The organism is Mesorhizobium sp. 2RAF45, assembly GCF_052115225.1.
In the GTDB taxonomy this organism is placed as follows: Bacteria; Pseudomonadota; Alphaproteobacteria; order Rhizobiales; family Rhizobiaceae; genus Mesorhizobium; species Mesorhizobium jarvisii.
Map to the genome: position 1 here is coordinate 221,351 of NZ_JBFRGG010000004.1, position 55,036 is coordinate 276,386.

The window sequence follows — 55,036 nt, forward strand, 5'->3', positions numbered from 1 at the left end:
CGATCAGTTGCCAGCCATCGGTGACGAAGGCTTGCGGAATGAGCAGCAGGGCTGAGACGGCCAGCGCTCCGACGACGACGTTCCAGTGGCCGACGCGGTCAGCGAGCTTGCCGAGCCAGGACGCCGACAGGATGGTGCCCAGCGCCGCCGCCGACATCACCACGCCGGCGACCATCGTCACCCGGCTCGGATCCTCGATGAGCTGCTGCACATAGACGGTGATGATCGGCTCGATCGACATGTTGGCGAAGGCCAGCAGCATGCCGGTTATCAGCATGGCCACGACCGGGCGCTTGTCCGGAATCCGTGACCAGCCGCTTTTCGACCTGGCTGCCGATCCCGCCTTTACCGGCTTCAGGCGCGGTGTCTCCTTGATGAGGAAGGTCGTCGCCAGGAAGGCAAGGAAGATGACGCCTCCGGACAGAAGGAAGGTGGCGCGAATGCCGATCACTGGCGGCAGCGTACCGCCAAGCAGGGGGCCGACGAGCGAGCCCGCCGTTATTCCTGCCGACAGCACGCCCAGCGCCCAGCCGGAACGGTCCTTGGGCGTCTGCATGGCCACCAGTATGGTCGACCCCGAGGAATAGCCGCCGGCAAAGCCGATCAGCAGGCGCAGCAGCACCAATTGCCAGACCGTCTCGACCATGCCAGTCAGCGACATGCAGATCGCCATGCCGAAGCTGGCGCGCACCAGCATCACCTTGCGGCCATAGCGATCGCCCAGCCGCCCCCACAATGGCGCGACCAAGGCCGCGGCGAAGAAGGTGGCGCCATAGGCGACGCCGGACCATTGCACGATGGCGGCATGACCCTGCGCGCCGAGCTGTTCCACATAAAGCGGCAGGAAGGGCAACAGCAGGGTCATGGCGATGAGCGTGCTGAACGAGCCAGCGAAACAGACGGCGAGATTGCGCCGCCAGTGGATGTTGTAACCGCTCTGTTGCGTGTCTTCCTGTGTCATGTCCTGCCTGCTCGATATCAGCGCTTGTTGCGGATACCATTTTGGGATACCAAACTGGTATCCGTCATGAACTCCAACCCAGCTGCTGTCAATGCGGCTTCGGAACAAGGAAGCGCTATGTCGCAGATGCAGAATGTCGAACGGCAGTTGCGCGAGATGATCCTGGGGCTCGAGATCGGTCCAGGCGAGAAATTGACCGAGCGTTGGATCGAAGGCCGCTTCGGCGCCTCGCGCACGCCGGTCAGGGCAGCACTTCTGCGGCTGGAGACCGAGGGGCTGGTGGGCAGGGATGGCCGCGGCTGGACGGTATCGCCCATCAACCTTGCCGAGCTCGAGCAGATCGCGGTCTATCGCGAAGCAGTCGAGGTCGCGGCTGTGCGGCTGACATGCATGCATGCCGAAAGCAGCGCCATCGACGTCATCGAGGCGATGCTCGATTCCTGCGACGACAATACGCCGCGCGAGGAGTGGCATCGTGTCGGCATGGATTTTCACATCGAGCTGGCGCGCCTGTCGGGCAACGAATTTCTGTTCAGGGCCGTGCGCGATGCCATGACGCGCCTGTCGCGCGCTCGCTGGCTGGAAGTGCGTGACGAAGCGGCCCTTGGTCGCGCCTGGGCCGAACACCGAGCCATTCTGGCCGCGGCACGCCTTGGCGATGCCGATCAGGCAGCCCGCCTGCTTTCTGCCCACATCGTCGGCAGCCGCGACCGGCTTGTGACGTCGCTCGCCAACGACCGACGCGGCCTTCGCGCCAGGGGATTTGCCGTCGTGGCTGCTTAGCACCGCTATAGGGCAGGGCGCTCGCCGGTAAAAACAGGCGACGCCTCACGCCAAGCCCACTTTCGGCCTCGCTTCACGGACGCCGATGGCGTAAGAGCGGCGATGGAAAACAACCGATTTGAAACACCCGTGACCGTCAAGTCCGTCACGGCGGGAAGCACTCAGCTCTTGCGAACGGCCCGCGAGGCATCCGAATACCTCCTCAACAGCTGGCCCGGCAAGCGCAGTCCCAAGCATCGCGCGGCGCTGCAGGCCTGCCACGATGCGCTGGCCGGCGACAAGCCGGCCATGAACGCGCGGCGTGCCTTTATCGCCGCGGCGCGCGAAGTGGACGTTTTTGTCAGCGACAAGGCTCCTGCCTGACGCAGAGCCATTGGCTGGATTGAGGCAAGGCCCGCATATGCGGGCCTTTTGCCGTCATTCCGCCGTTTCGTTTTCGATCTCTGCCTCGGGCTTGGAACGTTCGCGCGCGGCAACCTTGGCCGCCAGCTTTTCGGCCTTCTTCGCCGCCTTCTGCCGGTCGCGTTCCTTGCGTTCCTGATCGTAGTTTGGTGCTCGCGCCATATCGGCTCCTTTTGACCTGCCTTGCGGCTCTGATCCTGCCTAGGAGCATTAGCCGTCAAACACAACAGCTGAAACGACAGTGCGCGTGCACGGCCCCGGAGATCCGTGGGGGCTTGCCAGATCGGCGCCATAATGATGTAGGAAACGCGGGGCGCCAGCGTATTTGAGAGCTGCCCGTTTGTTTTGACCAAGTGAATCATGGCCACAATTGCGCGGACGTCGGCACGGGTTTTCTACTATGCGCGAAACGTCGTGCGCGATGTCATTCCACAAGCCCTGTTCCGCCGCAGGCTGGCTGCTCGCCTCGAACAGGCCATGCTTTCCGACGAGGCGGCGCGGCGGCGGCTGAATGACTACAACAAGCTGCAGGATGGTTTCGCGCCAAGCGCCAATGCGGTGCGCATCAGCAAACTGCCCTTCACGCCTACCATGTACTATTACGACCTGAAGGAATTCGCCCGCTATTTCGATCCCGGATTGCTCATCGACGTCGAATTCGGCGACGTCAGGGACGTACCGAAGGTGCCGACGATCGTCAAGGATCGGCCGATCCGTGATGACGACCAGAACGCGGTCATCATGAAGCTCGACAAGTTCCGCCACTTCCAGATGCCGGCTGACGCCATCTCGTTCGCCGACAAGTTGCCTATGGTGGTCTGGCGTGGTGATCTCAACAATCCGATCAGGACACGGTTTCTGCAAGCGGTGCGCGACCTGCCATTCTGCGATGCCGGCTCGCACAAGCCGAACGCACCGGCCGAATACGCCAAGCCCTTTCTCAGCATCAGCCAGCACCAGCGCTACCGCTACATCGTCTCGCTGGAGGGCAATGACGTGGCGACCAACCTCAAATGGATCTTGAACTCGAAGTCGCTTTGCCTGATGCCGCCACCGACATACGAGACATGGTTTGCGGAGCGGCAGCTCGAGGCCAATGTCCACTATGTGCCGCTCGATCCGGATTTTGCCGATCTCAGCGAAAAGGTGCGCTATTTCGAACGGCATCCGGCGCAGGCCGAGCGCATCATCGCCGCAGCCAACGCCTATTGCCGGAAATTCTCCAATGAGCGGGACGAGCAGGCGATCTCCCTGCTCGTGCTCTACAAATATTTCGTGCTCAGCGGCCAGATCGAACCCGATCCCGAACTGTGGCGCTTCATCCAGGGCTAGCGCCTCCGCCTGGTGGTCAGATCACGCTACGGTCGAGAACCATGTCGGCGGGGCCGAAGCGATCCTTTGCCGTCAGTTGCTGGTGCCAATAGGGGTAGAGCACGGGCGGCCGGCTGACCGCGTCGAGGCGCTGGCGTTCCTCAGGGCTGAGCGCCAGGCTTGCGGCAGCGAGATTGTCCTTGAGCTGGGCATCGTTGCGGGCGCCGATCACCAGCGAGGAGACGGCGGGGCGGCCGAGCAGCCAGGCCAGCGCCACCTGAGCGGCCGATACGCCGCGAGCCTTGCCGATCTCGACCAGCACATCGACGATCCGCCAGAGCCGGTCCTCGTCGCGGATCGGCGGCTCGGACCAGCCAGCGAGTTGCCGTGCGGTCGGGCTGTCGCGGTGGTATTTGCCGGACAGCAGGCCGCCGGCGAGCGGGCTCCAGACCAGCGCGCCCAGTCCCTGGTCGACCGAGATCGGCAGCAGTTCATATTCCGCCTCTCGCGCCTCCAGCGTGTAGTGGATTTGCTGGGTGACGAAGCGCTGCTGGTGGCGGCTGTCGCTGATCGAGAGCGCCTTCGTCACCTGCCAGCCGGACCAGTTGGAGCAGCCTATATAGCGCACCTTGCCCTGGTTGACCAAAGTGTCGAGCGCCGCGACCGTTTCCTCGACCGGGGTAAGCCCGTCCCACTGGTGGACGAAATGGATGTCGATGACGTCGGTCCTCAGCCGCTTCAGGCTCTTCTCGCATTCGCGGATCAGATGGTGGCGCGACAGGCCTTCGTCGTTCGGTCCGCTGCCGATCCGCATGCGCGCCTTGGAGGCGATGAGCACGTCGTTCCTGCGCTTGCCGCCGAGCGCTTCGCCGATGATCTCCTCCGACAGGCCGTTCGAATAGACATTGGCGGTGTCGATGAGGTTGATGCCGGCGTCGATGCACATGTCGATCATGCGCCTGGCTTCGGCAAGATCGCTGTTGCCGACCGCGGCGAAAGGCCCGGTGCCGCCGAAGGTCATGGTGCCCAAAGTCAGTGTCGAAACCTTAAGGCCCGAACGGCCAAGGGTGCGGTATTCCATGTCAGTCCTCGCGATTGTGTTGAATGGCGGCGGGGCCAAGGGGGAGCCCGGAATGCGACCGTGGATTTGTAGGACAATTCGGGCGGCTTGTCGCCATGCCATGGCGATGGATCGATTGGACATGGTAGACACCCCGGCTGTCGCTATCGCGCCCGGGCTGCAATAAAACCGTCACTGCCGGTCTATATTGAAGTCGGCTCAGGTGTTCCCTTTCCAGGTCGCCAGCCAGCAATTTGGGCGCCGTACGGGAACCGACAGGGCTTGCAAGCGGAGCAGTGCAAATGACTGAGCTAAGACAGAATTCTCCCGCCAAGGACTGGCTCGAAGCCGAGCTCGCCGACACGCTCGACGAAGACTATGAGCTCGAAATGTCGGAGCCGGCGCTGTCGATGGAGATCGCCAAGATCTACAAGAACGCGCATCCGCCTTCGATCGACCGCATGCAATATTTTCGCGACCTGATCACGCTGCAGTCCGAATTGATCAAGCTGCAGTCCTGGGTCGCCTACCACAAGAAGAAGCTGGTGGTGATTTTCGAGGGCCGTGACTCCGCCGGCAAGGGCGGCGTCATCAAGCGCATAACCCAGCGGCTCAACCCGCGCATCTGCCGTGTCGTGGCGCTGCCGGCGCCGACCGAACGCGAGAAGTCGCAATGGTACTTCCAGCGCTATGTTCCGCATCTGCCGGCGGGCGGCGAGATCGTGCTGTTCGACCGCTCCTGGTACAACCGCTCCGGTGTCGAGCGAGTGATGGGCTTTGCCGATGCCGGCCAGGTTGAGGAATTTTTCCGCGACGTCCCCGAATTCGAGCGGATGCTGGTGCGCTCGGGCATCACCGTGGTCAAATACTGGTTCTCGATCACCGACGAGGAGCAGCAGATGCGCTTCCTGATGCGCATCCATGACCCGATGAAGCAGTGGAAACTGTCGCCGATGGATCTGCAATCGCGCGTGCGCTGGGAGCAGTACACCAAGGCCAAGGAAGAGACCTTCGCCCGCACCAATATTCCCGAGGCGCCCTGGTTCATCGTCGAGGGCAATGACAAGAAGCGGGCGCGGCTGAACTGCATCGATCATCTGCTCAAGCAGATGCCGTATGAAGAGGTCCCGCACGAGGAGATCACGCTGCCGGAACGCGTCTTCAATCCCGAATACGAGCGCCAGACGCTGCCGCGTGAGCTTTACGTGCCGGAGAAGTATTGAGCGCCTTTTCATTCTCCCCGTGTCACGGGAAGGTGAGGAGTGGTCTGCGCAGCAGACGAAAAGCCAACTGTTTGGCTTTTCGAACAACGAACGCCGAAGGGCGGCGCTGGCGTTGATGAATTTATTGCCATCGGACGCTCTAACCTCCAAACGTCGGCGCCGCCACTCATTGCCCTGCCGGGCATTTCTCCCCGTGGAACGGGGAGAAAGTGGCTAACCCCGCTTGATCACCACATGCGTGGCAAGCGCCGTCGCCACCTGCTCGGTGCATTGATAGCCGAGCTTCAACATATCCAGGCCGGCGAAGAGGTGCTCGCCCTTGCCAAGCAGCACCGGCGAGATTGCCAGATGCATCTCGTCGATCAAGCTCTCCTGCAGATATTGCCGGATGGTGGCGACGCCGCCACCGATCCGCACATCCTTGCCGCCAGCCGCCGCCTTCGCCTGCTCGAGCGCCGAATGGATGCCGTCGGTCACAAAATAAAAGGTCGTCCCGCCTTCCATCGTGATGGGTGCCCGCGCGTGGTGCGTCAGCACGAAAGTCGGCACGTGGTAGGGAGGGTTGTCGCCCCACCAGCCTTTCCAGTTGTCGTCAGGCCATTCGCCGCGGATCGGCCCGAACATGTTGCGGCCGAGAATCCAAGCGCTGACATTTTCGAAACTGCGCTCCGCGAACCCATCGTTTACATCGGCGGTGCCGCCATCTTTTCCGAGCACCATCTTGCGGAAGGTGCGGGTGTCGACAAACCACTTGTGCAAGGATTCCCCGCCGATGCCGAGCGGATTTTGCAGATCTTGAGCGGGACCGGCGCCATAGCCGTCGAGCGATAGGGTGAATGCGTTGACACGCAGCTTGGACATGAAAGCCTCCTCGATAACCAGTTGTATTTTGCAATCGGTTGTTGTTTAGCAAACCGGTTGCGAATTGCAAGCGCTATTTTCTAAGGCGAAAAGACACATACCCGGATCTCGCCGCCAAGCGGTGTCCCTATTGTTTCGTGATGATCGGTTCGGATGACAACCGGCCGTTGGGACGGCCGCCGATCGCCCAACCATGAAAAGGATCAGAAGCATCCTCTGGAGGCGTCCGCCATACCTTCGGGCGAGGTGCGGCTGCCGGCCGCCTCCGGCCGTGCGGCTATCATGCCGCGGCTGCCGGTTTTTGTCTGCTGGAATTCGAAAGAACCGCCGACCGGTCGAAAGACTGGTGACGTCTACTGAAAGGCTTTGCCGGGGAGGCCGGTCTACCCCTTCAGCATTTCGGCCACTTCGGGCGCGAAATAGGTCAGGATGCCGTCGCAGCCGGCGCGCTTGAAGGCGAGCAGCGATTCCAGCATCGCCTTCTCGCCGTCGATCCAGCCATTGGCGCCCGCCGCCTTGATCATCGAATATTCGCCCGACACCTGGTAGGCGAAGGTCGGCATCTGGAACTCGTCCTTCAGCCGGCGGATGATGTCGAGATAGGGCAGGCCGGGCTTGACCATCAGCATGTCGGCGCCCTCGGCAATGTCCTGTTCGGCCTCGCGCACCGCCTCGTCCGAATTGGCGTGGTCGATATAATAGGTCTTCTTGTCGCCCTTGAGCAGGCCGGCGGTGCCGACCGCCTCGCGATAGGGGCCGTAGAAGGCCGAGGCGAACTTCGTCGCATAGGACATGATCGCGACGTCCTGAAAGCCGTTGGCATCGAGCGCGTCGCGGATGGCGCCGATGCGGCCGTCCATCATGTCGGATGGCGCGATGATGTCGGCGCCGGCCGCTGCCTGGATGACGGCCGCCGCCGCGACCTGTTCGACCGTTTCGTCGTTGACGATGATGCCGTCGCGCAGGATGCCGTCATGGCCGTGGCTAGTGAACGGGTCGAGCGCGGCGTCGGTGATGATGCCGATCCCGGGCACCGCGTCCTTGATCGCACGGGTGGCGCGGTTGATGATGTTTTCCGGATCGAGAATGTGCGAGCCGGTCTGGTCGCGCAGGGCCAGTTCGACATTGGGGAAGGTGGCGAGTGCCGGAATGCCGAGCTTGGCCGCGCGTTCGGCCTCCTTGACGGCAAGATCGACCGACAGGCGGAAGACACCCGGCATGGCGGCGATCGGCTCGCGTACGTTCCTGCCCTCGACAACGAAGATCGGCCAGATCAGGTCGTCGACCGAAAGCCGGTTCTCCTGTACCAGGCGGCGCGACCAGTCGGCCTTGCGCATGCGGCGCAGACGGCGGCTGCCGGTCACGTCGTCGACGCTACGCGCGCCGGCTGGCTTTGTCGGGGTGAATTTGTTCATGGCCAATACTCCGGATCAGCGGGTTTTACCACGAGCCCTTGCCGCTGACCAATGCGACACGATTGTGCCAGGCCGAAGTCGCCAATCTCCGCCTTGTAGGCAGATGCTCGGCAAAGCAGAGATGGGCGCGTCCCGCCATATCTATCCGGTCAGGGCTGGCCATTACCCGAAAGAATCTGCGCAGCGCCTCCGATTGCCACGCGGAACGCCTCGTCGAAGCTGACGCCACGCACCTGCCAGCGATAGGTCTTGCCGTGATCGGCGAGGCGCCAATCGGCGATCCAGCCGAGATCCTTGTCGCTCCAGACGATGCTGCCGGCGAGCGCTTGCGCGCCACCGGCCTGTTTGGCCAGCAGATCCAGCCTTGCCATGTCGTCGGTGCGCAGCCCTTTTTCGTCCAGCTCGGCCAGCTGTACCGCCTTCGGAAATACGACATGCATCAATAGCGGATCGGTGGCATTGACGAAAGACTCGCGCATCGTCTTGCCACGCTCTTCCTCGGCGCTGAGCGCGAAATGCCTCGCGCCCTGTTCGACGGTGAGAAAGACGGCGAGCGTTGGCCGCTCGCCAAGCCAGGGCTTGCTGCCGAGCTGCGCGAGCAGCTTGTCGACCGTGGTGGGCTTGTAGAGACAGGTCAGATCATGCGGCCGGTCATGCGTGCCTTGCTCGTCATGGATCGGAATGCCCTCCAGCCGGTCGTGGTAGCGGAAGGCGTCGACAAAATCGCCGGCCTTGTCGCGCAGAGCCGCCATTTCGGGTTTCTCCAGCAGGCGTTGATCGCCTGAAACCCTGACCAGGACCCGGTCCAGGCAATCCTTGAAGCCTATCCGGCGGTTCACCTCGCCCTGGCCGGTGACGATGGTCCGAGACTGGTAGAGATCGTCGGTCGTGATGGCGAATGCAGCACGCGGTGCAAAGCCGGTTGTCACAAGTACGACCGTCAAAAGCACGGCACGAAGAAATCCGGGCATGGCCAACTGTTCTCCGACGCCGTCTGCGCGCGATATCGGCGCGTCGCTTGCAACGGCGGCGATCTTCGTAGCATCGGCCGGCGCCAGTCGCCAAGACCACGGTGCACAGGCTGCTGCCATTGACGCACCCATGCGGCGCCTTTAGCACTTCAGTCCCGCAGGCGCGGGGGAGGGATTCTCTGGCGATGGATTTTGATGGAGGCGACGAAATTCGCTTCGAGCGCTCGGGCAGGGCCGGTGTCGTCACGCTGACGCGGCCGCAGGCGCTCAATGCCGTCACCCATCGCATGGTCGGGGCGCTGGGCAAGGCCCTGCATGCCTGGGAGTGCGACGATGGCGTGGACGTCGTCCTGGTCAAGGCCGAGGGCAGGGCGTTTTCGGCCGGAGGCGACATCCTGCACATTTATGAAGCCGGCCGGGCTGGAAAGCCGCCGGTCGAGTTCTTCGCCGACGAGTATAGGCTCAACGCCCACATCAACAGCTTCAAGAAACCCTATGTGGCGCTCATCGACGGCATCGTCATGGGCGGCGGCGTCGGCATTTCCTTTCACGGCTCGCACCGGGTGATGACCGAGAATGCCCAGTTCGCCATGCCGGAGGTCGGCATCGGCTTTTTCCCGGATGTCGGCGCCAGTCATTTGCTGCCCGACCTTGGTGGCTCCTTCGGCATGTACCTGGCCCTGACCGGCAACCGCATCCGCTATGGCGATGCGCTGTGGTCGGGGCTGGCCACCCACACCATCAAGGCCGAGGACCAGGCCAGCTTTCTTGATCGGCTGGTGCTGACCGGCGATCCGGAATCGGTGCTGCGCGGTTTCTTCGTCCCGGCAAAGCGGGAGACCGACAGGGCGGCGCTGGAAGCGATCTCTCGCCATTTCGCTCAGCCGTCGCTGCAGGATGTCATCGACAGTCTTGACCGCGCGGCGGGCACCGACGAATTCGCGGCCAAGACGCTGGCGACGATGCGCACGCGCTCGCCCACCAGCCTTCGCGTCGCCTGGCGGCAGATCAGCGCCGGGCAGACCTTGTCGATGGACGAGTGCATGAAGATGGAGTTCCGCATCCTCAACCGCATGGTTGCAGGCCACGATTTCTACGAAGGCATCCGCGCCGCCATCATCGACAAGGGGTCGAAGCCGCAATGGCGGCCGGCAACGCTCGACGCGGTCGGCGAGGCGGATGTCGAGGCCTATTTCGCCCCGCTCGGCGAACGGGAACTCCTGCTATGAGCGAGGTGACGTCGAGACGCGTCGTGCTGCAGCCCTCGACGGTCGAGGTGATCTTCGCCTGGTTCCAGCGCGTCATCGCCGGCTACTGCCTGCTGTTCGGCATCCTGTACTGGATCAAGCTGATCGGCTTCTATCCCGGCCCGCTGTGGCGCTTCGACCTGATGCCGGTGCATTGGCAGGTGGCGGCGGTGATGCTCGCCGTTTTTTTCCCCTTTGCCGCGGCGGGGTTGTGGATGCTGGCCTCGTGGGGCCCGGTGATCTGGTTCATCTGCGCGGTCACCGAGACCGTCATGTATGCCGGTTTTCCCGAGCTTTTTGGCCATCGGCCGCTGATCGTCGTCTCGCATGCGGCGGTGGCGCTGCTCTACATCGTCTTTCGCGTCGTCATCTGGCTGCAGAAACGCCCCGTCCGGCACTAAGCCATTGAGGCCGTTGACGACTTGGCAAACGACCGGATTGAGCCCTGCGATAAGTGCCTAAGCCTTTAGGTTAATTATCCTTACTCGGGTGACCGTTCGTTAAGCCTCTTCCGAAACCTCTTACCGGTAAGCTCTTGTTAGCCCTAGCGTTTAAGTCGAATTTTATGAGTATTCGATAGTGTCGCGATCAAGGTGAAAAACAAAAAATCACCAGGGCGACAAACGAGAGGCAAAGACAATGATCAATTCGCGTCCGGCGGCGAAGACCGCCAACGTTTCCGACGATCGCCGCGAGGCTATCCGTTCGCTGTACATGGAATCGCTGCAGTTGGTCGAGCGGCTGCACCGCCGTCTGCTTGATGTCATCAAGGACGAATTCGACCGCAATGGCCGTTCCGACATCAATGCCATCCAGGCGCTGCTGCTCTTCAACATCGGCAATTCCGAGCTGACCGCCGGCGAGTTGCGCTCGCGCGGCTACTATCTCGGCTCGAACGTCTCCTACAATCTGAAGAAGCTGGTCGATCTCGGCTTCATCAACCACCAGCGCTCGCGCATCGACCGCCGTTCGGTCCGCGTTTCGCTGACCCCGAAGGGCAATGAGGTGGCCGACGTCGTCGCCGGTCTCTACGAGCGCCATGTCGGCTCGATCGAGCAGGTTGGCGGCATCAACACGGACGAGTTCAAGCAGATGAACCGCGCCTTGCAGCGGCTCGACCGCTTCTGGAACGATACCATCGCCTACCGGATGTAAGCCATCCACGAACGGCAGCCGTGCCGCAGAAGCACGGCCCGAACAGCGACCTTCAGTCAGGGGCCGGTGCCGAAAGCACCGGCCCTTTTTCTGATCATGGACAGCCGGCCAGCAGTTGGCGTGGCCGTCGCTTGACCGATGCAGCACTTGGAGCCGTGAGCGGCGAGTTCCGCCGCGCACTTTGCTTTCGCCTCCACAATGCTAGTGTCGCCGTACAAGGGGGCATGATGGGTCGGAGCAGCTGTTGCAAAATCTGTTCGGTTGCCGCGGTGCTCTTGGCGGCACCGGCGATGGCTTTCGCGCAGGAATGGTGGAAAGATTCCTTCGCCATCGAAGGCAGCAGCCCCTGCGAGAACAATGATTCCAGGGTAACCTTCACCGACAAATCGGTGGACATGTGGGAAGTTGGGTGCACCCTCGACAGGGTCCAGAAGCTCAGGGGCCTGGACGCCGTCATCCTGGACATGACCTGCTCGGATGATGAGCAGAGTGTCGAGAAGCGACGCGCGCTGTTGCTCAAGCTCGATGACAACAAGATATTGCGGTATCCCGAGTACCAGGTGCTGCAACGGTGTTCGGAACTGGAAGCCAAGACCAACCCAGGGCCCTAGCCGTCTGCGCGGATGAAACGCCTCGGTTCCTGCCCTTGGCGCCCCGGCCCTGACAATGCGCGACAGGGCGGCTTCGATACCGAAAAACCACGCCCCTTTCATTTCGCCATGCCGGGCGGCGCAAATTGCGGGCCAAGGCCACGTTGCCGCCATATTCCAATGGGACCGAGGATGCCGGTGAAGCTGCGGTCAAGACCATGTGTTCACCTGGAACCGGACGGTGCGTCACGCGTTTGTGGCCGAACCGATGCGGACATGGTTGGCTAATTGTTAAGATTGCCAACTTTAGAGTGCGGGCAAAATCGCCCCTGATCGAATGCTACAAGAATGTCTGGAACGTCCATGAGAACCAGCCGCCGCTTTTTCCTTTCCGGAGCCTCGTTGCTCGCCGCCACCATGGTGGCCGGCCGCGCGAGCGCGCAGGACGTGATCGGGGATATCCTGAAATCCTCGGCCCGCGGCAATTGGGACGACCAGTTCGATGCCCGCGCCAGCGAAGGCGGCAAGGTGGCCTCGACACTGCCGATCTTCAGCACGCAGACCGTTGCGTTTACCGAGCAGGCGGTCGCGCAGTATCAGAACATTGTCGGGCAGGGCGGCTGGGTAGAGGTTCCCGCGACCAAGAAACTGGAACTCGGCGTCGATGACCCGGATGTCGTCCCGCTGCGCAAGCGGCTCATCGTCTCTGGCGACCTGTCGCAGAGCGCCGGCATTTCGACGGCCTTCGATTCCTATGTCGACTCGGCCGTCAAGCGCTTCCAACTGCGCCATGGCTTGCCGGCTGACGGTTCCATGGGCAAATACACCTATGCGGCGATGAATGTTTCGGCGCAGGTCCGGCTTGGCCAGCTGCAGACCAATTTGCAGCGGCTGAAGGAGAAGGCCGGCACGCTCGGCAGCCGCTATGTACTGGTCGACATTCCGGCCGCACAGATCGAAGCCGTCGAGAATGACCGTGTCGTGCTCCGCCACACCGCTATCGTCGGCAAGATCGATCGCCAGACGCCGATCGTCAATTCCAAGATCAACGAGATCATCGTCAACCCATACTGGAACGCGCCGGTCTCGATCGTGCGCAAGGACATCATTCCGCTGATGCGGAAGGATCCCAACTATCTGAAGAACAGCCATATCCGCCTGTTCGCGCCGGATGGCAGCGAAGTCGATCCGATGAATGTCGACTGGTCGACGGATGATGCGGCCAAGTACCGGTTCCGCCAGGATCCCGGTTCGGAAAACGCCATGGCGTCGGTCAAGATCAACTTCCCGAGCCCGGACGGCGTCTACATGCACGACACGCCGCAGCAGAGCCTGTTCGGCAAGATGATGCGCTTCGATTCCTCGGGCTGCGTGCGCGTCCAGAACGTGCGCGATCTCGTCACCTGGATCCTGCGCGACACGCCCGGCTGGGACCGTCAGCATTTCGAGGCGGCGATCAAGACCGGCCAGAACACGCCGATCCAGGTCACCAACCCGGTGCCGGTGCACTTCCTCTATCTCTCGGCCTGGTCGACCGGACCCGGCGTCGTCCAGTTCCGCGACGACGTCTACGCTTTGGACGGCGCCAGCGAACTGCAGATTACCTCTTCGCTCTAAAAGACTGATAATTCTGACGAAAGGCCGCCCGAATGGGCGGCCTTTTGTTTGCGGGATCGTTAGATCAGTTGCTGGTTGACCAGCCGCGCCACCGCCTTTTGATGCCGGCCATACGGTCTGCTGCCCCATCGGTCACTGCCGTCCCGGCGCTGTCTGGACGCGAGACCGGCGATTGCGCATGGTTCGTTAAACAGCCGGAATCGCGCCATGCAAGCCGCCATCTTCGTCCTCGTCGTGTTGGTCTTCGTTGCCGTTTCAGGCGCGCTGGTGCGGCTGGTGCGGGTGCCGCTGCCGGTCCTGCAGATCGCCATAGGTGCTGCCCTTGCCTGGCCGGTGCGCGGCATCCATGTCGAGATCGATCCGGAACTGTTCCTACTGGTGTTCATTCCGCCGCTGCTCTTCAGCGATGCTTTCGGCGCGCCCAAGCGCGAGCTGATGGCACTGCGCGGGCCGATACTCGACCTTGCCATCGGCCTCGTCTTCTTCACCATTGTCGGTTTCGGCTATGCCTTGCACTGGCTCGTGCCGAGCATTCCGCTGGTCGTTGCCTTCGCGCTCGCGGCCGTGCTGTCGCCGACCGATGCGGTGGCCGTCTCCTCGATCGTCGACAGGAACGTCGTCCCGGCGCGGCTGATGCACATTCTGGAAGGCGAGTCCCTGCTCAACGATGCGTCGGGCCTGGTCATGTTCCGCTTTGCCGTCGCGGCGGCATTGACCGGCAGTTTTTCCTTTGCCGCCGCTTCGCTGAGTTTTGTCTACGCCGTGGCGGTCGGTATCCTCGTTGGCGTGGCGGCCTTGTTCGTCGCCGCCAAGGCGCTGCAACTGTTGAACCGCATAGGCGGCGTGCCGGCCGAGGCGCAGGTGCTGATCACCATTCTGCTGCCCTTCGTCGCCTATCTCGGCGCCGAGCATTTCGGGGCCTCGGGCATCCTGGCCGCGGTGACCGCCGGTCTCTTGACCGGGAGCACCGGGATATTCCGCTTTCTCGGCGTCTCGGCGCGCATGCAGACGATCTCGCTCTGGACAACGTTTTCCTTCGTCTTCAACGGCGCGCTGTTCATCGTGCTTGGCCTGCAGCTTCCCGAAATCATTCGCAAGGTGCCGCCCGAACTGTCCAGCCGCCATTGGCTTCTGGAGCCGGTCCTGACGGTTCTGCTGCTGACCCTTTGCCTGATCGCGCTCCGCTTCGTCTGGATCTGGATTGGCGACATCACAGCGGGTTTTGCGGCGCGGCTCGGCAAGCGGCAGGCCGAACCGTTCGGCCTGCGGGTGCGGCTCGCCGGATCGGTTGCGGGCGTGCGCGGCGCCATCACGCTGGCCGGCATATTGTCGCTGCCGCTGGCCCTCCAGGACGGTTCGCCATTCCCCGCGCGCGACCTGGTCATCTTCCTCGCCGCCGGCGTCATCATCTGTTCCTTGGTCATCGCCAGCCTGGCGTTGCCGGTGATCGCGCGCGGCCTGGTCGAGCCCGGCGAAGACGCCGGCGCCGCCGAGGAACGCATGGCGCGTGTCGGCGCGGCGAAGGCGGCGATCGCCCACCTCGAAAGCATCGCGCAGACCGATGAAGAGGACGGCGATGTGCCAGGCCTCAAGCTCGCTGCCGCCAACGGCATTGTCGCTGCCTACCGGCGCCGCATCGCGGCGTCCGACGAGGCCGATGAGGCGCGCGCCGAGGTGCGCGAGGCGGGAAGGCTGGAGATCGATCTGAGGCTCGCCGGCATCGCCGCCGAGCGTGACGCCTTGCGCGCCATGCTTCGCCGCGGCGAGATCAACGACCACACAGCGCGGGCGCTGTTCACCGAGATCACCCTGACAGAAGCCCTTTTGAACGGCAGGCAGACACGGAAATAGCACCGGCGGTGCTCAGCGGCCGCGGATTTGCAGTCTCTGCCGCAAACCGGCCAGCAAATTTCGCGCCGCAAACGTGGCGGGTCGAAAACAACTGTGTTAATGGCGCGGCAATGCGTGTCGCCCAAAAGTGTGCAGCGGTTTTGGGGCAACGATAAGCATAAGCAAATTGCCCCGAACCGGAGGATTTCAGGCCATGGCAACAGCAGCGGCAGCGTCGAACAAATTCGAATCCTTCTTCGAAACCACGCTGGAAGACGCCGATCCGGAGATTTTCGGCGCCATCCGTAACGAGCTTGGCCGCCAGCGTCATGAGATCGAGCTGATCGCCTCGGAAAACATCGTTTCCCGTGCGGTGCTCGAGGCGCAGGGGTCGATCATGACCAACAAATACGCCGAGGGCTATCCGGGTAAGCGCTACTATGGCGGCTGCCAGTTCGTCGACGTGGCCGAGGAACTGGCCATCGAGCGGGCGAAGAAGCTGTTCGGCTGCAATTTCGCCAACGTCCAGCCGAACTCCGGCAGCCAGATGAACCAGGCGGTGTTCCTGGCGCTGCTGCAGCCCGGCGACACCTTCATGGGCCTCGACCTCAATTCCGGTGGCCATCTCACCCACGGCTCGCCGGTCAACATGAGCGGCAAGTGGTTCAAGGTTGTCTCCTACGGCGTGCGCAAGGAAGACCATCTGCTCGACATGGACGCGATCGAGAAGACCGCGCATGAGACCAAGCCGAAGCTGATCCTGGCTGGCGGCACCGCCTATTCGCGCATCTGGGACTGGAAGCGCTTTCGCGAGATCGCGGATGCGGTCGGCGCGTATCTGATGGTCGACATGGCGCATATTGCGGGCCTGGTCGCCGGCGGCGTGCATCCCTCGCCATTGCCGCACGCCCATGTGGTGACGACCACCACGCACAAGTCGCTGCGCGGCCCGCGCGGCGGCATGATCCTGTGCAACGACGAAGACATCGCCAAGAAGATGAACTCGGCGGTGTTCCCCGGCCTGCAGGGCGGCCCGCTGATGCATGTCATCGCCGCCAAGGCGGTGGCCTTCGGCGAGGCGTTGAAGCCGAGCTTCAAGGTCTATGCCGAGAGTGTGGCCGCCAACGCCAAGGCGCTGGCTTCGAGCCTCAAGGAGACGGGCCTCGACATCGTCTCCGGCGGCACCGACAACCATCTGATGCTGGTCGATTTGCGCCCCAAGAACGCCACCGGCAAGCGCGCCGAGGCAGCCCTTGGCCGCGCCAACATCACATGCAACAAGAACGGCATTCCCTTCGACCCGGAAAAGCCCTTCGTCACCTCGGGCGTGCGTCTCGGCACCCCGGCCGGCACCACGCGCGGCTTCGGCCAGGCCGAATTCCGCGAGATCGGCAAGCTGATCGCCGAAGTGCTGGATGGTCTCAAGGTCGCCAATTCGGACGAGGGCAATGCCGCGGTCGAGGCGGCGGTCAAGGCCAAGGTCGTGGCGCTGACCGATCGGTTTCCGCTCTATCCCTATCTCGGCTGACATCCTTATCGATTGACCAGGCGCGAAGCGTCATCTTTTATCCGCCGGCGGTGCGCCACCACTGATCGGGTGGCGCATGGAACTGGAGAAACGATGATGCGTAATTTTCGTATCGCCTTGCTCGGCGCTGTGGGATGGCTGGCCGTCTATGGACTTGCTTCGGCGCAGACACAGCCCGCTCCGGACATGCCTGTCACAAGCACCTTCGGCCGATGGACAACCATGGTCGATACACTCGATACCGGCCAGGATGCGCACAAGACCTGCGCGGCTTCGACGGCGTTCTACGATGCGAGCGGCAATTCGGGTACGCTGACCTTGTCGATCTCGACCGGCGATGCGCTGCCGCCTAATGCCTATCCGGCCATCATGCTTACCGTCGACAACAAGCAACTGCCGACCGGCAAGAAGATCGCGGCGACGTTCGGCGATCCCGGGGTCAAGGTTTCGGCAACGGTCTATTCCAACGATGCCGGCATCGGCCGTCCGAGCTGGACGGTCGACAATCAGGCCAAGACCAGTCTCGCGCTACTGCGAGCCATGCGTCAGGTCGTCTCGCTCGACGTGACTTTCGGCAAGCAGGCCTTCGCCAGCATCCCTATGGACGGCTTCACCAAGGCCTACCGCAACGTCGGGACGTCCTGCGGCTTCCCGACCAAGGACGTCGCGCCGTGACGGCCTGGTCGCGGTAGGGACCGCGGATGGACATCGTCTGGAAGGGTGTGGTCGGCGGGCTGGTGACGGCGCTGATCGTCTGGGCGTCCAAACGGGGCAATGTCCTGCCAGGTATCCTGCCGCTGGCGCCGACCTTTGCCGTCATTGCCTTGCTCGCCGTCGGCGCCAAAGGCGATCCGGGCGGTTTTCGCGATGCCTGCCTTGCCGGAATGAAGACAATTCCCGCCTATCTTGCCTTCCTCGGCGCCTGCTGGTTGTTCATAGACAAGGTCGACTATCGCCTGGCTGTTGCCGGCGGCATCGCCGTCTGGCTGGTTGCCGCGCTGGCAATCTTCCTCGCGCCTCGCTATCTCTGATGCTGCAGTCCGTTGAAGAGACGCAACGGCTTCAATCCCGGTCGGAAAGGCTCTAAGCCTTTCGCCTCACCAGATTCGCGAACCCAAGGCTCTCCATGCGCTGTCCCTATTGCCAGTCCGAAGATACGCAGGTGAAGGACTCGCGCCCCGCCGAAGATGGCGCGGCGATCCGCAGGCGGCGTATCTGCCCCGATTGCGGTGGCCGGTTCACCACCTTCGAGCGCGTCCAGTTGCGCGATCTGGTCGTGGTCAAGAAGTCGGGCCGGAAAGTGCCGTTCGACCGCGACAAGCTGCTGCGCTCGGTCGAGATCGCGGTGCGCAAGCGCAATGTCGATCCCGAACGCATCGACCGCGCGGTGACCGGCATCGTGCGCCAGCTCGAAAGCTCCGGCGAGACGGAAGTGGCCTCCGGCGAGGTCGGCCGGCTGGTCATGGAGGCGCTGAAGTCGCTCGACGACGTTGCCTATGTGCGTTTTGCCTCGGTCTACCGCAATTTCCGTGAGGCCAAGGATTTCCATGAACTCCTGGGCGAGTTGAAGGGCGACGAAGACAAGAGTGAAGAGGACGCCGGCTGAGCATGGCAGCATCGCAACTGAGCGAGGCCGAACAAGCGGCCCTTGATCGTCGTTTCATGGCCGCCGCCTTGCGGCTTTCGCGCAGGAATGCCGGCCGCACCTCCACCAACCCTTCTGTCGGCACGCTGATCGTGCGCGATGACGGCGAGGGGCCGATGATCGTCGGTACCGGTGTCACCGCCATTGGCGGCCGGCCGCATGCCGAGACCGAGGCGTTGGCCGAGGCCGGCGAGCTCGCGCGTGGTGCCACCGCCTATGTCACGCTGGAACCTTGCGCCCATCACGGCCGCACGCCGCCTTGCGCCAATGCCCTGGTCAATGCCGGCATTGCGCGCGTCGTAGGGGCTGCCAGCGATCCGGATCCGCGTGTCTCCGGCAAGGGCTATGCCATCCTGCGCGCCGCCGGCATCGAGGTGGTGGAGAAGGTGCTGGCCACGGAAGCCGCCGAGCAGATGGCAGGCTATTTGATTCGATCTCTGCGAAAACGCCCGGAAGTGACGCTGAAGCTTGCGCTTTCGAGCGACGGCAAGATCGGCAGGAAAGGCGCCGGCCAGGTTGCGATCACCGGCGAGATCGCGCGTCGCGATGTCTATCTGATGCGCGCGGAGTCCGACGCCATCCTGATTGGCATAGGCACGGCGCTGGAAGACGATCCGGCGCTGACTGTGCGACTGCCGGGGCTGGAAAACCGTTCGCCGGCGCGCATCATCCTCGATCGCCAGATCCGGCTGCCGGAAGCCTCGAAGCTGGTTTCCGGTGTCGACCGCGTGCCGCTCTATGTCGCTGCGTGTCTTGAGGCCGATCCGCACCGTCGCGCTGCACTCGAACGAGCCGGCGTACGCTTCATCGGCACCGAAACCCATGACGGCGTCGTCGCCTTGCCGGAACTGCTCGAAGACCTGGCGGCGCTTGGCATGGCCAGCGTGCTGGTCGAGGGCGGCGCCCAGGTCGCCAAGGCATTCCTCGACGAGGATCTGGTCGACCGCATCGTGTTGTTCCAGGGGCCGGAGGCGATCGGCGAGGATGGCATTGCATCGCCCGTTGATTCAGACCATATCCCGGCAGGCTTCCGCAAACTGCGCGAGATGCGCTTCGGCGAGGACAGCTACGCCGAATGGGTAAGGGACCTCTAGAGCCGGATGATTTCAGGTCTGTTCGACCTGAAATCTGAATCCGGCTCTAAATCAAAGAGATAGAGCATGATGTCGTCCGAAAACCGCTTCACACTTTTCGGCATCATGCTCTAGGGATCAGCATCGATGTTTACCGGAATTGTCACCGATATCGGCACCGTCGCGGCTATCAATCCGCTCAGCGAAGGCGTCGGCTTGCGCATCGATACCGCCTATGACCCCGAAACCATCGCCATCGGCGCCTCGATTTCCTGCGGCGGCGTATGCCTGACGGTCACGGCGCTGCCCGAACATGGCTCGAACGCGCGCTGGTTCGAGGTCGAGGCCTGGGAAGAGGCCTTGCGGCTGACCACGGCTTCGAGCTGGAAATCCGGCAGCAAGGTCAATCTCGAACGGGCGCTGAAGATCGGCGATGAGCTCGGCGGCCATATCGTGTCGGGCCATGTCGACGGCACCGCCGAGATCGTCGAGCGCAAGGACGAGGGCGACGCGGTGCGCTTCACGCTCGAGGCGCCGCGCCATCTGGCCAAATTCATCGCGCCAAAGGGCTCCGTCGCACTCGACGGCACGTCGCTCACCGTCAACAAGGTCGAGGGCACCCGCTTCGACGTGCTGTTGATCCACCACTCGCTGACCGTGACCACCTGGGGCGAGCGCAAGCTCGGCGACCGCGTCAATCTCGAGATCGACACCATGGCCCGCTACGCCGCGCGGCTGATCGAGGCGGCGAAAGAGGGGCTCTAGCAAGTCTGCCGAACCGGCCGGTCCAACGCGTCTGGCACCCTCCAGCAATCTTCTGCTTGCGATCAATCTGGCTTCGGCCTAAGTCACCGGCAACCCCCCGGAGACTTTTATGGCTGGTACATCCCAACACGGCAAAGCCTTCATTCGTCCGAAGGCGAAGGCGCATCTGCTGATTGTCGAAGCGCGCTTTCACGACGACCTTGCCGACGCGCTGCTCGACGGCGCGACGAGCGCGCTCGAGGAAGCGGGCGCGACTTACGACGTCGTCACCGTTCCAGGTTCGCTCGAAATTCCCGCAGTGATCACCTTCGCGCTGGATGGCGCGGCGGAAGGCGGCACAAATTACGATGGTTTTGTCGCGCTCGGCACGATCATCCGGGGCGACACCTATCACTTCGATATCGTCGCCAATGAATCCAGCCGCGCGCTGATGGACCTGTCCGTGCAGGACTCGGTCTGCGTCGGCAACGGCATCCTGACCACCGAGAACGATGCGCAGGCATGGACGCGGGCCAAGCGCTCGGAAGGCGACAAGGGCGGCTTTGCCGCGCGTGCGGCGCTGACCATGATCGCGCTCAAGGAACAATTGGGAGCGCGATCGTGAGCGAACCCGCTTCGCCCGGACAGCCCGCTGTGCGCCATGCCAACAAGCGTGGCGCGGCCCGTCTGGCCGCCGTGCAGGCGCTCTATCAGATGGATGTCGCCGGCAGCGGCGTCTTCGAGATCACCGCCGAATATGAGGCGTTCCGGCTTGGCAAGGAAGTCGACGGCGCGCTTTATCGCGAGGCGGACGCCCAATGGTTCCGCGCCATCCTGACCGGCGTCGTCGAGAACCAGAAAACCATCGATCCAGTCATCCGCCAGGCGCTGACCGATGATTGGCCGCTGTCGAGGCTCGATTCGACGCTGCGCGCCATTATGCGCGCTGGCGTCTATGAATTGATGAAGCGCGAAGACGTGCCGGTGGCGGTCATCGTTTCGGAATATGTCGACATAGCCAAGGCCTTCTACGAGGAAGACGAGCCGAAGCTGGTCAATGCCGTGCTCGACCGCGTGTCACGCCGGGTGCGCGGCGAGGGGCGCGGCAAGGACGCATCGTGACGGCTATCGCCATTGAGACGGGCAGGGAGGCGCGGCGCACCGCGCTGATTCTCGCCGCCTCACAGGCGATCATCGGCTCGGCGGCGCCCATCGCCATTTCGATGGGCGCGCTGGCCGGCCAATACCTGCTTGGTGCCGACAAATCGCTGGCGACGGCGCCGATCACCGGCTTCAATGTCGGTGTCGCTCTCGGCGCCTTACCCGCCGCGGCCATTATCCGCCAACTGGGCCAGCGGGGCGGCTTCATGACCGGGACTGTCGTAACCGCGCTTGGCGGCCTGATTGCCACGCTGGCGCTTTTCCACGGTAGTTTCTGGTTGTTCGCGTTCGCGTTGCTGGTGATCGGCATCGGTGGAGCCTTCGTCCAGCAATTCCGCTTCGCTGCCGCCGACAATGCGCCGCCGCAGTTCAAGGCGCGCGCCATCTCCTTTGTGCTGGCCGGCGGCATTATCACCGCCATCCTCGGGCCACAGATCGTCATCTTCACCCGGGAACTGTTCGCACCGGTGATGTTTGCCGGATCGTTCGCCTCCATCCTGCCGCTGGCAGCCGTGGGCGCGATTATCCTGTCGTTTCTGCGCCTGCCGGCGAAGGCGGCGAGCAAGGTTGACGTTTCCGGCGGCGATGCCAGGCCCCTGTCCGAAATCGTCACCAAGCCGCGCTTCGTCGCCGCACTGTTCTGCGCCGTCGGCAGTTATGCGCTGATGAGCTTCGTGATGACCGGCGCGCCGCTGGCCATGGTCGGCTGCGGCCTGTCGGAGGACGATGCGACGCTTGGCATTTCCTGGCACGTCATGGCGATGTTCGCGCCGAGCTTCTTCACCGGCTCGCTGATCCATCGCTTCGGCGCCGAGCGCATCGTCGCCATCGGCCTGATCCTGCTCATCGGCTGTGCTGCCGTTGCCTTGTCGGGCCTGGCGCTGTGGCAATTCTGGACGTCGCTGATCCTGCTCGGCCTTGGCTGGAATTTCGGCTTCATCGGCGCCACCGCCATGGTCGCGGCCAGCTACAGGCCGTCGGAAAAGGGCAAGGTGCAGGGGTTCCACGACTTCGTCCTGTTCGGCTCCGTCGCCTGCGCGTCGCTGCTGTCGGGCATGGTCTACAACGCCTGGGGTTGGGAGATGCTGAACTGGATGATCTTTCCGGTCACAGTTCTGTGCTTCGTGGCCCTCGGCGCGCTCAAGTTGACGGCCCCGCGCAACGCGCGCACCTGATCCCTGAACTGCTGTCGAGCTGACATGATGCTGTCAGGATTGCTTCGGTTGAATTTGCCGATCTGAAACAAAATTATTGCGTCTGTGCCTATTGTTATGAAACCGTGTGCCCCGACTGGCCGTTGAAGCCATGCTCATATGCGGCCGCCGTATTCCGGTTCACAGCAAAGGGTTTTCACAATGTTTTCAGTCAAGGGTTTCGCCGGCGCGGCATTGGCGCTGGCCATCACGGCAACTTCCGCCAGTGCTCAGGTGGTCGTCTCTTCGAAGATCGATACCGAGGGTGGCGTGCTCGGCAACATCATCCAGCTCGTTCTCAACGCCAACAACATCAAGACATCGGACCGCATTCAGCTCGGCGGCACGCCGGTGGTGCGCAAGGCGATCACCGCCGGCGAGATCGACATCTATCCCGAATACACCGGCAACGCCGCCTTCTTCTTCGAGAAGGCCGATGACCCGGTCTGGAAGGACGCCGCCAAGGCCTATGAGACGGCCAAGAAGCTCGACTACGACGCCAACAAAATCGTCTGGCTGTCGCCGGCGCCGGCCAACAACACCTGGGCGATCGCCCTGCGCAAGGAAGTGACGGACCAGAACAAGCTCGTCACGCTTTCGGACTTCGGCAAATACGTCGCCGGCGGCGGCAAGGTGGTGCTCGCGGCTTCCGCAGAGTTCGTCAATTCGGCGGCCGCCCTTCCGGCCTTCCAGACCACCTACGGCTTCACGCTGAAGCCGGACCAGCTGATCACGCTTTCGGGCGGTGACACGGCGGCAACCATCGCCGCGGCCGCCAACCAGACCAGTGGCGCCAACGCCGCCATGGTCTACGGCACCGATGGCGGCATCGCGCCATCCGGCCTTGTCGTGCTTGAGGACGACAAGGGCGTTCAGCCGGTCTACCAGCCGGCGCCGATCATCCGTGAATCCGTACTCAAGCAACATCCCGAGATCGAGACGCTGCTGAAGCCGGTCTTCGCCAAGCTCGACCTGGTCACGCTACAGGAGCTAAACGGCCGTGTGCAGGTTGGCGGCGAACCGGTCAAGGGCGTCGCCGAGGACTTCCTGAAGAAAAACGGCTTTCTGAAGTAGGACGATTCCGGCGCGCCGCTCGCGTGGCGCGCCGGAACGACCGACGGGGAAGGGCGTGAAGATCCGTTTCGACAAGCTCGGCGTGGTCATTGCCGCGATCGCGGCCTATGCGGCGTTCCTCGCTCCCTTCGCCACGTTCCGCGCCAATCGGATCGCTCCGGGCCAGGCGCGCTCGATTCTCGAGGCGCTGCCAGCAACCGCCGGGCCATTGCTGATGGCTATCGTGATCGTCGCGGCGCTCATGGCGCTCTTCAGGACACCGCTTATGCTGCGCCTTGCGGCCAGTGTCGTGGCGCTTGCCGCGCTCGCGCTGCTCGTCGGAGTTGCCGGCACATTCTTGACGCCGGCCGGCAACACCTTTGCCAGGGTATCGCCGGCCTCCGGTTTCTGGGTACTCATCTTCGCCTTCACGCTTTTGCTGGCGGACGTGCTGACGCGCCTGAACTTGTCGCCTTGGGCCCGCGTCGCTGTACTGGTCGCCGCCACCGTGGCCATCGGGCTGCTGCTAGTGTCGGGAGCCTGGAACGACCTTTCCATCCTGAAGGAATACGCCAACCGCGCCGACAGTTTCTGGGCCGAAGGTTCCAAGCATGTGACGCTGGCGCTTGGCTCGCTGCTTGCGGCGGTCGTCGTCGGCCTACCGCTCGGCATACTCTGTCATCGTGTCGAAAGGCTGCGGGCCGGAGTGCTCAACGTGCTCAATATCATCCAGACCATTCCTTCGATCGCGCTGTTTGGCCTGCTGATCGCGCCGCTCGGCTGGATCGCCACGCATGTGCCTGGAGCGGCCGCGCTCGGCATTCGTGGCATCGGCACCGCGCCGGCCTTCGTCGCCCTGTTCCTCTATTCGCTGCTGCCGGTTGTGGCCAACACCGTGGTCGGCCTCGCTGGCGTGCCGCGCGCCGCCAACGACGCGGCGCGCGGCATGGGCATGACCGACCGCCAGCGCCTGTTCGGCGTCGAATTCCCGCTGGCCTTTCCGGTGATCCTCACCGGCATCCGCATCGTGCTGGTGCAGAACATCGGCCTCGCCACCATCGCAGCGCTGATCGGTGGCGGCGGCTTTGGCGTCTTCGTCTTCCAGGGCGTTGGCCAGACCGCGATGGACCTGGTGCTGCTCGGCGCGGTGCCGACCGTGGCGCTCGCCTTCGCCGCCGCCATCATCCTCGACGCAGTGATCGAAATGACCGCCACCAAGCGCAGGGTTGAAACGGCATGATCGAGATCGAAGGCATCACCAAGCGCTATGACACGACCACCGTCGTCGACGACGTCTCGATGGTCATCGAACCACGTACCATCGCCGTCATTGTCGGCACCTCGGGCTCGGGCAAGACGACGCTGCTGCGCATGATCAACCGGCTGGTCGAACCGACCGCTGGCATTATCAAGCTCGACGGCGCCGACAATCGTTCGGTGCCGGGCTACGAACTGCGCCGAAGCATCGGCTATGCAATCCAAGGCCACGGCCTGTTTCCACATCGCACCGTGGCGCAGAATATAGCCACCGTGCCGGTCCTGCTTGGCTGGGAAAAGAATCGCATCAGGGCGCGCGTCGATGAGCTGATGACACTCTATCAGCTCGACCCCCAGGAATTCGGACCGCGCTACCCGCACGAACTGTCCGGTGGCCAGCAGCAGCGGGTCGGCGTGGCCCGCGCGCTCGCCGCCGAACCCAACGTGCTGTTGATGGACGAGCCGTTCGGCGCGCTCGATCCGATCATCCGCACCAAGGCGCAGGAGGATCTGTTGGCGATCCAGAAGCGCTTCGGCACCACCATCATCCTCGTCACCCACGACATGGAAGAGGCCGTGCATATGGGCGACAAGATCGCCGTCATGGATGCCGGCAAGCTCGTGCAATACGCCAAACCCGCCGAGATCCTGGCAAACCCGGCCAGCAGCTTCGTCGAGACCCTGGTCGGCGCCAGCGAAAGGCCATTCAGGCTGCTGTCGCTCGGACGGGTGCGTGACGCGGTGGAAAACGGCGCCGCCGAGGGCGAAGCCATCCCCGGCGATGCCAGCCAGCGCGATGCGCTGGCTGAACTCCTATGGACAGGCCGGCCGGCGCTGCCGGTCAAAGGCGCCGACGGCAAGCCGCTCGGCCGCGTTACTGTGGATGGGCTGGTCAAGCGGGCGGCGAGGCCGGCATGAAAGCCTCGCTGCCTTTGCTGCTCAGGCTTGCGCTGGTGGTGTTGCTTGTGGCGTTCGTCACCAGTCCGGGCTGGTTTGAGCCGATGCTCAAGCCGCTGACCGAGAACAACGCGCCGGTGATCTACAATCAGGGCAGCCTGCTGACGCTGACGCTGCTGCATTTGCGCACGGTGCTGATCGCCACCGTCGCCGCGACCATCGTTGCGGTGGCTCTGGCCATCCTTGTCACCAGGCCGGCGGGCGCCGAATTCCTGCCGCTGTCGCGCAGCCTGGTCAATATCGGCCAGACTTTCCCACCGGTGGCGGTCCTGGCGCTCGCCGTGCCGGCTGTCGGCTTCGGCGAGAAGCCGACTTTGATCGCGCTGTTTCTCTATGGCCTGCTGCCGATCTTCGAGAATGCTCTGACCGGGCTGACGACGCTGCCGGCCAATGTCGTCGAGGCGGCGCGCGGCGCGGGCATGACCGGCTGGCAAAGGCTCACCAAGGTCGAGCTGCCGCTCAGCGCGCCGATCATCCTGGGCGGCATCAGGCTCTCGGTGGTGATCAGCCTGGCCACCGCCACCATAGGCTCGACGGTTGCCGCCAAGACGCTGGGCGAGGTGATCATCGCTGGCCTTCTGTCCAACAATCTTGCTTTCATCCTGCAGGGCGGCCTGATCGTGGCGGCCCTTGCCGTGCTGATCTATGACGGATTGTCGGCGATCGAGCGCTATGCGGCGCGGCGCATGGGACGTGAGGCGGAGTAGTCCTTCGGGATGCTGACGGCCTGTCGGCATGATCCTTTGGGTCATTTCAATCGATCTAAATGAGGACCGCGCCAGGCAGGGTCGTCGCGACTTTTGTCTTTTGGGCGAAAGCCGGGCAAAAACTGAACAATATCTTGACGTTCGCGGCACTGTTTCGCATACACCGATGCGAAGAGGCGGATTCCGTGCGCGGGATTCCATCTTTGTCTCATCGGCCCAGGGAGGGGTTCATTTGGGCCAACAATCGAGGAAAAATCGGCAATGACCATTATTTCCGCCGTCATCGCCTGCGGCTTGCTTTCTGTCCTATACGCTATTTGGGCGACACGTTCGGTCCTTGCGTCCGACCAGGGCAACGCACGCATGCAGGAAATCTCCGCCGCCATCCGCGAAGGCGCGCAAGCCTATCTGGCGCGCCAGTACACCACCATCGCCATCGTTGGCGTGGTCGTGCTCTTGCTCGCCTGGTGGCTGCTTTCGATCACCGCCGCGATCGGCTTCCTGATCGGCGCCGTCCTGTCGGGCGCTGCCGGCTTCATCGGCATGCATGTTTCGGTGCGTGCCAACGTGCGCACCGCACAGGCGGCCTCCAACAGTCTGGCCGCCGGTCTCGACATCGCCTTCAAGTCGGGGGCCATCACCGGCATGCTGGTGGCGGGCCTGGCGCTGCTCGGCGTCTCGATCTACTACCTCATCCTGACTCATTTCATGGGCCTGCAGCCCAATGACCGCATCGTCATTGACTCGCTTGTCTCGCTCGGCTTCGGCGCCTCGCTGATCTCCATCTTCGCCCGTCTCGGCGGCGGCATCTTCACTAAGGGCGCCGATGTCGGCGGCGATCTCGTCGGCAAGGTCGAAGCCGGCATTCCCGAGGACGATCCGCGCAATCCGGCCACCATCGCCGACAATGTCGGCGACAATGTCGGCGACTGCGCCGGCATGGCCGCCGACCTGTTCGAAACCTATGCGGTGACGGTCGTTGCCACCATGGTTCTCGGCGCCATCTTCTTCGGCGGCACCGCCATTCTCGGCGCCGCGATGCTCTATCCGCTCGCCATATGCGGCGCCTGCATCCTGACCTCGATCGTCGGCACCTTCTTCGTCAAGCTCGGGGCCAACGGTTCGATCATGGGCGCGCTCTACAAGGGCCTGATCGTGACCGGCCTGTTGTCGATCGTCGGCCTCGGCGTCGCCACCTCGGTATGCCTTGGCTGGGGCGAGATCGGCACGGTCGCCGGCATGGTCATCACCGGCAAGAACCTTTTCATCTGCGGCCTGATCGGGCTTGCGGTGACGGGTTTGATCGTGGTGATCACTGAATACTACACCGGCACCAACAAGCGCCCGGTCAACTCGATTGCCCAGGCGTCGGTCACCGGCCACGGCACCAACGTCATCCAGGGCCTCGCGGTCTCGCTGGAATCGACGGCGCTGCCGGCCATCGTCATCGTCGGCGGCATCATCTCGACCTACCAGCTCGCCGGCCTCTACGGCACGGCGATCGCCGTCACCACCATGCTCGGCCTCGCCGGCATGATCGTTGCGCTCGACGCTTTCGGCCCGGTCACCGACAATGCCGGCGGCATTGCTGAAATGGCCGGTCTGCCCAAGGAAGTGCGCCACTCCACCGACGCGCTCGACGCTGTCGGCAACACCACGAAGGCCGTGACCAAGGGCTATGCCATCGGCTCGGCCGGCCTCGGCGCATTGGTGCTGTTCGCCGCCTACTCGAACGACCTGAAGTTCTTTGCCGCCAACGGCGACAAATATCCCTACTTCCAGGGCATGGGCGAGATTTCCTTCGATCTCTCCAACCCTTACGTTGTCGCCGGCCTGATCTTCGGCGGCCTGATCCCCTATCTGTTCGGCGGCATCGCCATGACGGCCGTCGGCCGCGCGGCGGGCGCCATCGTCGAGGAGGTGCGCAAGCAGTTCCGCGAGGATCCCGGCATCATGGCCGGCACCTCCAAGCCGAACTACGCACGAGCCGTCGACCTTCTGACCAAGGCGGCGATCCGGGAAATGATCATCCCGTCGCTGCTCCCGGTGCTGGCGCCGCTCGTCGTCTATTTCGGCGTGCTCTTGATCTCGGGGTCGAAGGCCTCGGCCTTTGCCGCCCTCGGCGCCTCGCTGCTCGGCGTCATCGTCAACGGCCTGTTCGTCGCCATCTCGATGACTTCGGGCGGTGGCGCCTGGGACAACGCGAAAAAGTCGTTCGAGGACGGCTTTGTCGACAAGGACGGCGTCAAGCATCTCAAGGGTTCCGAAGCGCACAAGGCTTCGGTGACCGGCGATACGGTCGGTGACCCCTACAAGGACACCGCCGGCCCCGCGGTCAACCCGGCGATCAAGATCACCAACATCGTCGCGCTCCTGCTTCTGGCCGTGCTCGCGCACGGCTGAACGGAGCCTGGCCGTTAGATAAAACCCGCGGGGAGCGATCCCCGCGGGTTTTTGTTTGGCCCGGATCAGGCCCGTTGCTCACTTCAAACCCCAAGACCCGCTGGTTTTTGACGCCGGCTTGCACCGTGCTGGCCGTCCTGGCTCACCTTGGCCAAACAAAAACCCGTGAGATCGCTCCCACGGGCTTTTGGTCGCCTGAGATGTTGCTGCCTTCCCGAGGGAAGCAGGATCTGATGATCAGGGAGTGCCGCCGCCGGGGATGCCGGGCGCCAGCTTGCTGGCGCCGTTGATGATCTGGCTGAGGAAGTTCTGGTCCTTGCCGCCAGTCGGCGTGGTGCGCGAGATGAAGTCGAAGATCTTGCCGTCCTTCATGCCGTAATTGGCGATCTGGGTGACGCGGCCATCGGCGCCGAAATAGACCGCCAGAACTTTCTGGTCGACGAGCCTGGGCTTATCGAAGGCGACATAGCGCTTGCGCGTCTGCGAAATGTAATAAAAGGCCTCGTTGTCGAAAGTCGCCGTGGTCGACGGCGTGCCAAGCGCCAGAAGCACCTGCTCACGGCTGGAACCGACGGGCACCGAATCGACGGCCTGCTGATCGTAGACGTAACCTTGCGTGAACGTCTCGCTCGGATTGAGGTCGCCGATCATCTTGTTGGTGTGACACGCCGAAAGCGCCGAAACGACGAGCAGCAGCGAGATTGCGCCGGCAGGCCTGGACGAGAAGGTCGACTTGAAATTCAGCGCGCGCAACAACAATTCTCCATTATATCGCCGCAACTTGCGCTGGGCCGCAAAACCGGTAAACCAGCTTGCCTGCCGATGCAACAAGGCCAATTCAACAAACGGTCCCCGGGAGACCATCCCCATGTTCCAGCGCCTTTTTGGTCGCGAACGCCACGCCAACCGCGCCATAACGGACGCGCTTTACGCACAAATCGTGGCGGCGGCGCGGCAGACTGTATTTTATTCCCACTGGAATGTGCCGGACACACCGCTCGGCCGTTTCGAGATGCTTTCGCTGCATATGTTCCTGTTCCAGCATCGCTTGCGTGGCGAGGGCGGCGTGGCGCAGGAGATCGCCCAGGTGCTGATCGACGAGTTCTTTCTCGACGTCGATCATTCGCTGCGGGAACTCGGCATTGGCGATGTCGGCGTGCCCAAGCGCATGAAGAAACTGGCGAAGATGTTCTATGGCCGCACCGCCGCCTATGATGATGCGCTGGAAAGAAGCGATCGTGACGGGCTGACCGCGGCGCTTGCCCGCAATGTCCGGCCCGATACCGGTCCATGGCCGGAGGCGTCGCAACTGGCCGACTATGTCGCCGACGCCTGCCGGCAACTGGCCGCGCAGCCGTCGCAATCGATCGTTTCCGGCACGGCGGTGTTTCCGCTCGCCAAGGGAGGTGCTTGATGAAACATGCTGATCCGCCTAGCCCGGTTTCCTTTTTCGCGAATGTCGCCCGGCTGCCGCAGAAGGGCCTGCCGGTGGTGATCGAGGCCGATGCCGCCCAGCGCGCCGCGCTTGCCGAGGAGCACGGGCTGCTGTCGGTCGAAGCCTATCGCGCCGAACTCCTCGTCGCTTCCTGGAAACGCAATGGCGTCAAGGTCAGCGGCCGTGTCGAGGCCGATATCACCCAGGCCTGCATCGTCACGCTCGATCCCGTTGAAGCGCATATCGACGAGCCGGTCGAGGCGCTGCTGCTGCCCGAGGATTCCAAGCTTGGGCGGCAGGGGTTCGAGGGCGGTGGCGAGATCCTGCTCGATGCGGATGGTCCCGACAGCCCCGAAACATTCTCCGGCGACACGATCGATGTCGGCGCTCTCGCCGAGCAGTTCTTCGGACTGGCGATCAACCCCTATCCGCGCAAGTCGGGCGCGTCGCTGGATGCCGGCGGCGAGACCGAAGCGGTGGAGAATGAATTTCAGCAAAAACTGCGATCCTTGTTGGGAAAATCCTGAAAACCTCGCCCGCGATGGAAAAGTCGGTTGTGTGAAAACCCAAAACCGCTATTTTCGCCGAACCTTCGCGATCACTAAAGCGACCTGCCGCATAACCGTGAGATAAATACCGCGTGATCAGGATTTCCATCGATGCCATGGGCGGCGATCACGGACCAGCCGTGGTCATTCCGGCGCTCATGACGGTCGCGACTCGCCGTCCCGACATCCGCTTCGTCATCTACGGACGTGAGGAACTTGTGCGCCCCGAACTGGCCAAGTTCCCCAAATTGGCCGAGGTGAGCGAATTCTTCCATTGCGAGATCGCGGTCAGGATGGACGACAAGCCCAGCCAGGCGTTGCGCCATGGCCGCTGGAAGTCGTCGATGTGGAAGGCGGTCGAAGCGGTCAAGTCGGGCGCCGCTGACGCCTGTATCTCCGCCGGCAACACCGGCGCGCTGATGGCGATGTCGAAATTCTGCCTGCGCACCATGGCCACCATCGATCGCCCGGCGATCGCGGCATTGTGGCCGACATTGCGCGGCGAAAGCGTGGTTCTGGACGTCGGCGCCACCATTGGCGCCGATGCGCAACAGCTCATTGATTTTGCCATTCTCGGCACCGGCATGGCGCGCGCCGTATTCGGCATTGCTAGGCCCACCGTCGGCCTGCTCAACGTCGGCGTCGAAGAGATCAAGGGCCAGGAAGAGGTCAAGGAGGCAGGGCGCATGCTGCGCGAGGCCAACATGGCCTCGATGAACTATCATGGCTTTGTCGAAGGCGACGATATCGGCAAGGGTACGGTCGATGTTGTGGTGACGGAGGGCTTCGCCGGCAACATCGCGCTGAAGACCGCGGAGGGCACCGCTCGCCAGATCGCAGGCTATCTGCGCGCCGCGATGAGCCGCACCCTGATGGCCAAGATCGGCTATGTCTTCGCCAAGGGCGCCTTCGATCGCCTGCGCGAAAAGATGGATGTCGGCCGCTCCAATGGCGGCGTCTTCCTGGGGCTGAGCGGCATTGTCGTCAAAAGCCATGGCGGTGCCGATTCGGACGGGTTCGCCGCGGCGATCGAGCTCGGCTATGACATGGTGCGCAACAATCTGCTCGACCGCATCGAAGCCGACCTGGACCTGTTTCATGCGCGCAACCCGCGTGCCCTGTCATCCCGGAAATCCGACGTCGTTACCGACGCGAAGGAATAGGAAAGAACTTTGATCAGATCAGTCGTGCGCGGCACGGGCGCCGCGCTGCCCCGCCGCATCATGAAGAATGCCGATTTCGAGGGCATGGTTGAAACCTCGGACGAGTGGATCGCCCAGCGTACCGGCATCCGCCAGCGTCATATCGCGGCCGACGACGAGACGACGGCTTCCCTGGGAGAGGCCGCGGCACGTGCCGCCCTTGCCAATGCCGGGCTGACGCCTGATGACATCGACCTGATCGTGCTGGCAACGTCGACGCCCAACAACACATTCCCGGCCACCGCGGTCGAGATCCAGAACCGGCTCGGCATGCATCACGGCTTCGCTTTCGACATGCAGGCGGTGTGTTCGGGTTTCGTCTATGCGGTGACGACAGCCGACCTCTACATCCGTGGGGGGCTCGCCAAACGTGTGCTGGTGATCGGCTCGGAAACGTTCTCACGCATCCTCGACTGGAGCGACCGCTCGACCTGCGTGCTGTTCGGCGATGGCGCAGGGGCACTTGTCCTGGAGGCGGGCGAGGGAGCTGGCACGATTGCCGACCACGGTGTCCTGGCGGCCAGCCTGCGCTCCGACGGCGTGCACAAGGACAAGCTTTTCGTCGACGGCGGACCGTCGACCACGGGAACGGTCGGTCACCTCAGGATGGAAGGCCGCGAAGTCTTCAAGCATGCGGTCGGCATGATCACCGACGTCATCGAGGCAACCTTCTCGGCCGCCGGCATATCGGCCGACGATCTCGACTGGTTCGTGCCGCACCAGGCCAATAAACGAATTATTGACGCATCTGCCAAGAAGCTCGGGATAGCAGAGCAAAAAGTGGTGGTTACGGTCGATTTGCACGGTAACACCTCGGCGGCTTCCGTGCCGCTGGCGCTGGCGGTGGCCGTTGCCGATGGCCGCATCAAGAAGGGCGACCTCGTCCTCCTGGAAGCGATGGGTGGCGGCTTCACCTGGGGCGCCGTTCTGGTTCGCTGGTAAGTGCCGAACGGCTCGGTTTCGGTCCTTGACCTTGCCGGATCAATTACTTAGGCTCTGCCGTTGTTGTGCCGATTTTACGCTTTGAACTGATGGGACGGTCGCATGGGGGGAAAGACACTTACGCGTGCCGACCTGGCGGAGGCCGTCTACCGAAAGGTCGGCCTGTCGCGCACTGAATCCGCCGAACTGGTCGAAGCCGTGCTGGACGAAATCTGCGAAGCCATTGTGCGTGGCGAGACGGTCAAGCTGTCGTCTTTCGCGACGTTCCATGTCCGCTCCAAGAACGAGCGCATCGGGCGCAATCCCAAGACCGGCGAAGAGGTGCCGATCCTGCCGCGCCGGGTGATGACGTTCAAATCGTCCAACGTGCTGAAGAACCGCATCTTGCGCTCTCACCAGAACAGCAAGGCAAAGGGCGGCAAATAGCCTTCATTGTACGGTTGAAAACCTGCCCCGCGATCACGCCGGGCTTGAATATTGCTTCACAAACCGCTGAAATAAGGCCCGATTCGGCAGCATGGCCGGATTGGTGTTCCGCGTATGATCCATTCCGCGCAAACGGAATGAGCTTCTCTTTGTTGAGCCTGATCTCGCTGAAGACCGTTCCGGATCACGCTCCAGCGTGAGGATTTCGCCCATGGACAAGAGCCCTGACGCCTTCCGTACCATCAGCGAGGTCGCCGAAGATCTCGACCTGCCACAGCATGTGCTGCGCTTCTGGGAGACACGCTTCAACCAGATCAAGCCGATGAAGCGCGGCGGCGGCCGTCGCTATTACCGGCCGCAGGATGTCGAACTGATCAAGGGCATCCGCCACATGCTCTACGACCAAGGCTACACCATCAAGGGCGTGCAGAAGCTGCTGCGCGAGAACGGCAATCATTTCCTGGTTGCAATCGGCAATGGGGACATGGCCGCCGTCGAGGCGATCTCGCAACGAAAGCAGGCCGATCAGGTGCCTCTGACGCCGGCGGCACAGCCGCGCGGCGGCGATGACGAGCTGGTAGGTCAGCCAAGGGTCAAGCCGAGCCGCCGCTTTTTCGGCCTGGGCAAGAGCGATGAGGAAGGCCCGGTTCAGCCGGACTCGTCGAAACTCTCGCGCGACAATCGCGCGCTGCTGCAGGAGGCGCTGTTCGACCTCCTGGAATGCAAGCGCCTGCTTGACCAGGTGCGCTGACATCAGCGCGAAGCGCATTGAAGCCTCGATACCGGAACCCGCCTCGGGGTGAGGCGTTACGTTTCCTTCTGCAAGACGTCGTTCAGCAAGACGACGTCGCATGGCAAGACAAGGAAACGCATGATGGCATCTTTTTCGACCCTTTCGGACATCGACCTCGAAAAGCAGGTCGCGGCCCTCTCGAGGGAACTCGCGGCGTTGCGCAAGGCGGTGTCAAAGCGGGGTGGCGCCTACTATGAAGATGGCCGCGATGCCGCTTTCGACACGTATTCGGATCTCGCGGGACGCCTGCGCGATGCGATGCCGGCAATCCGCAAACAGGGCAGGGTGGTCGAGAAATCGGCTCGTGACCATCCGGCTGCGGCCGCTGCGGTTGGGCTTGTGGTGCTCGGTCTGGTCGCCAGCCTGCTGTTCAGCCGGCGCTAAGGGGCGCTCTCGGTCATAAGACAAGGAATTCAAACAAGAAAATGGCGGCGGCCCTTGGAGGGTGAGCCGCCATTCTCTTCGCTGTCAGTGGTTACTTCGCGAGCTTGATCTTGGCCTGGGGCGAAACCTGCGCGGTCTGGCTGCATTTGCCATAGACCGTGCCATTCTTATCGGTGGCGTCGGTATAGGTGCCCTTGCACTCGATCGAGAGCACCAGACAGTGGCCGGCGCCTTTGCAAACCGCGCCGCCGTCGCCGGTGGGGTGCGTGCCGTTGGCGAAAGCCGAATTCGTCATCGACATCGAGCCGATCGCCGAAATGGCGATGGCGGCAGCGAGCGAGAGGCGCTTGAAGCTCGAGATGTTGGTCATTTCTGCATTTCCTTCCGTTTGATTGGGGATCGCCTTTCCGGCGTCCGTCTGGTTGGGGATCGCCTTGCCGGCGTCCATGCAGGCTTAGTGCCGCCCTCGAGGGAAAGGTTCATGCGGGCGTGGATAAAAATGCGCGCCGCCCTCGGCAGGGGCTTTGCGCGCCAGTGATCAGCCGTGCTTTGGCATCCCGTACGGAGCGCGTCGGCATGGACGCGCGGGGGATGTCATCGGCATGGGCGTGCGGGGATGTGATCAGAGCGGCAGCCGCCCCAGCACGCGTCGGCATGGCGGTCTCGGGGCAGGTATCGCGGCTCATGGCGAGCGCACGGACGCGGCGGGATTGGGCAGATAGCTCTGCTTCAGGAAAAATCGCGTCACAAGGGCGGGTTGGCGAAGCGTGAGCTGCAATCGCGCGACCGGCAGAACGATGCTGTCTGTCCAGGAGATATCGGCCTGGCCATCATCGGGATGCCTGGCCCTGTTCGCGAAAGCCCGGTCTCGGGCTTGGCATTGCATGACCAGGAGAAGACCAGCCTTGAACAAGAAACCGAGGCCGGTCTTCTCGTTGGCAGTCTGTATTTAGTAGGCCTTCTTCACATGGTGGCGGTGATGAACGTAGTGGTGAACGCGGTGATGACGAACATGGTGATGATGGACGCGGTGATGACGATGATGCTTTGCCATCGGGGCCGCATCGGCGCTCGTCGCACCGATGACCGGCGCCGTGAAAGCGAGTGCAACTGCAAGCCCGAGGGCCGAGAGGAGGGACTTCTTCATGGATCGTTTCCTTCTTTCGCCGGCAGATCTTAAAATCGGGTCGATGGCCCGATCGCCGCGAATGGAATTACGCTCCTGATTTTTTTCGTCAGTATTTCCCGATTGTAGAATTTTGTTTCCGGCGTGTTTCTGGGGAACCGGCTTCCCGACACTTTATTGTGAGGGCCGAAAAGCCGGCTCTTGCCGCTGATTTTGGCTACATCGGCGGGATCACGCCATTGTTTCCCACCACGACGCGGCTGGAACTCAGCGTCCCGTCAGCCTCGCGCTGGGCGGTGGCGAAGACCGTTGCGCCCGGCTTGAGATCGGCCGGCGTGGCTGGGGCGAAGGTCACGACGGGCGTGTCGTCGGGGATCGAAATCTTCTTGGTCTGCCCGTTGTCGTAGGTCAGCGTCACGGCGCGCCCGCTTATGTCGGTGACGTCGGCCACGGTGCCGTTGGTCATGCGGCTGTTCGGCTGCAGATCCCAGGGACGGTCGCCTTCGCCGGTGCCTTTCAGGGCGGCTGGGAAAATCACCACCTCCAGCGCGCCGCTGCCGCCATCCGCCTTCGAGACGGAGGCGATGCCGAGGAAGTCGCCCTGCTTGATGTCCTTTTGCGAGGCGCTGGCGACGCCGGAGATCTTCCACCCGGTATTGAGCTTGATCGCGGAGGTGTCGCCCTGGCGGGTTTTGACGGTCAGCAGCGACGGCTCGAAACTGACCACCGTGCCGCGCACGCGTAGCGTGTCAGCCGCCTGGGCGGTCGCCGCTCCGGCGATGAAAAGGCTGGAAATCGTGCCGAGCACGAGGAGGGACGTCTTGAAGTTCATAGTGGGGATCCTTCTGGGAACGGGCCGGCTGGAACCGGATGGTTTTCACGCCGGCGCATCAGAACAACGAACAGGTGGGCCTAAACCTCCGGGCAAAAAGGTGCCGTGCCGTTCAAAAGAACTTGATGGGCGTCGATGTGCGTGGATCGCCTTGCGGGTCCGGTTCACGATAGCGTGACGGCCTGTTTGGCTCTTGGCAAATCGCTGGCGAGCGGGCATGTTCCTGCTCGTCTCAGGCAACGCTCCATTTTGATCAAACTCTTTCAGCCAGCGGAGTTGCCAATGCCCAACAATGCAAAAAGCCATGCCCTCTCCGAACCGTTAGCCAGTGAGATCGGGCCGAATTACACCACCCTCAGAGCCATGCGGGAAACCCGCGGATACAGTGTGGAAGAGCTTTCCCTGACCTGCGGCCTGTCGGTCGGCGAGATCGAGGACATCGAGAACGGCCGGGCGGCCGATCCGTCGAAGCTGCGTCGTATTGCGTCCGCGCTTCGCCTGCCTCAGGACGCCCTCATCGCTGCCGCCGCGCCGATACCGGCCGCGCAAGGCCGACCCCTGGCATAGGCCTGGACCAGCCATACAAAAGAACCCGCCAAGGCCCGCCTGGCGGGTTTCTTGTTGATGTGACGGCGTTCTCCATCAGGCCGGGCTTGCCGATCTACAGATCGCGCGTGTTTATACCTGCGGCATCCAAATCTGCGCCAATCGCGCCTGCCATGTACCGAGGTTGAACCGTGGTTTTTTCGATATGAGCCTGGACTCCGTTCGTGCCTTCTTCGCCGCTCATGCAGCTGACATCGAGGTCATTGTCACGCAAGCAAGCTCGGCGACGGTGACGCTGGCGGCGCAGGCGCATGGCGTCCTGCCGGCGCAGATTGCCAAGACGATCTGCCTGCGCGTCGGCGAGCGCACCATGCTGGTGGTGACCAGCGGCATCGCCAGGTTGGACAACCGCAAGTTCAAGGACCAGTTCGGCGGCAAGCCGCGCATGCTGGACGCGGACGAAGTGGTTGCCGCCACCAGCCATCCGGTCGGCGGCGTCTGCCCGTTCGGCCTGCCGTCGCCGCTGCCGGTCTATTGCGACGTCTCGCTGCGGGATTTCGGAGAGGTGGTACCTGCGGCAGGCGCTACCAACGCGGCGGTGCGGATTGCACCGCAGCGGATGGTTGAGCTTACCGGCGCCGAGTGGGTGGATGTGTGCCAGTAGCCAACGAGAGGAGGCAAATTAGCGTGTAACTACAAAATTGCCTTCGGATGGCGGTACCTTGTCCCTGCAAAAGCTGTGCTTTTCGAACATCCAGCATGCGCGATAAAATGCTCGAAATGAGCGCGCATACCGTCATCCCCAGAGCGATGCGCACGAACTTGGCCGTGGCATTCAGGACAGCGCTTCTTTCGACTGGCATCAAAGCGGTCAAGTGCATCGACAATTGAAACTTCGAGCCAAGCCTTGTTCGCCCACATTTCAAACATCTCTGAATTAATTGGCATTTTACCCCCCCCCAAATGGGATATGCGTAGTCGACTGCCTGATTCAGCTATTTCGGGCGACTTGTTACGGTCGGCCGGATTGTAGAAGTTTATGTCACTAGGCATCGATTTCGATATCAAGAAAATTGCGAACGTCGTCCCCGCGAACAAATCCCACCTATCTGCTCACATGCCCTCTAGCTAAGGAAGAGAGTGGTGATCATTCCGACTATCCCTGATGCTACTAAATTGCCCGCTGCACCCTCCGCGATCGTCCTTATGGAATGGAGCGCCGCTTCAATCTTAGCGTTCGACGGCGTGGGATTCCTGACCTCTTCCTCTAAATGAGCTAGAGGCTCTCCGATTGCGCTACGATGGGTCTCAGGCAAAGCAGACATCAAAGGCTTCAACTGATCCACAAAGGCCTTGATCTGATCCATATCCACCTTGAATGAAACGTTCGTAGACATGTCAGTTGAATTGATGTTCACCCTAGAATTGGCACCAGCAAAATTGTTTGTAATATTCTGTATAACGGATTGAGAATTTGAGGTCGCTAGACCACTTCTCCTGACGTGGATTATGAAAAAGCCTGCAATATGACCAGATAAGCCTGCGTGAAATTGAGGGTCATTAACAATATAATCTTCGACCATTCCGCTTGGCAGGGTACGTAAGATATGGTCACCTACCTCAACCGGCAATTTAGGATCATGAACCTGAATCTTCATACCAGTAACGATAGCCGGAATGTTTTCGCGTTCGACGGTTCCGTCCGGCTTCACAAGCGTAACACGGTCATTTGATAGATTTTGAAATGGCATATAGTCCTCCCGGTTCTCCCGACATTAGCATGTCACATATCCGTCGCACCTACGAATCGGAATAAACGGCTGTTGTTCGAGCTGACACTACCGACGGCGGCTTGGGGCGGTCAGAGATGGGATCGCCGATTGCGGAGGCTGGTTGAGCGACTAAAATCCTGGGTTGAATTTCGATACCACTGGACCTGGAGAACGGTATGGGTAGGCAACAGCCGCCTCCGCCCGAAATCGGTACATTTTCCGCCTATGGCTGAGTGTCCTAAGACTGGCGAAATTCTTTAAGCCAGCGCATGCTGACTACGTGCGTAGCCGATCTTGATTGGGGGGTAGTAACGCTCGAAACCGGCGGCGGACCTTAGGCCCCCGTTTTTTGCAAAACTGGTACCGAGGCGGCTATTTTTTTGTTCCGGCCGTTCCACCACTCGGGGTGGTTTTGGGGGCGGAACTGCCTGTCGTCGGGCGATATCCGTCCTTTGGATTTTTACTCGGTTGGTAACCTTTTTGTTCTGTGGTGGGTGTGCTTGGCTTAGTTGCCATGGCGCGCCTCCGATGGGTCTATGAACTCGATGGTGCTGATCTCAGAGCCCGCAATATAAGCACTTCGGTTTGTCTCGTCCCACAATTTGTCGCCGTCTTCGCGTTCAACAAAAATTTGCTGGATATAAATGTCACGATCACCGGGCTCGGATGACGCGAACGATTCAGCACCATACCAACCGCGAAAATAGGTGCCGTCTTTCAGTTTAACAATGACCCATTCTGCCTTCCGTTGGCCGAATTTCCAATCCCAGGCGGTTGGGATCGGATGCACGATTTCCAATCCTAGGGAACGGAGAACCCAGGCAGTCCATCCGTGCTGATAAGCGAGTCCGAGAAATGTCCCAATTGTCAGCGGGCCAATAAGTATGAGGACCACCCACAATGCCCAAATTTGGCGAGGGGTCGAACCGCTTTTGTAGACTGCCTCGAAAACCGGCAGGAAGATCGCTAGGTACAGTAGCGTCACAATTGCATAGGATAGGAATTCTTCACTGTGGGCTTTTCGCCGCCCGGTGAAGAATCTTGATCGAACGAAAATAATCAGGGCACCCGGTACAAGCAGAGCAAGGCCTAGTGCAACTTGCTGAACGTCTGCTATGGCGATATCCGGCATCGGCCCCCAGCCTCCAAATGTGATCCCTGAGCAACCGACACGGGGTAGCTATTCCGCAGGTTTTACCCGCCGTGCTATCCGGAACGCAAAAAGCAATTAAAAAACTAAGAGGACTTTTGGGGGCAAGTCCTTGTCTTAAAATGGTCGGAGTGGCCGGATTCGAACCGACGACCCCTTGACCCCCAGTCAAGTGCGCTACCGGGCTGCGCTACACTCCGGACCGAGCGCGATGTATCGTGATAACCCTGCCCGGGTCAACCGAAATTCGGCGTTTATTACGCGGGTGTGGATGCGATCGCCGGCGCGCCTCGAAATGCCGGTCGCGACAGCCGCTGATGGCGGTATTCGAGCGCGATGGCGCCCCACACCAGCCCGAGCAGCAGATACATATGGCGCCAGTGGTCGATGTCGATGAAGTTGCCGAGGCCGATATTGCCGATGAAGGCGACATAGGCGCACAACAGATAGGGCTGCCACGGCCGGTCGCGCAGCAGGATGCGGAACCCGGCCACCATGGTCCAGACGACGAGCGTCAGGAACGACACGAAGCCGAGCCAGCCATAGTCCATCAGCATTTTCAGCCAGATGTCGTGCGTGTCCTCGCCGAACATCTTGCCGAAGACCAGCGGCCCGATGCCGAACGGATGCTCCATCGCCATCTGGAAGCCGATTCCGTAGCGGGCGAAGCGGCCGAGGCGGGCGGTGTCATAGCTCTGTTCAAGATGCGCGCGGCTGGAGAACATCTCCGACACACCGGGCAATTGCAGGATGACGATGATGGCGACCGTCAGCAGTGCCAGCGCGGCGATGGTCATGATCACCACGCGCAGCCGGAACTTGCCGCTAGCGCTCTGCAGGAACAGGCAGCCGGTGAGCAGCACGGCAGAGACGGCGAACATGCCCCAGGCGCCGCGCGAGAAGGAGAAGAAGATGCCCAATGCGATGATCAGCAGCGGCACCGCCAGCAGCGGCATGCGCGCGATCGATCCTGTCAGGATCAGATAGAGCAGATAGATGCCGGGCAGCACCAGGAACGGCCCAAAGACGTTGGGATCCTGGAAGGCGCCGGCGGCGCGGTCGTATTTGGTGAACATTTCGGCGCCGGGGAAGGCATGGAAATAGCCTGCTATGCCAAGCAGCGAGGTCGCCACCGCCGAGACGACATAGGCATTGAAGATCGGCCGGTAGAGGCCTGGCTGCGTGGCGGTGACCGAGGCGAAGAACACCGCGCTGAAGGCGAGAAACAATGACACGGAGAGATAGAGCGGCGTGAAGGCGAGGTCCGCCATCTGCGTCATGGAGATCATCCCGCCGATGTTCATCGTCACCAGCAGCACCAGAAGCGGCATGGCCGCGCGCGAAATCCGCAGGCCGAAGAGCGCCCAGATGGCGATCAGCCCGGCCATGTAGATTTCGTAGGGCGCCGGCTCGCTGATGACGAAGCCGGACAGAAGGATGCCGACCACCACCGCACTGGAGGAAATCAGGGCGATCAGCTTGGCGTTGACCGCGGCCTGCGGCACCTCATGGGAAATCGCGCTCAATAGGCGTTTTCCGTGTTGAGCAGCCGGATCGGCGTCAGGAACAGGATTCTGAGATCGAACAGCAGCGACCAGTTCTCGATGTAGTAGAGGTCGTATTCCGTCCGCATGCGGATCTTCTCGTTGGTGTCCATCTCGCCGCGCCAGCCGTTGATCTGCGCCCAGCCGGTGACGCCGGGCTTGACCTTGTGGCGAGCGAAATAGCCGTCGACCACCTCGTTGTAGAGCAGGTTGTGCGACTGCGCGGCGATCGCATGCGGGCGCGGGCCGATCAGCGACAGCGAGCCCAGCAGCGAATTGACGAACTGCGGCAGTTCGTCGATCGAGGTCTTGCGAATGAAGCGGCCGACGCGGGTGACGCGCGGATCGTTCTTGGTCACGGTCTGCTTGGCGGTCGGATCCGACCGGTCCGTGTACATCGAGCGGAACTTGTAGACCTCGATGATCTCATTGTTGAAGCCGTGCCGCTTTTGCTTGAACAGCACCGGCCCCTTGCTGTCGAGCTTGATGGCGATCGCGGTCGCCAGCATCACCGGCGAGAAGACGATGATGCCGATCAGCGAGAAAACGATGTCGAAGGCGCGCTTGGCGACCGAATCCCAATCGTTGATCGGCTTGTCGAAAATATCGAGCATCGGCACCGAGCCGATGAAGGAATAGGCGCGCGGACGGAACTGCAGCGCGTTGGAATGCGCCGAAAGCCGGATGTCGACCGGCAGCACCCACAGCTTCTTCAACAGCTGCAGCACGCGCGTCTCGGCGGTCAGCGGCAGCGACACGATCAGCATGTCGATGCGGGCGATGCGGGCGAACTCGATCAATTCCGAAATTGTGCCGAGCTTGGGATAACCGGCAACGATCGGCGGCGAGCGCTTGTCGGAGCGGTCATCGAAGATGCCGCAGATGCGGATGTCGTTGTAGGGCTGCTTTTCGACAGAGCGAATCAGGATTTCCGCCGCCTTGCCGCCGCCGACGATGACGGCGCGCCGCTCCATGCGGCCGTCGCGCGCCCAGCGCCGGATCATCCTCGACATCACCAGTCTGAGGCCGAACAAGAGAACGAAGCCGACGACGAACCAGGTGCCGAACAAAAGCCGCGAATAGTCTTCTGACATCTTCGTGGCGAAGGCCGTCAATGCCATCAGGGCGAAGGCGCCGGCCCAGACCAGCAGGATGCGGCCGAAATTGGCGATCGGCCGCATCAGCGAGACCACCTGGTAGCAGTCGGTAACGTCGAGCAGCACCACGGCGAGGAACGACGCGGTGGCGATGGTCACCGGATATTGCCAGGCGAGATAGTTGAAGAAACCGACAAAGTAGAAATAGACGCAGAGCCCCGAAAGGAACAGCAGCCCGAATTCGACCATGCGCAGGACGCCGCTGACCATGATCGGCGACATCGTATCGCGCCGGTATTGCGACGCGACCTGCCGGGCGACATCGTTCATGCCGCCGGGCGCATCGCCATCGGTCGGGCCGTCGAATTTACGCACCGCTTCGGGTGAAAAGCGGCGCGCGGGATCGATCTCATTCATGGAACAGTCCGCAAGCTTCCCCAGGGTGAATAGCAAAAGAGAGCTAAGAAACCCTTGAAACAACGCGTGGCTTTGGAAACGCTCAGGCGTTACCTGCCGAGCGCGGCGAAATAGGCCTTCTCGATTTCTGCGGCCATCACGTCGGCACCGAAGCGCGCCCTGAGGCCAGGGCCATCGGGCATCAGGGCGCCATAGGCGGCAAGGTCGGCCAGCGCCTCGCTCATCTTGCCGGCCAGTTCGGCCGGATCGGGGCGGATCAGGGCAGGGGAGCCGGAACCGAAGATCTCCGGTATGCCGCCGACGGAGGTGGCGATCATCGGTCTTGCCGCGGCAAGTGTTTCCAGCACGATATAGGGCATGGCTTCCGCACGGGATGGAACGACGACGAGCTCGGCAAGTGCGAAGGCTTCCCTGGCCGGCATCGGCGACAGGAAGCGGACATGGCCTTGAAGTCCCAGGCGCTTTACCTGCGCGTGGTAGCGCGGCAGGTCGTCGCCGTCGCCGACCATCACCGCGCTCAGTGCGCGGCCAAGCCGCGGGCCGGCGGCGGCCAAAGCGTCGATGAAGATGTCGGGTCCCTTCAGGTCGCGCATCATGCCGATATAGAGCAGATCCGCCGCATCGGGTCCGATGAGTACCGGCTCGAATTCGGCGGCGCGCAGTCCGTTGTAGACCAGTGTGTTGGGGATCGGCGGCTCGCCCACCTTCCTGCGATAGGTTCGCCGCTCGTAGTCCGAGACGAACAGCAGGCAATCGGTGAAATGCGCCATGGAGCGCTCCAGCGCGAAGAATAGCTTCCCCGTGGCTGTCGTTTCGTCATAGTGGAGGGAGCCGCCATGCGGCGAATAAAGGCGGGCTACGCGAGACCTTGATACCCGCAACAAGGAGCCGAACAGACGGGCATAGGCGCCACCCTTGGCGCCGTGCCCATGCAACACGTCCGGCCGCAATTCCTTGATGATCCTGTAGGTGCGCCGGGCCGAGGCGAGATCGCCCGGGCCGACATGGCGCTGCATTGGCGTGCGATGGATGCCGAGCGCCAGCATGTCCTTCATCTGCTCGAACAGGCGCTCTTCGAATTCCCCGCCTGTGGTCGAATCGCAGACGATGCCGACCACATGGCCAGCGGCGACCTGTGCTTCGGTCAGGTCGCGCACATGCCGGAAAATTCCTCCGACCGGTGAACGAAAGCAGTGGACGATCCTGAGCTTGTCCGCCACGTGGTGTCTGTCAGAACAGGCGTTCGCGGACGTAGACGGTATCTCCGGGCAGCAGCGGATCGGATGTCACCACGCGGCCGGTCATCACCTTGCCGTTGATGTCGCGGGTGATGTCGACGCTTTCCTGGTTGGCGCGCGGCGAGAAGCCACCGGCAATGGCGATGGCCTTCTGCACGGTCAGGCCGGGCACGTAGGAATACTGGCCGGCGGCACCCACTTCGCCCATGACGAAGATCGGCCGGTAGCGATCGATCTCGACCGAGACGTCGGGGTCGCGCAGATAGCCTTGCCGCAATTTGTCGGCGATCTCCTTTTCCATCTGCTGCGCGGTGTGGCCACGCGCCGGAATGGCGCCGACAAGCGGGAAGGAGAGGTAGCCGGATTGGTCGACGCTGTAGGTGTTGGTCAGGCCATCCTGCTCGAACACGGTGACGCGGACACGGTCGCCGGCACCGAGACGGTAAGGCTGGTCGAGGACCTCGTGGAAGGCTGCCGGCGTCGGGCGGTAGCTGGAGCAGCCGGCAAGCATCGATACGGCAAGCAGAGCGTGAAAGAGGGAAGCAGTGCTTTTCATGATCGGATACGTACCTTCGACTGGCCGCTGCGGCGTCGCAGCAAACATCTGGGATCGGGTCCGTTATCATCCTGTTAGGGTTAATGGCCGGTAAAGGAGCCGGCCGATAGCGCTGCACGAAGCAGGGGTCTTGCCATTTTTATCGTTTTTCTTGGGGTACCCGCAGTAATCCCTAATGGAGGATTACCGTGATCTTAACGGCTGAGTTACCATAGTTGTTTACGGTGCGTCCTGACCCAGTTTCGGAGTAGGGATGCATGTCCGTTCAGTCCGCGGCCGCAGATGTCGACGTTGACCTCAGGCAGCTCTTCGCCAGCCTGGCGAGGAACTGGCTGCGCATATTGCTCTTCGTTCTGGTGGTGACCGGTCTGGCGTTTGCGTTCGCTTCATTCGCGACCAAGCATTACAAGGCCCAGACGCAGGTGGAAATCGCCCCGCGCGAATCCATCTATACCCGTCCGGCCGGCAGCAACAATGATGGCGACAAGCCGATCCTGGATGAACAAGGCGTCGCCACCCAGGTCCAGATCATTTCGTCCAACGAAATCCTCAAGCAGGTGGCGCAGAAACTCGGCCTGGCGCGGCTGCGTGAGTTCGACGAAACGGTCAACATGTCGGCGCTCAGCCGCGTGCTGATCCTGCTTGGGCTGAAGAACGATCCCATGGATGTTCCGGCCGACGAACGCGTGTTGAAGAAGATGCGCGAGAAGCTCAACGTCTTCGGCGTTGAAAAGACCCGCATCATCGCTATCGAGTTCTCCTCCGAGGATCCCAAGCTCGCCGCCGCCATCCCCGACGCCATTGCCGCTGCCTATATTGCGGGGCAGGGCGCGGCCAAGAGCGAATCGAACACCGCCGCCGCCGACTTTCTGGCGCCCGAGATCGCCGACCTGTCGAAGCAGGTCAGGGATGCCGAGGCCAAGGTCGCGGCCTACCGTGCGCAATCCGACCTGCTGATGGGCGGCAACAATGCCACCCTTGCCACCCAGCAGCTGGCCGAGCTGTCGACGGAATTGTCGCGGGTGCGGGCCAATCGCGCCGCGGCCGAAGGCACCGCCGACAGCGTGCGCAAGGCGCTGCAGAATGGCGGCTCGCTGGATTCGCTGCCCGAAGTGCTGTCGTCCGACCTGATCCAGCGTTTGCGGGAACGGCAGGCCGAGCTGCGCGCCACCATCGCCGATCTGTCGACGACGATGCTCGACAATCATCCGCGCGTTCGCGCCGCCAAATCACAGCTCGCCGATCTCGACGCGCAGATACGCAACGAAGCCCAGAAGATCATGAAGGGCCTGGTGATGCAGGCCGATGCCGCCAAGGCGCGCGAAAGCCAGCTCGTCTCCGACGTCAACCAACTGAAGGCGGCTTCGGCGCAAGCCGGCGAGCAGCAGGTCGATCTCGACGCGCTGCAGCGCGACGCCGCCGCCAAGCGCCAGCAGCTCGAGCTCTATTTGACCAATTACCGCGAGGCAGCTTCGCGTCAGGACCGCAATTATGTGCCGGTCGACGCCCGCGTCGCCTCACCGGCTTCGGTGCCCTCCGAGCCATACTTCCCCAAGGTTGGGCCGATCGTTGGCGCGGCTGCTGCGGCTTCGCTTCTGCTCGCGGCCATATTCACGTTGCTCAGGGAACTCTTCTCGGGCCGCGCCATGCGCCCGGCCCCAGGCGCCCGTTTTGCGCCGATCGACGAAGTGGCTATGCCGGCAACGGCGCGCCAGCAGCCGGACGCCCCTGAGCCATCCCGCCTGGAGCCGGTTGTCGCCAGCGGGTTCGTCGATCGTGGCGCCGAGGCGCAATGGCCCGAAGCGGTCATGGAACCGCAGATGGTGATGCAGCCGCGGCCCGTTGCCGAGCCCGAGCCTGTCGTCAAGGCAGAGCCTGTCGCCGAAGTCGAATCGGTTGCCGAGCCGGAGCCGGTTGTCGAGGCCCAGAGGCCGCGCTCGGTGCTCGGTGAGATCGACATCGAGAAGGCCGCGGAAAAGCTGATCGCCAGCGGGGCCGCCCGCGCCATATTCGTTTCGCCCGAAGGCGACGAGGCAGCCGCGTCGGCGATCCTGGTGGCGCGCGAAGTGTCCGACGCCGGCCTGCGCGTCCTGTTGCTCGACCTCACCGCCTCGGGCGCTGCCTCACGGCCGATGCTGGACAGCGGGCTTTTACCGGGGATCACCGACCTGCTCGCCTCGCAGGCGCAGTTCAGCGAAGTGATCCATGCCGATCTTTATTCTGATTGCCACGTCATTCCCGTCGGCACCGCCGATCCGGTCCGCGCCATGCGCGCCGCCGACCGGCTGCCGATCATCATGCAGTCGTTGACCACCGCCTATGATCTGGTGGTGGTCGAATGCGGGYCGGCCGACGCGCAAGGCATCAGTCGTCTGGGAGCCGAAGCCACCGAGGTGTTCCTGTCCATGCTTGAACCGGATGACGAGGTCACCAAGGCCGCGGTCAAGCTGATCGAAAGCGGTTATCCCGACCTGACGCTGGTGACGCCGCTTGGCCACGAGCCGCCGGGCACTCCGGGACGGCGCTCCGCGGCCTGAAACCCGCGCGCTCGGCCTATCCCAGCTCCAGAGTCGTCACGCCGAACACCCTCTTGGCATCGAGCTTCGGCGGCGAGCCCTTGTACATGCGGGTGGTGCTGAAGGTCGGTGAGAAACCGGCCGCCTCGAGCGCAGCGATGAAATCCACCTGGTTAGTCGGCACGTCGATGTTCAACTCGCCACCCTCGCATGCGCCCGCCAGCTCCCCGAGCAGTTCGAGCGCGGTCTGCACGTCGTCGGCGAAAAGCGGGCCGATCTTGAAGCCGCTTCGGCAGGCTCGCGCCACCGCATAGCCGGCCGTTCCCCGCGACGTGATCGCCGCCACGGCATGATGTGGCGGCAGCAGCCATCGCTGCAGGAATGAGCGCCGGGGCGCAGGAAAGCAAAGCGCATCGTAGGCTATGATGTCGGGCACCGGCTGCGCGGTCACGATACGAGGCCGCTCGGCGCCGGCGGGCAGGGAAGCAGGGCGTCCGCTGTAGCGGATGGTCTCGTAGACCGGCATGAACCGCTTGCTCCGGTAGTTGGCCTGCTGTTCCTGGACGCCATCGAGGCCGATGGTGCGCCCGGCCAGCCTGTCCATGCCCGCAGTCCACACCGCCTTGCCGTAGCCCTTGCCGCGCATGTCCGGGCGGCAGATGTAAAGGCCGATGAAACCGAAATCCTGCCCGTAGGCCACCGCCGAGATCGCGGCGACCATTTCGTCCCCGACAAAGGCACCGATGAAGCCCTCCTGGTCCGCCGCCTGAAACATCGCCGCATCTTCAAGGCCGGGATTCCAGCCCTCCGCAGCCGCCCAGTCGATGAGGCCGGACAATTCCCCCAGCGACAGCGTGCGGATGGTTCGATACATGGTGCTCACTCCGCGGCGACTGCTCCGGGCGAGAACGATTTCAGCATACCGCGATAAGGCTTGGCCAGCGGGCTGGCGTAGGCGCCGCGCTTCGATGTCGAAAGGCCGAGCGCGATGAGCGCTTCGGCCTGCTTGATCGCGGCGCCGACACCGTCGATGACAGGCAGTCCGAAATCCGCCTGCAACTGGTGCGCAAGGTCCGCCATGCCGGCGCAGCCAAGCACGATGGCTTCGGCGCGATCCTCTTCGACAGCGCGGGCGATTTCGTCGCGCAGCTTGCCGATCGCGCCTGACGCCGGATCCTCGAGCGCCAGCACTGGAATGTCGGCGGCCCGCACACGCGCCCGTCCAGTCATGCCGTAGCGCTGCACCAGCCCTTCCACCGGCACGCGCGAGCGTTCGGTGGTGGTGACGACGGTGAAGCGCTGGGCGATGAAGGAGGCCATGCTGAGTGCCGCCTCGCAGATGCCGATGACCGGAATGGCGGCCATGGCCCGCGCGGCGTCGAGCCCGGTGTCGTCGAAGCAGGCGATGACCGCCGCCTGCACGCCACGGCGTTCGCCGGCCGCGATCTCCATCAAAAGGCCGGGCACGGCCAGCGCCTCGTCATAATAGCCTTCGATCGAGGCCGGCCCCGTGGACGAGGTGACAGCGATGATTTCGGTCCAGGCGCCGGCGACGCCGCGTGCGGCCGCCGCGATCGTCTCGGTCATGCTCGCCGTCGTGTTGGGGTTCACCACCAGGATCTGCACGGTCATGCTCTCGCCCGGCGGCGGCCGACATAGAGGATGGCGCCCAGCGTCGCCAGGATCACCAGGAAGGAGAACACCGTGGTCACCGTGCCCAGCGCGTAGAGCACCGGCGTCGTGACATTGGTGGTCATGCCGTAGATTTCGAGCGGCAGCGTGTTGAAGGTTCCCGATGTCATCAACGTGCGGGCGAACTCGTCATAGGAGAGCGTGAAGCCGAACAGGCCGACGCCGATCAGGCTCGGCGCGATCATCGGCAGCACGACATGGACGAAGGTCTGCCAGGAGGTGGCACCGAGATCGCGCGCGGCCTCCTCATAGGCCGGCGAGAAGCGGTTGAAGACGGCGAACATGATGAGCACGCCGAACGGCAGGGTCCAGGTCAGATGCGCGCCGAAGGCCGAGGTATACCAGGCGGGCCGCAAGCCGACTTGCTGGAAGACCACGCCGATGCCCAGCGAGATGATGATGGAGGGCACGACGAGACTGGCGACGGCCAGATAGAACAGGGCGGTGGCGCCGCGAAACTTCCGGCGGAAGGCAAGGCCTGCCAGCAGTGACACGACGACGGTAACGATCATCACCATCAAGCCGAGCACCAGCGAGCGCTTGAAGCTGCCGCCGAAATCGCCGACCGACTGGCGCTCGAACAGATTGGCGAACCAGTGCAGCGACACACCGTTGAGCGGGAAGGTGAGGCCACCGGTCTCGCCCTGGAACGACAGGATCAGGATCGCCGACAGCGGACCGTAGAGGAACAGCACGAACAGCGCGAAGAAGGCCGCCAGCACGTAGAATTCGAGGGTGCGTTTTTCGTGGCTCACGTCAAAGCTCCCGGCGGATATCGACGATGCGCAGAATGCCGGCGACCATCAAGAGCACCAGCACCAAAAGCACCACGGCGTTGGCGGCGGCGGCCGGATATTGCAGCAGCGACATCTGGTTCTTCATCATCAGCGCCACGGAAGCGCTCTGGCCGCCCGACATCACTTGCACGGTGGAGAAATCCGCCATCACCAGCGTGACGACGAAGATGGTGCCGATCGCCATGCCGGGCTTGGCCAGTGGAATGATGACGTTCCAAAGCACCTGCCAGCCGGAGGCGCCGGCATCGCGCGCGGCCTCGACCAGCGAGCGGTCGATGCGCATCAGCGTGTTGAAGATCGGTGTCACCATGAACAGCGTGTAGAGATGCACCATGGCCAGCACGACCGCGAATTCGGAATAGAGCAGCCATTCGATGGGCTTTGGCACCAGACCCATATGCACCAGCGTCGAGTTGATCAGCCCGTTGCGGCCGAGCACCGGGATCCACGAGATCATGCGGATGATGTTGGAGGTCAGGAACGGCACGGTGCAGACCAGGAACAGCACCATCTGCATGGCCGTGGTGCGGATGTGGAAGGCGAGGAAATAGGCGACCCAGAAGCCGATGAACAAGGTCAGCGCCCAGACGATGGCCGCGAATTTGATGGTATTGAGATAGGTCTTCCAGGTGACCCAGGAGCCCAGCACGTCGGAATAGTTGGTTGTCAGGAAATCAGGATACATGGCTGCGAAGTCGTAATCCCAGAAGGACACGACGACGATCATGATGATGGGCAAAAGCAGGAACGCGCCGAGGATCAGCGCGAGCGGAGCCGACTGCAGATAGGGCGTGACGGCACTGAGCGAAAAGCGGCGGCGACGCCCGGTGGGACTGGCGGCTATGGTGGGGCGTTCGAGGGCGACTGTCATCTAGGCTCTCGGTGCGGGTTTGCAGTCCGGGCGGAGCTGCCTTCCCCTTCTCCAGGGGGAGAAGGGGAAGAGGAGAGGCGCTTGTTCCTTACGCCGCGATGAACTCGTTCCAGCGCTTCACCATGTAGCGGTCCTCGTCCATCACCGAGTTCCAGCAGGCGACCTTGCCCATGCGCTCCTCGAAAGAGCCGCCATCGCGAACGGCGCCGGCCTTCTCCATGACGGTGCCGTCCGGTGCCTTGATCTCGCCCTTGGCCGGCTTGCCCTCGATCCAGTAGCCCCACTCGTCCTCGGTCATGAACTTCTTGGCCGAGACCATGTTGGCCGAGTAGTAGCCCTGGCGGTTGAGGTAGCCGCCAACCCAGCCCGATGTGTACCAGTTGATGTATTCGTAGGCAGCGTCGAGCTCCGCGCCCTTGAGGTGGGCGGCAAGGCCGAGACCGCCGCCCCATGAGCGGTAGCCTTCCTTGAGCGGCTGGAAGCGGCAAGGGATGCCCTTGGAGCGCACGGCGGCCACCGCCGGCGACCACATGGACTGGATGACCACTTCGCCCGATGCCATCAGATTGACGCTCTCGTCGAAGGACTTCCAGAAGGCGCGGAACTGGCCGCCCTGCTTGGCCTTGATCAGGAAGTCGATCGTCTTGTCGATCTCGTCCTTGGTCATGTTGCCCTTGTCGGCATATTTAATGTTGCCCATGGCTTCCATGATCATGGCTGCGTCCATGATGCCGATGGAGGGGATGTTGAGGATGGCGGTCTTGCCCTTGAAGGCCGGGTCCATGATGTCGGCCCAGGTAGTGATGTCGCGGCCGACGAGGTCGGGGCGGATGCCCAGCGTGTCGGCGTTGTAGATGGTGGGCACCATGGTGAACCAGTTGGTCGGCGCCTTGGCGAAGGTCTTGGAGTCCTGCGCCTCGACGTAGCCCACCGTGTGTGGCGCCGTGCCCTGGGCGATCACGCTGTCGGGAGTGAGTTTGCCGGTTTTGAACAGCGGCACCAGCTCGTCGTAATATTTCAGCTTGCTGACATCCATCGGCTGCAGCACGCCGGTGGGGAACACCTTCTTGCAGATCCAGTATTCGATATCGGCGATGTCGTAGCTGTCGGGCTGGGTCACAGCGCGCTGGGCGGCGGCGTCGGAATCGGTTGCCGTCATCTCCAGCGTGATGCCGAGGTCAGCCTTGCACTTGTCGGCAATGGCGTTGAGGTTCGACACGCCGGTGCCAAACTGGCGAAGCGTGATGTTGGACTGCGCCCAGATGGTCGGGAAGCCCGTGATGACGCCCGAGCCGGCGGCGAAGCCGACCGCGGCCGCACCCGTCTTGAGCAGCGAGCGGCGCGAGATGCCAGTCTTGTTTTGCTTGGGTTGCATTGTGTCTGTCATGTCTATTCCCCTGTCTTGTTTTGCTTGGTTGATCTCATGAATGAAGGTGGCCGAGGACGATCGCATCCTCGGCATCCCAGGCGAGCGGTACGGCATCGCCAATGGCGACGGGTTTGGCGAAGAAGTCGGAATCGTCGATGATGACGGTGAAGTCGTCGATGCCGGCGCCAGTGACGGAGAGCTTCACCGTGGCGCCGCGATATTCGATGTTGGCGACGATGCCGGTGAAGCCGAGCCCGGGCGCGGGTGCCTCGCCGATGCGCACATGGTCGGTACGGATGGCGATGTCGATCGGCGCGCCCACTTCCTGTGCTGCGCCGCTGGCGGCGAGCGAACCGCCGCCGTTGACGTCGAAGACGACCATGCCGTCTCGGCCGCCGGTGACCCGGCCGGAGATGACATTGTGGTCGCCCATGAAGCGTGCGACGAAGGCCGTGGCCGGCCGCTCGAACACGTCGCGAGGCGGCGCTGCCTGTTCGATGCGGCCGTCATTCATCACCACGATCAGGTCGGCAAGCGCCATCGCCTCCTCCTGGCTGTGGGTGACGTGGACGAAGGTGATACCGAGCGACGTCTGCAATTTCTTCAGCTCGGCCCGCATGCGGATCTTCAAGAACGGATCGAGCGCCGAAAGCGGCTCGTCGAGCAGCAGCGCTTCGGGATCGGTGATCAGAGCGCGAGCGAGCGCGACGCGCTGCTGCTGACCGCCGGAGAGCTGCGCCGGGCGGCGCGTCGCATAGGCCTCCATCTGCATCAGCTTCAGCATGTCGAGCGCCTTGGCGCGGCGCTTCTCCTTGTCGACGCCCTTCATCTTCAGGCTGAAGGCGACATTGTCGATGAGGTCGAGATGCGGGAACAGCGCATAGGATTGGAACATCATCGCCGTGCCGCGTTTGGCCGGCGGCAGGTCGGTGACGACGGTGTTGCCGAGCCGAACGTCACCCGACGAAATGCTTTCGTGACCGGCGATCATGCGCAGCGTCGAGGTCTTGCCGCAGCCGGAGGGACCGAGCAGGCAGCAATAGGTGCCCGCCGGTATCTTCAGGCTGATATCCTCGACGGCGGTCGTCGTTCCATAGACTTTCGAAACGGACACGATGTCGATCTCGGCGGCTTTGGACATTCAGGCTTCCCCGTTTGGTCGCATTAACCAATGCATCATGCGTGCCAATATCGGGGTGACTGGCCAAACATTTGAATTGTCTAGAAAATCAGGCCTGTCGGCCGTTGCCTATCTGGCGGGCGGCTTTGTGCATTGCACAAATTATGGGCGATTGTGCGCGATATGCACAAAAATCGTATGCAATCTTTTTCGGCTTTGTGTTCACTTTGCCTCTCGTGTGCAGACGGCGAGTCGCGTTAGAAGGGTGCGGGAACATCATCGCCATGAATATTGCCGATCACATCTATTCCACCGATAGCGCCAATCAGGATCGCGCGCAGGCGATCCGCGACAATCTGCGCGACGCCATCGTCGATCGCCGGCTGGCGCCAGGCACCAAGCTATCGGAGGGCGAGGTCGGCACGCTGTTCGATGTGTCGCGCACCGTGGCACGCGCGGCCCTGCAGATGTTGTCCTTCGAAGGCCTGGTGCGCACGGAGCGCAACCGCGGCGCGTTCGTCGCCAACCCCTCGCCCGAGGAGGCGCGCCAGGTGTTCGCCTCGCGCCGGCTGATCGAGCCCGGCATTGCCATTGCCGCCTGCGGGCGCGTCACATCAGCCGACATCGCCGCCTTCAGGGCTCAACTCGACGAGGAGGGCCGCTTCATCGCCGAACGCGGTCCGACCGCGCGGCGTTCCGAGATCAAGGCGTCCGGCGATTTCCATCTGCTGCTTGCTTCGGTCGCCAGCAACGCAATCCTGCAGCGCTTCATGGAGGAACTGGTCGCGCGCTCCTCGCTTGTCATCGCGCTTTACGGGCGGTCTGGCGTGTCAGCCTGCGGGCACAGCGAGCATACCGAAATTGTCGGCGCGCTGGAGAGCAGCGATTGCGAACGGGCCAGCCAGCTGATGCTGCGCCACATCGACCATATCGAGGCCGATCTCGATCTGCGCGTCAGGGCGGGGCCGGCGCTTCGCGAGGCTCTCAATTTCTGACGGCTAGTTTTCGTCCGTGGCAGCTGCTGCCTGTCCGGCTGCCTTGCGGCGCAGCATCTTGGTCAGCTTCCAGATCGTCGGGCTGTTCTTGACGAAGGCCTTCAGCCGCGCGCCCTGGCGAAGCGTCTGCGCCAGCGCACGGCCCTTCAGCGTCAGCGGGACCAGCACCTCGAAATGCCGGGTTTCGATATCGCACCATTGCCGCTTGTAGGGCTCGTCGCCGACGGAAAAATCGTAGACGGCGAAACCCGTCTCGCAGGCTTCCTGGATGTTGTCGAAGAACAGGAAATCGCCGGGACTGCTGGATGCGAGATCATCCTCGGCGATCGCTCCGAACTCGCAGATCAGGCGTTTCCCGGAGCGGCTCGACCCGGTGACGGCGCGTAGCTTGCCGGCGACTTCCAAGCCATGCAGCACGAAAGAGGGCGTGTCCTCGGCCAGGGCCTGCGTGAACAGCGCCCTGAAGAAGGCGCGTGTCTGGTCGCCGCCGAAGACATTGGCAATGCCCATCTTGCGAAAGC

General features: G+C 62.7%; 59 protein-coding genes and 1 tRNA gene (2 of these 60 cut by a window edge). 36 read left to right on the forward strand and 24 right to left on the reverse strand.

The features are described 5' to 3' along the window. Positions 1-961: the 5' portion of a multidrug efflux MFS transporter gene (locus AB4Z43_RS14010; protein WP_441937955.1), read on the reverse strand. 293 nt of this gene lie to the left of the window's left edge; only the first 961 of its 1,254 coding nucleotides appear in the window; it begins with the start codon at positions 959-961; its stop codon lies off the left edge, out of view. 117 nt (positions 962-1,078) lie between these two features. Here AB4Z43_RS14010 and AB4Z43_RS14015 point away from each other — a divergent pair, with 117 nt between their 5' ends. Next, positions 1,079-1,744 (forward strand): GntR family transcriptional regulator, encoded by a 666-nt coding sequence (locus tag AB4Z43_RS14015; RefSeq protein WP_019857597.1) that lies wholly within the window; start codon positions 1,079-1,081, stop codon positions 1,742-1,744. 102 nt (positions 1,745-1,846) lie between these two features. Next, a complete protein-coding gene (locus tag AB4Z43_RS14020; RefSeq protein WP_010915577.1) occupies positions 1,847-2,107 on the forward strand; it encodes a DUF982 domain-containing protein in 261 nt (86 codons plus the stop codon). Positions 2,108-2,161: 54 nt separating this feature from the next. Here AB4Z43_RS14020 and AB4Z43_RS14025 read toward each other — a convergent pair whose 3' ends face one another. Further along, positions 2,162-2,308: a hypothetical protein gene (locus AB4Z43_RS14025; protein ID WP_019857598.1), complete on the reverse strand. Its 147-nt coding sequence runs from the start codon at positions 2,306-2,308 to the stop codon at positions 2,162-2,164. Positions 2,309-2,506: 198 nt separating this feature from the next. Between AB4Z43_RS14025 and AB4Z43_RS14030 the strand changes: the two genes are divergently transcribed. Beyond that, complete coding sequence (locus AB4Z43_RS14030) at positions 2,507-3,478, forward strand: glycosyl transferase family 90 (protein ID WP_038646238.1); 972 nt, start codon at positions 2,507-2,509, stop codon at positions 3,476-3,478. Between the two features lie 16 nt (positions 3,479-3,494). Here the strand turns inward: AB4Z43_RS14030 and AB4Z43_RS14035 are convergent, their stop codons facing one another. After that, positions 3,495-4,538, reverse strand: coding sequence for an aldo/keto reductase (locus AB4Z43_RS14035; RefSeq protein WP_441937959.1), 1,044 nt, complete (start codon positions 4,536-4,538; stop codon positions 3,495-3,497). Positions 4,539-4,819: 281 nt separating this feature from the next. Between AB4Z43_RS14035 and ppk2 the strand changes: the two genes are divergently transcribed. Next, entirely contained in the window at positions 4,820-5,740 is a 921-nt protein-coding gene (ppk2, locus tag AB4Z43_RS14040) for a polyphosphate kinase 2 (protein WP_044550210.1), read from the forward strand. A gap of 213 nt (positions 5,741-5,953) precedes the next feature. Here ppk2 and AB4Z43_RS14045 read toward each other — a convergent pair whose 3' ends face one another. The 3 genes from AB4Z43_RS14045 to AB4Z43_RS14055 form a co-directional block, all read right to left on the reverse strand. Beyond that, a complete protein-coding gene (locus tag AB4Z43_RS14045) occupies positions 5,954-6,601 on the reverse strand; it encodes a dihydrofolate reductase family protein (RefSeq protein WP_441937961.1) in 648 nt (215 codons plus the stop codon). A 383-nt stretch (positions 6,602-6,984) separates the two neighbouring features. Further along, on the reverse strand, positions 6,985-8,016 hold the full coding sequence (gene hemB / locus AB4Z43_RS14050; protein ID WP_019857603.1) for a porphobilinogen synthase: 1,032 nt from the start codon (positions 8,014-8,016) through the stop codon (positions 6,985-6,987). Positions 8,017-8,165: 149 nt separating this feature from the next. Then, positions 8,166-8,987, reverse strand: coding sequence for a DUF2066 domain-containing protein (locus AB4Z43_RS14055; protein WP_069091938.1), 822 nt, complete (start codon positions 8,985-8,987; stop codon positions 8,166-8,168). A 185-nt stretch (positions 8,988-9,172) separates the two neighbouring features. Here AB4Z43_RS14055 and AB4Z43_RS14060 point away from each other — a divergent pair, with 185 nt between their 5' ends. The 20 genes from AB4Z43_RS14060 (at position 9,173) to AB4Z43_RS14155 (ending at position 29,147) form a co-directional block, all read left to right on the forward strand. Then, positions 9,173-10,216 carry an enoyl-CoA hydratase/isomerase family protein gene (locus AB4Z43_RS14060; protein ID WP_019857604.1) on the forward strand — a complete coding sequence of 348 codons (1,044 nt, stop codon included), beginning with the start codon at positions 9,173-9,175 and terminating at the stop codon, positions 10,214-10,216. Then, a complete protein-coding gene (locus AB4Z43_RS14065; RefSeq protein WP_019857605.1) occupies positions 10,213-10,635 on the forward strand; it encodes a DUF6163 family protein in 423 nt (140 codons plus the stop codon). Before AB4Z43_RS14060 ends, AB4Z43_RS14065 begins: the two co-directional genes overlap by 4 nt. Positions 10,636-10,873: 238 nt before the next feature. Next, complete coding sequence (gene ldtR, locus AB4Z43_RS14070; RefSeq protein ID WP_013896002.1) at positions 10,874-11,389, forward strand: transcriptional regulator LdtR; 516 nt, start codon at positions 10,874-10,876, stop codon at positions 11,387-11,389. Positions 11,390-11,679: 290 nt separating this feature from the next. After that, positions 11,680-12,000 (forward strand): hypothetical protein, encoded by a 321-nt coding sequence (locus AB4Z43_RS14075; RefSeq protein ID WP_196232817.1) that lies wholly within the window; start codon positions 11,680-11,682, stop codon positions 11,998-12,000. A gap of 342 nt (positions 12,001-12,342) precedes the next feature. Further along, a complete protein-coding gene (locus tag AB4Z43_RS14080; protein ID WP_027046735.1) occupies positions 12,343-13,596 on the forward strand; it encodes a L,D-transpeptidase family protein in 1,254 nt (417 codons plus the stop codon). Positions 13,597-13,803: 207 nt separating this feature from the next. Continuing rightward, the gene (locus tag AB4Z43_RS14085; protein ID WP_441937966.1) at positions 13,804-15,447 is read left to right on the forward strand and encodes a Na+/H+ antiporter; all 1,644 of its coding nucleotides are present in this window, start codon (positions 13,804-13,806) and stop codon (positions 15,445-15,447) included. 193 nt (positions 15,448-15,640) lie between these two features. Next, entirely contained in the window at positions 15,641-16,954 is a 1,314-nt protein-coding gene (gene glyA, locus AB4Z43_RS14090; RefSeq protein WP_019857608.1) for a serine hydroxymethyltransferase, read from the forward strand. Between the two features lie 96 nt (positions 16,955-17,050). Beyond that, complete coding sequence (locus AB4Z43_RS14095) at positions 17,051-17,629, forward strand: hypothetical protein (protein ID WP_441938225.1); 579 nt, start codon at positions 17,051-17,053, stop codon at positions 17,627-17,629. 26 nt (positions 17,630-17,655) lie between these two features. Beyond that, positions 17,656-17,985: a GlpM family protein gene (locus AB4Z43_RS14100; protein WP_019857610.1), complete on the forward strand. Its 330-nt coding sequence runs from the start codon at positions 17,656-17,658 to the stop codon at positions 17,983-17,985. Positions 17,986-18,080: 95 nt separating this feature from the next. Further along, positions 18,081-18,560 carry a transcriptional regulator NrdR gene (gene nrdR, locus AB4Z43_RS14105; protein WP_019857611.1) on the forward strand — a complete coding sequence of 160 codons (480 nt, stop codon included), beginning with the start codon at positions 18,081-18,083 and terminating at the stop codon, positions 18,558-18,560. A 2-nt stretch (positions 18,561-18,562) separates the two neighbouring features. Beyond that, complete coding sequence (ribD, locus tag AB4Z43_RS14110; protein ID WP_441937969.1) at positions 18,563-19,693, forward strand: bifunctional diaminohydroxyphosphoribosylaminopyrimidine deaminase/5-amino-6-(5-phosphoribosylamino)uracil reductase RibD; 1,131 nt, start codon at positions 18,563-18,565, stop codon at positions 19,691-19,693. A gap of 126 nt (positions 19,694-19,819) precedes the next feature. Further along, positions 19,820-20,437 (forward strand): riboflavin synthase, encoded by a 618-nt coding sequence (locus AB4Z43_RS14115; RefSeq protein ID WP_441937971.1) that lies wholly within the window; start codon positions 19,820-19,822, stop codon positions 20,435-20,437. A gap of 109 nt (positions 20,438-20,546) precedes the next feature. After that, positions 20,547-21,041, forward strand: a complete 495-nt coding sequence (ribH, locus tag AB4Z43_RS14120) for a 6,7-dimethyl-8-ribityllumazine synthase (RefSeq protein ID WP_019857615.1) — start codon at positions 20,547-20,549, stop codon at positions 21,039-21,041. Then, positions 21,038-21,538 (forward strand): transcription antitermination factor NusB, encoded by a 501-nt coding sequence (nusB, locus tag AB4Z43_RS14125; RefSeq protein WP_019857616.1) that lies wholly within the window; start codon positions 21,038-21,040, stop codon positions 21,536-21,538. Before ribH ends, nusB begins: the two co-directional genes overlap by 4 nt. Beyond that, positions 21,535-22,752, forward strand: a complete 1,218-nt coding sequence (locus tag AB4Z43_RS14130; RefSeq protein ID WP_019857617.1) for an MFS transporter — start codon at positions 21,535-21,537, stop codon at positions 22,750-22,752. The genes nusB and AB4Z43_RS14130 overlap by 4 nt, the downstream gene beginning before the upstream one ends. A 180-nt stretch (positions 22,753-22,932) precedes the next feature. Beyond that, the gene (osmF, locus tag AB4Z43_RS14135) at positions 22,933-23,844 is read left to right on the forward strand and encodes a glycine betaine ABC transporter substrate-binding protein OsmF (RefSeq protein WP_027046738.1); all 912 of its coding nucleotides are present in this window, start codon (positions 22,933-22,935) and stop codon (positions 23,842-23,844) included. A 55-nt stretch (positions 23,845-23,899) separates the two neighbouring features. Further along, the gene (locus AB4Z43_RS14140) at positions 23,900-25,063 is read left to right on the forward strand and encodes an ABC transporter permease (RefSeq protein WP_240564659.1); all 1,164 of its coding nucleotides are present in this window, start codon (positions 23,900-23,902) and stop codon (positions 25,061-25,063) included. Beyond that, the gene (locus tag AB4Z43_RS14145; RefSeq protein WP_064982550.1) at positions 25,060-25,998 is read left to right on the forward strand and encodes an ABC transporter ATP-binding protein; all 939 of its coding nucleotides are present in this window, start codon (positions 25,060-25,062) and stop codon (positions 25,996-25,998) included. The genes AB4Z43_RS14140 and AB4Z43_RS14145 overlap by 4 nt, the downstream gene beginning before the upstream one ends. Then, complete coding sequence (locus AB4Z43_RS14150; protein ID WP_441937975.1) at positions 25,995-26,744, forward strand: ABC transporter permease; 750 nt, start codon at positions 25,995-25,997, stop codon at positions 26,742-26,744. Before AB4Z43_RS14145 ends, AB4Z43_RS14150 begins: the two co-directional genes overlap by 4 nt. A 261-nt stretch (positions 26,745-27,005) precedes the next feature. After that, positions 27,006-29,147 carry a sodium-translocating pyrophosphatase gene (locus AB4Z43_RS14155; RefSeq protein WP_038646275.1) on the forward strand — a complete coding sequence of 714 codons (2,142 nt, stop codon included), beginning with the start codon at positions 27,006-27,008 and terminating at the stop codon, positions 29,145-29,147. Between the two features lie 237 nt (positions 29,148-29,384). On the opposite strand, the gene AB4Z43_RS14160 is transcribed toward AB4Z43_RS14155, so the two are convergent. After that, the gene (locus AB4Z43_RS14160; protein ID WP_027046739.1) at positions 29,385-29,900 is read right to left on the reverse strand and encodes an outer membrane protein assembly factor BamE; all 516 of its coding nucleotides are present in this window, start codon (positions 29,898-29,900) and stop codon (positions 29,385-29,387) included. A gap of 115 nt (positions 29,901-30,015) precedes the next feature. On the opposite strand from AB4Z43_RS14160, the gene AB4Z43_RS14165 reads away from it, so the two are divergent. The 7 genes from AB4Z43_RS14165 (at position 30,016) to AB4Z43_RS14195 (ending at position 34,877) form a co-directional block, all read left to right on the forward strand. Further along, a complete protein-coding gene (locus AB4Z43_RS14165) occupies positions 30,016-30,561 on the forward strand; it encodes a ubiquinol-cytochrome C chaperone family protein (RefSeq protein ID WP_027046740.1) in 546 nt (181 codons plus the stop codon). Further along, positions 30,561-31,109 (forward strand): YceD family protein, encoded by a 549-nt coding sequence (locus AB4Z43_RS14170; RefSeq protein WP_038646281.1) that lies wholly within the window; start codon positions 30,561-30,563, stop codon positions 31,107-31,109. The genes AB4Z43_RS14165 and AB4Z43_RS14170 overlap by 1 nt, the downstream gene beginning before the upstream one ends. A 113-nt stretch (positions 31,110-31,222) precedes the next feature. Continuing rightward, positions 31,223-32,293, forward strand: a complete 1,071-nt coding sequence (gene plsX, locus AB4Z43_RS14175) for a phosphate acyltransferase PlsX (protein ID WP_019857626.1) — start codon at positions 31,223-31,225, stop codon at positions 32,291-32,293. Positions 32,294-32,302: 9 nt separating this feature from the next. After that, entirely contained in the window at positions 32,303-33,274 is a 972-nt protein-coding gene (locus AB4Z43_RS14180) for a beta-ketoacyl-ACP synthase III (protein ID WP_019857627.1), read from the forward strand. Between the two features lie 102 nt (positions 33,275-33,376). Further along, on the forward strand, positions 33,377-33,700 hold the full coding sequence (locus AB4Z43_RS14185; RefSeq protein ID WP_010915609.1) for an integration host factor subunit alpha: 324 nt from the start codon (positions 33,377-33,379) through the stop codon (positions 33,698-33,700). A 211-nt stretch (positions 33,701-33,911) separates the two neighbouring features. Next, positions 33,912-34,451: a MerR family transcriptional regulator gene (locus AB4Z43_RS14190; protein WP_027046741.1), complete on the forward strand. Its 540-nt coding sequence runs from the start codon at positions 33,912-33,914 to the stop codon at positions 34,449-34,451. 123 nt (positions 34,452-34,574) lie between these two features. Continuing rightward, on the forward strand, positions 34,575-34,877 hold the full coding sequence (locus AB4Z43_RS14195; RefSeq protein WP_027046742.1) for a hypothetical protein: 303 nt from the start codon (positions 34,575-34,577) through the stop codon (positions 34,875-34,877). Positions 34,878-34,968: 91 nt separating this feature from the next. Here AB4Z43_RS14195 and AB4Z43_RS14200 read toward each other — a convergent pair whose 3' ends face one another. Beyond that, complete coding sequence (locus AB4Z43_RS14200; RefSeq protein ID WP_032921057.1) at positions 34,969-35,247, reverse strand: hypothetical protein; 279 nt, start codon at positions 35,245-35,247, stop codon at positions 34,969-34,971. A 387-nt stretch (positions 35,248-35,634) separates the two neighbouring features. Here AB4Z43_RS14200 and AB4Z43_RS14205 point away from each other — a divergent pair, with 387 nt between their 5' ends. Then, on the forward strand, positions 35,635-36,057 hold the full coding sequence (locus tag AB4Z43_RS14205) for a hypothetical protein (protein WP_202360184.1): 423 nt from the start codon (positions 35,635-35,637) through the stop codon (positions 36,055-36,057). A gap of 163 nt (positions 36,058-36,220) precedes the next feature. Here AB4Z43_RS14205 and AB4Z43_RS14210 read toward each other — a convergent pair whose 3' ends face one another. Continuing rightward, positions 36,221-36,835: a hypothetical protein gene (locus AB4Z43_RS14210; protein ID WP_019857634.1), complete on the reverse strand. Its 615-nt coding sequence runs from the start codon at positions 36,833-36,835 to the stop codon at positions 36,221-36,223. Between the two features lie 282 nt (positions 36,836-37,117). On the opposite strand from AB4Z43_RS14210, the gene AB4Z43_RS14215 reads away from it, so the two are divergent. Both AB4Z43_RS14215 and AB4Z43_RS14220 read left to right on the forward strand, forming a co-directional pair. Further along, positions 37,118-37,402 (forward strand): helix-turn-helix domain-containing protein, encoded by a 285-nt coding sequence (locus AB4Z43_RS14215; protein ID WP_069093390.1) that lies wholly within the window; start codon positions 37,118-37,120, stop codon positions 37,400-37,402. A 184-nt stretch (positions 37,403-37,586) separates the two neighbouring features. After that, on the forward strand, positions 37,587-38,045 hold the full coding sequence (locus tag AB4Z43_RS14220) for a YbaK/EbsC family protein (RefSeq protein ID WP_441937981.1): 459 nt from the start codon (positions 37,587-37,589) through the stop codon (positions 38,043-38,045). A 29-nt stretch (positions 38,046-38,074) separates the two neighbouring features. Here the strand turns inward: AB4Z43_RS14220 and AB4Z43_RS14225 are convergent, their stop codons facing one another. The 8 genes from AB4Z43_RS14225 to AB4Z43_RS14260 form a co-directional block, all read right to left on the reverse strand. Beyond that, complete coding sequence (locus tag AB4Z43_RS14225; protein WP_441937983.1) at positions 38,075-38,329, reverse strand: hypothetical protein; 255 nt, start codon at positions 38,327-38,329, stop codon at positions 38,075-38,077. A 176-nt stretch (positions 38,330-38,505) separates the two neighbouring features. Then, complete coding sequence (locus AB4Z43_RS14230; RefSeq protein ID WP_441937985.1) at positions 38,506-39,132, reverse strand: hypothetical protein; 627 nt, start codon at positions 39,130-39,132, stop codon at positions 38,506-38,508. A 526-nt stretch (positions 39,133-39,658) separates the two neighbouring features. Continuing rightward, complete coding sequence (locus tag AB4Z43_RS14235; protein ID WP_441937986.1) at positions 39,659-40,285, reverse strand: DUF6338 family protein; 627 nt, start codon at positions 40,283-40,285, stop codon at positions 39,659-39,661. Between the two features lie 141 nt (positions 40,286-40,426). After that, a tRNA-Pro gene (locus AB4Z43_RS14240) sits at positions 40,427-40,503 on the reverse strand. Between the two features lie 57 nt (positions 40,504-40,560). Then, complete coding sequence (locus tag AB4Z43_RS14245) at positions 40,561-41,829, reverse strand: O-antigen ligase family protein (protein WP_441937988.1); 1,269 nt, start codon at positions 41,827-41,829, stop codon at positions 40,561-40,563. Continuing rightward, the gene (locus AB4Z43_RS14250) at positions 41,826-43,361 is read right to left on the reverse strand and encodes an undecaprenyl-phosphate glucose phosphotransferase (protein ID WP_441937990.1); all 1,536 of its coding nucleotides are present in this window, start codon (positions 43,359-43,361) and stop codon (positions 41,826-41,828) included. The genes AB4Z43_RS14245 and AB4Z43_RS14250 overlap by 4 nt, the downstream gene beginning before the upstream one ends. Positions 43,362-43,450: 89 nt before the next feature. Beyond that, a complete protein-coding gene (locus AB4Z43_RS14255; RefSeq protein ID WP_038646304.1) occupies positions 43,451-44,581 on the reverse strand; it encodes a glycosyltransferase family 4 protein in 1,131 nt (376 codons plus the stop codon). Positions 44,582-44,591: 10 nt separating this feature from the next. Further along, entirely contained in the window at positions 44,592-45,155 is a 564-nt protein-coding gene (locus AB4Z43_RS14260; protein ID WP_027046744.1) for a polysaccharide biosynthesis/export family protein, read from the reverse strand. 257 nt (positions 45,156-45,412) lie between these two features. Here AB4Z43_RS14260 and AB4Z43_RS14265 point away from each other — a divergent pair, with 257 nt between their 5' ends. Then, positions 45,413-47,692, forward strand: a complete 2,280-nt coding sequence (locus AB4Z43_RS14265; RefSeq protein ID WP_441937993.1) for a GumC family protein — start codon at positions 45,413-45,415, stop codon at positions 47,690-47,692. A 16-nt stretch (positions 47,693-47,708) separates the two neighbouring features. Here AB4Z43_RS14265 and AB4Z43_RS14270 read toward each other — a convergent pair whose 3' ends face one another. From AB4Z43_RS14270 to AB4Z43_RS14295, 6 genes are all read right to left on the reverse strand, one after another. Next, positions 47,709-48,545: a GNAT family N-acetyltransferase gene (locus AB4Z43_RS14270; RefSeq protein WP_441937995.1), complete on the reverse strand. Its 837-nt coding sequence runs from the start codon at positions 48,543-48,545 to the stop codon at positions 47,709-47,711. A 5-nt stretch (positions 48,546-48,550) separates the two neighbouring features. Continuing rightward, positions 48,551-49,303, reverse strand: a complete 753-nt coding sequence (locus AB4Z43_RS14275; protein WP_019857643.1) for an aspartate/glutamate racemase family protein — start codon at positions 49,301-49,303, stop codon at positions 48,551-48,553. Beyond that, entirely contained in the window at positions 49,300-50,118 is an 819-nt protein-coding gene (locus AB4Z43_RS14280) for an ABC transporter permease (RefSeq protein WP_038646306.1), read from the reverse strand. Before AB4Z43_RS14280 ends, AB4Z43_RS14275 begins: the two co-directional genes overlap by 4 nt. 1 nt (position 50,119) lies before the next feature. Continuing rightward, a complete protein-coding gene (locus AB4Z43_RS14285; protein ID WP_441937997.1) occupies positions 50,120-51,031 on the reverse strand; it encodes an ABC transporter permease in 912 nt (303 codons plus the stop codon). 88 nt (positions 51,032-51,119) lie between these two features. Next, positions 51,120-52,418, reverse strand: a complete 1,299-nt coding sequence (locus tag AB4Z43_RS14290) for an ABC transporter substrate-binding protein (RefSeq protein ID WP_038646310.1) — start codon at positions 52,416-52,418, stop codon at positions 51,120-51,122. 34 nt (positions 52,419-52,452) lie between these two features. Further along, a complete protein-coding gene (locus AB4Z43_RS14295) occupies positions 52,453-53,541 on the reverse strand; it encodes an ABC transporter ATP-binding protein (RefSeq protein ID WP_441937999.1) in 1,089 nt (362 codons plus the stop codon). Positions 53,542-53,804: 263 nt separating this feature from the next. Here AB4Z43_RS14295 and AB4Z43_RS14300 point away from each other — a divergent pair, with 263 nt between their 5' ends. Next, positions 53,805-54,515: a GntR family transcriptional regulator gene (locus AB4Z43_RS14300; protein ID WP_441938001.1), complete on the forward strand. Its 711-nt coding sequence runs from the start codon at positions 53,805-53,807 to the stop codon at positions 54,513-54,515. Between the two features lie 3 nt (positions 54,516-54,518). Here the strand turns inward: AB4Z43_RS14300 and AB4Z43_RS14305 are convergent, their stop codons facing one another. Further along, positions 54,519-55,036, reverse strand: the 3' end of a protein-coding gene (locus AB4Z43_RS14305; RefSeq protein ID WP_441938003.1) for a GNAT family N-acetyltransferase. The gene runs 706 nt beyond the window's last position; only the last 518 of its 1,224 coding nucleotides appear in the window; the start codon falls outside the window, past its right edge — the gene reads right to left on this strand; it ends in the stop codon at positions 54,519-54,521.

Bases quoted from the DNA above. Each gene is read 5' to 3' on its own strand.
- AB4Z43_RS14045 (WP_441937961.1), bottom strand. From the start codon at position 6,601: ATGTCCAAGCTGCGTGTCAACGCATTCACCCTATCGCTCGACGGCTAT.
- hemB (WP_019857603.1), bottom strand. From the start codon at position 8,016: ATGAACAAATTCACCCCGACAAAGCCAGCCGGCGCGCGTAGCGTCGAC.
- AB4Z43_RS14170 (WP_038646281.1), top strand. From the start codon at position 30,561: ATGAAACATGCTGATCCGCCTAGCCCGGTTTCCTTTTTCGCGAATGTC.
- AB4Z43_RS14225 (WP_441937983.1), bottom strand. From the start codon at position 38,329: ATGCCAATTAATTCAGAGATGTTTGAAATGTGGGCGAACAAGGCTTGG.
- AB4Z43_RS14025 (WP_019857598.1), bottom strand. From the start codon at position 2,308: ATGGCGCGAGCACCAAACTACGATCAGGAACGCAAGGAACGCGACCGG.
- AB4Z43_RS14080 (WP_027046735.1), top strand. From the start codon at position 12,343: ATGAGAACCAGCCGCCGCTTTTTCCTTTCCGGAGCCTCGTTGCTCGCC.
- AB4Z43_RS14275 (WP_019857643.1), bottom strand. From the start codon at position 49,303: ATGACCGTGCAGATCCTGGTGGTGAACCCCAACACGACGGCGAGCATG.
- AB4Z43_RS14235 (WP_441937986.1), bottom strand. From the start codon at position 40,285: ATGCCGGATATCGCCATAGCAGACGTTCAGCAAGTTGCACTAGGCCTT.
- AB4Z43_RS14165 (WP_027046740.1), top strand. From the start codon at position 30,016: ATGTTCCAGCGCCTTTTTGGTCGCGAACGCCACGCCAACCGCGCCATA.
- AB4Z43_RS14020 (WP_010915577.1), top strand. From the start codon at position 1,847: ATGGAAAACAACCGATTTGAAACACCCGTGACCGTCAAGTCCGTCACG.
- AB4Z43_RS14150 (WP_441937975.1), top strand. From the start codon at position 25,995: ATGAAAGCCTCGCTGCCTTTGCTGCTCAGGCTTGCGCTGGTGGTGTTG.
- AB4Z43_RS14250 (WP_441937990.1), bottom strand. From the start codon at position 43,361: ATGAATGAGATCGATCCCGCGCGCCGCTTTTCACCCGAAGCGGTGCGT.
- AB4Z43_RS14145 (WP_064982550.1), top strand. From the start codon at position 25,060: ATGATCGAGATCGAAGGCATCACCAAGCGCTATGACACGACCACCGTC.
- AB4Z43_RS14295 (WP_441937999.1), bottom strand. From the start codon at position 53,541: ATGTCCAAAGCCGCCGAGATCGACATCGTGTCCGTTTCGAAAGTCTAT.
- AB4Z43_RS14220 (WP_441937981.1), top strand. From the start codon at position 37,587: ATGAGCCTGGACTCCGTTCGTGCCTTCTTCGCCGCTCATGCAGCTGAC.
- ribH (WP_019857615.1), top strand. From the start codon at position 20,547: ATGGCTGGTACATCCCAACACGGCAAAGCCTTCATTCGTCCGAAGGCG.
- AB4Z43_RS14215 (WP_069093390.1), top strand. From the start codon at position 37,118: ATGCCCAACAATGCAAAAAGCCATGCCCTCTCCGAACCGTTAGCCAGT.
- AB4Z43_RS14155 (WP_038646275.1), top strand. From the start codon at position 27,006: ATGACCATTATTTCCGCCGTCATCGCCTGCGGCTTGCTTTCTGTCCTA.
- AB4Z43_RS14085 (WP_441937966.1), top strand. From the start codon at position 13,804: ATGCAAGCCGCCATCTTCGTCCTCGTCGTGTTGGTCTTCGTTGCCGTT.
- AB4Z43_RS14210 (WP_019857634.1), bottom strand. From the start codon at position 36,835: ATGAACTTCAAGACGTCCCTCCTCGTGCTCGGCACGATTTCCAGCCTT.
- AB4Z43_RS14055 (WP_069091938.1), bottom strand. From the start codon at position 8,987: ATGCCCGGATTTCTTCGTGCCGTGCTTTTGACGGTCGTACTTGTGACA.
- AB4Z43_RS14230 (WP_441937985.1), bottom strand. From the start codon at position 39,132: ATGCCATTTCAAAATCTATCAAATGACCGTGTTACGCTTGTGAAGCCG.
- AB4Z43_RS14035 (WP_441937959.1), bottom strand. From the start codon at position 4,538: ATGGAATACCGCACCCTTGGCCGTTCGGGCCTTAAGGTTTCGACACTG.
- AB4Z43_RS14300 (WP_441938001.1), top strand. From the start codon at position 53,805: ATGAATATTGCCGATCACATCTATTCCACCGATAGCGCCAATCAGGAT.
- AB4Z43_RS14060 (WP_019857604.1), top strand. From the start codon at position 9,173: ATGGATTTTGATGGAGGCGACGAAATTCGCTTCGAGCGCTCGGGCAGG.
- AB4Z43_RS14195 (WP_027046742.1), top strand. From the start codon at position 34,575: ATGGCATCTTTTTCGACCCTTTCGGACATCGACCTCGAAAAGCAGGTC.
- AB4Z43_RS14185 (WP_010915609.1), top strand. From the start codon at position 33,377: ATGGGGGGAAAGACACTTACGCGTGCCGACCTGGCGGAGGCCGTCTAC.
- AB4Z43_RS14075 (WP_196232817.1), top strand. From the start codon at position 11,680: ATGGCTTTCGCGCAGGAATGGTGGAAAGATTCCTTCGCCATCGAAGGC.
- ldtR (WP_013896002.1), top strand. From the start codon at position 10,874: ATGATCAATTCGCGTCCGGCGGCGAAGACCGCCAACGTTTCCGACGAT.
- AB4Z43_RS14065 (WP_019857605.1), top strand. From the start codon at position 10,213: ATGAGCGAGGTGACGTCGAGACGCGTCGTGCTGCAGCCCTCGACGGTC.
- osmF (WP_027046738.1), top strand. From the start codon at position 22,933: ATGTTTTCAGTCAAGGGTTTCGCCGGCGCGGCATTGGCGCTGGCCATC.
- AB4Z43_RS14285 (WP_441937997.1), bottom strand. From the start codon at position 51,031: ATGACAGTCGCCCTCGAACGCCCCACCATAGCCGCCAGTCCCACCGGG.
- glyA (WP_019857608.1), top strand. From the start codon at position 15,641: ATGGCAACAGCAGCGGCAGCGTCGAACAAATTCGAATCCTTCTTCGAA.
- AB4Z43_RS14290 (WP_038646310.1), bottom strand. From the start codon at position 52,418: ATGACAGACACAATGCAACCCAAGCAAAACAAGACTGGCATCTCGCGC.
- ribD (WP_441937969.1), top strand. From the start codon at position 18,563: ATGGCAGCATCGCAACTGAGCGAGGCCGAACAAGCGGCCCTTGATCGT.
- AB4Z43_RS14260 (WP_027046744.1), bottom strand. From the start codon at position 45,155: ATGAAAAGCACTGCTTCCCTCTTTCACGCTCTGCTTGCCGTATCGATG.
- AB4Z43_RS14200 (WP_032921057.1), bottom strand. From the start codon at position 35,247: ATGACCAACATCTCGAGCTTCAAGCGCCTCTCGCTCGCTGCCGCCATC.
- AB4Z43_RS14030 (WP_038646238.1), top strand. From the start codon at position 2,507: ATGGCCACAATTGCGCGGACGTCGGCACGGGTTTTCTACTATGCGCGA.
- AB4Z43_RS14015 (WP_019857597.1), top strand. From the start codon at position 1,079: ATGTCGCAGATGCAGAATGTCGAACGGCAGTTGCGCGAGATGATCCTG.
- AB4Z43_RS14190 (WP_027046741.1), top strand. From the start codon at position 33,912: ATGGACAAGAGCCCTGACGCCTTCCGTACCATCAGCGAGGTCGCCGAA.
- AB4Z43_RS14100 (WP_019857610.1), top strand. From the start codon at position 17,656: ATGGACATCGTCTGGAAGGGTGTGGTCGGCGGGCTGGTGACGGCGCTG.
- ppk2 (WP_044550210.1), top strand. From the start codon at position 4,820: ATGACTGAGCTAAGACAGAATTCTCCCGCCAAGGACTGGCTCGAAGCC.
- AB4Z43_RS14095 (WP_441938225.1), top strand. From the start codon at position 17,051: ATGCGTAATTTTCGTATCGCCTTGCTCGGCGCTGTGGGATGGCTGGCC.
- nrdR (WP_019857611.1), top strand. From the start codon at position 18,081: ATGCGCTGTCCCTATTGCCAGTCCGAAGATACGCAGGTGAAGGACTCG.
- AB4Z43_RS14270 (WP_441937995.1), bottom strand. From the start codon at position 48,545: ATGTATCGAACCATCCGCACGCTGTCGCTGGGGGAATTGTCCGGCCTC.
- AB4Z43_RS14115 (WP_441937971.1), top strand. From the start codon at position 19,820: ATGTTTACCGGAATTGTCACCGATATCGGCACCGTCGCGGCTATCAAT.